We start from the raw sequence: 57671 nt of genomic DNA on the forward strand, positions 1-57671 counted from the left end.
TCTCTAAGGTTTTTCATCACCTCCTCTCGGCTAAGCTTGGGGGCTTGGGCCTGAGGTTGCTGCTGTTGCTGTTGCTGCTGCATATTATTATTGCCCATCATGCCGCCACCTTGATTCATCATCTGCTGCATCATTTGCTGCATCATCATTTGTTGCATCATCTGCTGCTGATTCTGATTTTGGAGCTGCTGAGGCTGAATGCCATGTTTGGCCGACTCTTTTGTCGCCTCAATATTGGCCATGCGCTGCATTTTATCCATATTCGCATCAGAAGTATAATTTACCTTGGCCATTTCATTGATATGCGCTTCTACCTCAGGAGGAAGAGACACACTAGAAATTTGAAACTTCGTCAACTCAATGCCAAAAGGATCTAGGTCCTGCTGCAAAATAGGCGCAATCGTATCGCCCAAAGTCGAGTAGTTGGCATAAATATCAAAGGCAGATACCTCACTCTTGGCCAAAGCCTCCGCAAATTTAGGCGCAATCAAGCCCCTTAAGGAATCCTCTAGCTCAGAAATATAAAGAATATCTTTGGTGCCAGCATACTCTCTATAAAATTTCTTGGGGTCCTTTATGCGAATAAAATACACACCAAAAGCCCGAATCTGAACGCGGTTCAGCTCAGGATCCTTAATGAAAATAGGGTTGGGAGTCCCCCAACGCATATTCGTAAACTGTCGACCACTAACAAAGTAAACATCCGACTTGAAAGGGGAATTGAAGCCGTGCTTCCAGGACTTAATCGTCGTGAGAATCGGCATGTTCTCCGTAATCAACTTATGTCGACCCGGAAAAAATACATCGGCAATCTGCCCCTCATTCTGAAAAAGGGCCATCTGCGACTCACGAACGGTCAATTGTGCACCGTATTTAATATTCGCATCTTTATCAGGAAACTTCCAAAGCACAACGTCTTTGCTGTCTTCCTTCCACTCGATCACTTCGAGCATCTCATTTCTGAGGAAACCAAACATAGTATTTAAGTTTTAAGTCATTGGGATAATCATCTAAAATACCACTAAAATAAAGGAGTAAACGAAATAGCAAAAAGCTAGCCACCCATGGCTCTACGAAGAGATTCCATCTGAGTTGCCCAAAAATCTTTCTCCTCCTCTACTTCGTCCTCATCACAAAAGGCCGTAATCTCCAAAATAGTTTCTGCAGTGACTTCAGAACGACTCATTTTGTACTCCAAGTACTCATCAGGGAAATCCTCCCACTGCAAACGCAAATAACTATCTTCCTGCGATTCCAGCAAAAAGGCAATTTCTTCATTCCCCTCCCAGTCAAAACTAAATTGACCATCAACCAAATTACAGTCGTCGCAAAACCAACGAGTCAAATTGTCCGGAGTAGAAAGAAAACTATATACAATTTTCGGAGATGCCCGAAATAAAAATTCTACCTTAAATTTTTTTCTGTCCATAAGGATGTTCTCTTTTTTATGAACCCACTAGCCAAAACTAATGTATTCACTGTGACCAACGCCCTATTTTTTCTTCTCTATGGGGCATCTTCTGATAAGGGAGAAAATTGGGAGGCTGTTTAAACCCACAGAACGATCTCCGTTCGTAATAAAAAATAAAAAAACAACTTTTGCAAATGAATGCTTCAAAAACTTATGGCCTCCCAAGGCGCAAAAGCCCCTAAACCCTTTATTTTTTCATAAAATCGCTAAGCAATGAACAAAAAAACCATTTATAGTAGTTAAAGAAGCGAATACCACAAAAAAGCCCTATATTTGTAGTTGGGCATTTTCTATCTTAATCAAAATATGGCGCAACTGTAGGCTAATCGGTTGCCTCTCAAAATAGTAGGTTCATGAGACAGTTAAAAATTACCAAATCCATTACCAATCGCGAAAGTCAATCGCTAGAGAAATATCTGCAAGAGATCGGTAAAGTGGATTTGTTGACCCCTGAGGAAGAGGTGGATTTGGCAAAACGTATTAAGGCCGGCGACCAAATCGCCCTCGAACGCCTAACCAAAGCTAACCTCCGATTCGTGGTCTCTGTGGCCAAACAATACCAAAATCAAGGCCTTTCTCTCAGTGACTTGATCAATGAAGGTAACCTCGGCCTAATCAAAGCCGCTCAACGCTTCGACGAAACCCGCGGTTTCAAATTTATCTCTTATGCCGTTTGGTGGATCCGCCAATCTATCCTCCAAGCCCTAGCCGAACAATCGCGTATCGTGCGCCTCCCCCTCAATAAGGTGGGCTCACTCAACAAAATTAATAAGGCTTTCTCTAAATTAGAACAAGAATACGAACGCGAACCCTCTGCCGATGAACTCGCTCAGGTCCTCTCTATTGGCTCCAATGAAGTAGAAACTACCTTGGGCGTAGCCGCTCGCCACGTTTCTATGGACGCCCCCTTCGTAGAAGGTGAAGATAACTCGCTGCTCGATGTACTCGAAAATACCAATACCCCGCAAACAGATGCCAATCTGGAGTATATGGAGTCTTTGCGCAACGAAATCGAACGCTCGCTTTGCTCACTAACCGACCGCCAAAGAGATGTCATCAAACTCTATTTCGGTATCGGCTACCAACACCCTATGTCGCTAGAAGATATTGGCGATAAGTTTGGCCTAACCCGCGAACGCGTTCGCCAAATTAAAGATAAAGCCATCAATAAACTGAGAACCTCTACCTCTAAAAGTAAGTTGCTCAAGGCTTATCTTGGCCGCTAAGTTTAGCCAACCCAAAAAATCTAAAGGTCTCCTGATATATTAGGAGGCCTTTTTTTTGGGGCCTCCGCCTCGCTGCGCTCGTCGGCGCTACGCTTCAGGGCTCGCAGGTCTGCTCGGCCCTTCGTTTTTTCGCTGCGCTCAAAAACTCGGTCTGGCCTGACGGCCCCCCTTTCGCATCGCTAGGCCAAATGGACCTTCTCCGCTCTAGCCATTAGTGCAAGCCGCCTATCTGCACAAAAAATTGTATCTTGCTCTGCACTCAAAAGATTTTTAACTTATGCCCAAAAGAAAACATCCTGGCCGTTATCCTAGCCATAAAACAGTGAGCAAAAATATACGGAAATGGCTGGAGGAACTTTATCCAGAAACACCCATCCCACTAGAACATAGCGATAATTATAGCTTGTTGGTGGCCGTTTTGCTCTCGGCCCAATGTACCGATGCTAGAGTAAATACGGTTACACCCATTCTATTTGAAAAGGCCAGCACGCCCGCCGAAATGATTAAATTGCCCGTTGCCGAAATCGAAAGAATTATTCGGCCCTGCGGCCTAGCCCCCCGAAAATCTAAGGCCATTTCTAAACTCTCTCAAATTTTGCTTGACGAACATGAAGGCGAAGTGCCCGAAAGCTTTGAGGCCCTAGAAAAATTGCCCGGCGTGGGCCATAAAACGGCCTCTGTAGTCATGTCTCAAGGCTTTGGCCATCCCGCCTTTCCCGTAGATACTCATATTCATCGCCTAGCCTGGCGCTGGCAATTGAGCAATGGAAAATCAGTAGAGCAGACAGAAAAAGACCTAAAAGCATTATTTCCTAAGAAAAGTTGGAACAAATTGCATCTGCAAATCATTTTCTTTGGTCGAGAGTATTGTTCCGCTAGAGGACACAACCCTTACGAATGTCCCATTTGTAGCAAATATGGCCGCCAAGAACTATTTGATGAATTTGATAAAAAGACCTAAATTGATGGTCCAGAAAAGGGCGCGAAGCGCCCTGCAGGCAAAGCCTGCAACGGCCTAGCGCTGTGAAGGGGTGGCCCAAAGGGCCAGACCCAGGCGGCAAAGCCGCCGCAGGGCCGAGCGAACAGCGAGCCCCGAAACCTAGCGCCCGCAGCCCCAAAAAAAAGGGCTGCGGGAGGCCCCAAAAAATAGGAAAAGAAAAGAAATGCGAAAAATATTGATTGCCGTAATTGGCAAGCCGGCCAGTGTGCAATCGAACGGAAAAAGGCGCGAGCGCTGGAAGGGAGAGATCCGAAAAGAGGCCAAAAAAATATTGGCCAAACGCAAAGATTTGCCCAGTGAAAAGGAGATGGAATTATCGATTTCCTACTATTATCATCGGGAGACGGATTTGGATACAGACAATATTATCAAGCCCATTCAGGATGCTTTGAATGGGGCGGTTTACTTGGATGACAAACAAGTTAAAAAAGTAAGTGCCCATGGACGGAACATTTATGATATTCAAGACATTAGAGGAGCGAAAGCTTATTTGATTCGATGTTTTCAGGAGGCTTTTCGACAAGAGAAAGATTTCATTTCGATTACGATAGAGGCCTATGAGTTGCAAACTCGCCTTAGTTAAAAACACCCCAAAATGCAAAAACTACAACCCTATCTAACGGCCTATCAGGCGGCGGCGCCCAAGCGAATTGTGGAGGGGCCAGCGGCTCATGATCTTCATCAGAATTTACAGCAATTTAAGTTTGATTTGCTGGTAGAGGATGGGGAAGAGGAGGTTTATTTTATTTATTGTGATTGGGATAGCCCCAGTCTAGAACAGATTCAGGAAATTACGGAGCTGGCCGAGGATTTGCCCAATTTGCGCATTGATTTGGCCGGCCCCATTTGGAAGACCTCCTCTAAGCATCGGGCGCAGCGCCAGCATTTGCGCAATCAACTTCGCTCGCAGCAGGCTCAACTACAGCTTTTGTTGCAGGCGCCTACGGCCAAATTTTTAAAAGAACAGCAAAATTATTGGCAACAAATTGACCAATTGAGTTATCTGTATGGGATGCAGCAGCAAGAACAGCCTCCTGCGCATAATTTGCGGCAGCGGCTACAGCAATTGGTCCAAGAAAAATCCTTGCTCAGTCTTGAAGAATGGGAAATTTTGCAACCTTATGTCGATAATCGACAACTTTTGCAGCTAGAACAAAGACGTTTGCACAGCCAAGCTATGCCAAAATTGCAGCAACTTTTGCAAGTGGAAAAGAAATTATTGGATGCCTTAGCCAAAGGCGTTTAAGCGATAAAAGCCCCAATTTGGGGCTTTTTTTTATGGATAATCTCTGCCAAACTCCTTAAATTTAGCCTAAATCGAACTAAAAAATATGAGCCAAGTACAAATTGAAGCCTCTTGGTTAGAGGCCCTAAAAGCAGAATTTGAACAAGACTATTTTGCCAAAATTAAGGAGCGCCTAAAAGCCGATAAGCAAGCCGGCAAAGCGATTTATCCCCCCGGCCCCCTTATCTTTAATGCCTTTGATAAGGTCCCTTTTCATGAGGTAAAGGTCGTTCTTTTGGGCCAAGATCCCTATCATGGGCCTGGGCAAGCGCATGGACTTTCCTTTTCGGTGCCCAAAGACCAACGGATTCCGCCCTCTTTGCGCAATGTTTATAAAGAATTGACCAAGGATATTGAAGGTTTTGTGGCGCCAAAACATGGCTGCTTGGAGCCTTGGGCCGATCAAGGCGTTTTTATGCTCAATGCAGCCCTAACGGTAGAGCATAAAAAGGCGGCCTCTCATGCCAAAATTGGCTGGCAAAAATTTACCGATGCCGTCATTCAAAAGCTATCGGAAGAGCGAGAAGGCTTGGTCTTTATGCTTTGGGGTGGTTTTGCCAAAAAGAAAAAGGTCCTGATTGACGAAAGTAAGCATTTGGTTTTGAAGGCCACACATCCTTCGCCTTTGGCCGGAAGGGCCTTTTTGGGCTCGGCCCATTTTTCAAAGGCCAATGCATATTTAGAAAAACAAGGAAAAACGCCTATCGATTGGCGCCTAGAGGCATAGCAAAAGGGCGGTCGGAGAATTCTCCGACCGCCCTTTTTACTTAAAATTTACTCACTTTCTTGGCCAAACGCTGCAAGTCTTTGGGCCGCAAATTAAATTGCAAAGGCCGTAGGCGACTATATAAAATATCGCCCGATTTCCCCTCGACCACCGAGACATATTTATCGCTATTGCTGCGCACAAAAAGCAAATAATAAATCTTTTTACCCTCGGGGCAGTTTAAAATACGCTTAGACAACTCCTTGTTGCTGAGTATTTTGTAGGGGTAGGGGTATTTGGCCATCAGTTCTTGGGCCGACTGCGTCCCCTTGGCCTCCCAATAAGTATTAAACTCTTTGAGCACATAATCTGGAACAAAAAGGGTGTCCGTTTTGAGCGCTTTCAACTCTGCTTTGGCAGGCCCTGGCCGAAAACCCGAGCGCTTCTGTCCCCGCTGCAAATGGTCCTGAATCTGCTGCAAATAATTCTTGAGCAAGCCCTCCGACCAATTGAAAATATGCCCCTCCGTATGAAAGCGATAATCATAAATCAAAGAGGGGTCCTGGCTGGTTTGCGCATCGGGGTACAACTCCATCCGAGCCATCCGCTTTTTTTGCGCATTGGCCCAAAGCCAAAGCTCCAAATAAACATAACTAGAGCGCTGGCTGGCATTTTTAATCTTATCGTCGCCAAACAACAAATACGCATAGCCCTTTTTGTTTTTATACTGCAAATACTCCCGATAAGAAACAAATTTTATAGGCGTCAACTGCCATTCTCGCTCAATCAATTGCCGATAACTATGGTGCTGGGCCGTATCATAGGCAGGCATAAAAACCAAGGTTGTACAGCTTTTCAAATCAGGCAAAAACTGACAGTTTTCAATGTCGAGCTGGGCCAATACCGTCTGGCCCAAAAAAAGGCCAAAAATCAAAAGGGATAATAGTCGCATAAGGATATAAGTTGTTTTGTTTTGGGGCTGCCCCGCCCTTTGGGCGGGTCGGGCTGTTTCGCAGCTCGCAGGTCTGCTCGGCCCTTCGCCAGCAAGCTGGCTCGGTCTGGCCTAACGGCCACTGCTGTCCATCCCTCAGCCTGCGGCGGCTTCGCCGCCTGCCCACCGAAAAAATTGGGCCGTAAATAGTTCCCCTAAAAAGGCTTATTGGTAAATATCAATAGGAGTTGAAAATTATATATGGTAATATACTAGACCTTAAGGGGCATCTTCTTCTTGAGCCTAAGCGGTTAATGCCTCCATCTTAGCCACTAAGGGATTAAGAGGAAAAATAATCCGCATCCAAAATATCGGTATTTTCCAAAGTAGTATCTTTAGATTGATTTAAAGGCTGCGATAAAAAGCAAAAGCTCATGCCTAAGGCCCCTAAGGCCCAAGCATAATAGCCCCAGTCAAAACCCGTACGCAGAAGCAAGGGCCAAATAAATGTGCCCACTAACATTAAAATAACCAAGGCATTTTTGAGCAAAATATAGGCCCCCAATGGCCGAATGAGCTGATAGGCAAACATAAATAGAACAATGAAGTTAGCCATATTAGCCAAGAGCAATAAAGGCGAATCAACCATCTGCTTTAAGAAGTAAATCGGAATCTGATAGCCCCAGAGCGAATCCGCTGGCATGCCTAAAGCAAAACGCTCCTCAATTAATAGCTCTACTAAGGGGTGAATATGATAGGCGGGCAAGCAAAACCCCAAAAGGTAAATGGCCGCAAAAACATAAAAGGCTGGCTTGGCCCAAGGGTAGGCGGTTCGTTTGATTGGAGCGTGCAACATATTCCTGAATTTTGTTATTTTGGGCATGTTCCAGCCCAGCCAAATAAAATAAACGAAGCAAAATACTCAAGGCCGCTAGAAAATAAATAAAAGCCCCGCCAGGGCGCTAAGCTAAAGTTAGCAAAGGCCCCTTGGCCCAACTAAAATAAGGAAGAATTACCCAATATTAGCCCAAACAGTTGTCTTTTCATGACCACTAAAATAGATGTCGATAAAATGCAAAATGTGTTTATATATGCCGCTAGCCGAACCCCAAGGGCCGCCGGCCAAAATAGTGGCCCCCTACAAGAAATAAAACCCATCCAATTACTCGATAGTAGTATTCAGGCGGTGCTCAAAGCCCAACCCACTGCTGCCGATTATATCGGCGATCTTTTCCTCGGTTGCATGACGCCTGTAGGCGAACAAGGCGGCAATATCGCCAGAGCCGCTGCCCTCTATGCGGGCTTGCCCTACCAAGTGGCCGGTACCCAAATCAACCGATTTTGCGCCTCTGGCCTAGAGGCCCTGCAAATGGCAGCGGCAAAAATAGAACTCGGCTGGGAGCAATTAGTTTTGGCTGGGGGACTAGAAAGTATGAACCGAGTGCCCGAACTTAGCGACGGAGGAGCCATGATTTATGACCCCTTGGTCCGTGCCGCCGTCAATTTTGTGCCGCCCAGCCTTAGCGCCGACCTGCTCGCCAATTTGCAAGGATTTAGCCGCCAAGAACTAGACGAATATTCTTTCGAGATGCACCAAAGAGCCCTGAAAAGTCAGGCCGCTAAATGGCTCCGCCATAATGCCGCTCTGGTCTATGACCAAAATGGCCTGCCCATTCTCGAAAAAAATGAGTGCCTTCGCCATGGCCTAAAAGCCGAAGATATGGCCCAGTTTGCGCCCATCCTCTCCGAAAAAGAAGCCAAGAACCTCGATATTATGGCCCTTATGCGCTATCCCTCCCTAGAATATCTGGAGCATCTGCATACCCCCGCCTCTGCCGCCCAATTGGCCGATGGCTCGGCTATGGCCCTAATCGGTAATGCTCAAATTGGCGAGCAATTGGGCCTGAAAGCCCGAGCAAAAATCCTTAGCGCTAAGGTGGTGGCTGTAGACCCTACCCTCAGCTGTACCGCTGGCCTAGAGGCCGTCAAGCAGTTGCTGGCCCAAACTGGCCTGAACAAAAATGATATTGAACTTTGGGAAAAAGTGGAGCTCTTCGCCGCTGTTGGCCTGCATTTTACCCAAGCTCTCGATATTCCGCTGGACCAATATAATATCTTCGGTAGCGATATCGCTTGGGGCTATGCCGCCGGCGCTATGGGCGGCATCGCCCTGGCTAATCTGCTCGATGGCCTCGAAAAAGAGGATAAACAATTGGGCTGTATCGCTATTTCGGCCCGGGCAGGCCTAGGCGCCGCCCTCCTGGTCGAAAGAGTGTAGTTTTTTCTGTTTTTTGGGGCCTCCGCCTCGCTTCGCTCGTCGGCGCTACGTTTCAGGGCTCGCTATTCGCTCGGCCCTGCCTCGCCTTCGGCTCCTTGGTCTGGCCTTCGGCCACCCTTTCACATCGCTAGGCCAGTCGCTTCGCTCCTTTGCGGCGGCTGCGCCGCCTGTAGAACGCAGGAGTTGGACCAAAAAAATAGCCCGCTCATTTTTTACTTTAACCTCTGTTTTATGATAGATTTTAGATCAGATACGGTCACTCGCCCTAGCCAAGGCATGCTGGCCGCCATGCAAAAGGCCCCCCTAGGTGATGACGTCTTTGGCGAAGACCCTTTAACCAATGCTTTAGAAAGAGAAACGGCTCAGCGCTTTGGTTTGGAGGCAGGCCTCTTTTGTCCCTCCGGGACTATGGCCAACCAAATTGCCATCAAAAATCATAGCTCGGCTCCAGGCAGCCTAATTTGCGATCGGCGTTCACATGTATATTTATATGAGGTGGGGGGCATTAGTTTTCATTCTGGACTCAGCCCTATTTTGACCCATGATGAGGCGGGGTTGATGCAGCCCTCAAGTTTATTGGCCGCCTTGCCCAATCCCCATGATTTGCATAAGGCCAATGCCCAAATCTTGGTTCTTGAAAACACTTGTAATAAAGGAGGGGGAAGTTGTTATGAGTTGGACCAAATGCAGGCTCTCTCTCAATTGGCCCGAGAAAATAATTTGGCCGTTCATCTGGATGGGGCCCGCCTTGCCAATGCCATTGTGGCCAAAGGCTATAGCGAAAAAGAAGTAGGAGCCTGCTTTGATAGCATTTCGATTTGTCTCTCTAAGGGCCTAGGAGCTCCTATTGGCTCTTTATTATTGGGCTCGGCGAGTTTTATTCGTTCGGCTAGGCGTTTGCGCAAGCTCTTTGGTGGCGGGATGCGGCAAACTGGTCAATTGGCGGCGGCTGGACAATATGCTTTGGCCCAACAATGGGATCGTTTGGCGGAAGACCATGAAAAAGCGGCCAAATTAGGCCAGTTCATTGCTCAACAAGCTTATTGTGAAGAACTGGCTCCTGTACAAACTAATATTGTGCTCTTTCGTTTAAAGGAAGAGCTTTCGCCTCAGGCATTTTTGGACCAATTGGCGGCCAAAGGCCTGCTTGCTGTTCCCTTTGGGGGGCAATGGATTCGTTTAGTGACCCATCTGGACATCTCTGCAGCAGATATGCAGCAGGCCAAGCAAATCTTGTGTTCTATGTAATTAGGTGTGCAGGGCGGCTGGGCCGCCCTTGGCCCAAAGGGCCAAAATGGCCTAGCGATGCGGAGCGGGTGGCCCGCAGGGCCAGACCGAGGCGCTTTGCGCCGAAGGGCCGAGCGAACAGCGAGCCCCGAAGCGTAGCGCCGCAGCTTTGCTGCGGAGGCCCCAAAAGAAAAATAAAAAGAAGAAATGGAAAAGATCAAAATAGGCTATTCGCCTTGTCCCAATGATACCTTTATTTTTGATGCTTTGGTGCATGGAAAAATAGACACAGAGGGATTAGAATTTGAGGTACATCATGCAGATGTAGAGGAGCTTAACCGCTTGGCTTTTGCTGGGGAATTGCCCATTTGCAAGTTGAGTTATCATGCTTTTGCGCATTTGTGGAAAGACTACCAGCTCTTGCGGGCGGGTTCTGCATTGGGGAACAATTGTGGGCCTTTATTGGTGGGAGCTCGGTCTTTTGGGGCAGAAGAAGTGGCGGGGGCTAAAATTGCGATACCGGGGCAGCATACCACGGCAAATTTCCTTTTGTCTTTTGCTTTTCCAGGGGCTCAAAATCGGCAAGAATATTTATTTTCGGATATAGAAGCGGCTGTTTTGGCGGGGGAAATAGATTTGGGTTTATTGATACATGAAAACCGCTTTACCTATGCCCAAAGGGGGCTGCATAAAGTGATGGATTTGGGGCAATATTGGGAAGAGCGAACGGGCTTGCCGATACCTTTGGGCGGCATAGCGGTCCGTAGAGATTTGCCGGAGGAGCTCAAGCAGAAGCTGGGGCGGTTGTTGCGTAAATCGGTAGAATATGCCTTTGCGCATCCGCGGGCCTCGGTAGAATATGTAGCGGAGCATGCCCAAGAAATGGATGCAGAAGTTTGTCAGCTGCATATCAATTTGTATGTTACTGAAAACAGCATTGATTTTGGACCAAAGGGAGAGGCGGCCATTGCGCAGTTGATGCAGAGCCTCGATATTCAAGCAGATTTGCCCCTTTGGGTAGTAATTTAAAGGCCTTATTTTGTCAGCAGAAATTATTGACCGCTATACTACTTTGGCGGAGCCTCGAGAGGGGTGGTACAAGGAAAAAGGGAGTAAATTTATAGCCTATGCCTATGAGGTAGAGGATGAAGAGGCGATCCAGTTCTACTTGGAGGAGGTTCGGCAGTTACATTTTAAGGCGCGGCATCATTGTTATGCATGGCGTTTGGGATTAGACAAAACGCATTATCGGGCCAATGATGATGGGGAGCCTTCGGGAACGGCGGGTCGGCCTATATTGGGGCAGATTGATAGCTTTGGGTTGACCCATTGTTTGATTGTGGTGGTGCGTTATTTTGGGGGGACCAAATTGGGGACCTCGGGCTTAAAGACGGCCTATAAGGCGGCTAGTTTTGAGGCCTTGAATGAGGCGCCGAAGGTAGTGCGCATATTGAAACAGCAAGTCAAGCTCTTTTTGCCTTACCCATTGCTTAGTGATTGGATGAATTATTTGAAGGGGGCGGGTATGGACATTAAAAGTTCTGATTATGGGGCGGAGGAAGTTGTTTTGACCTTATCATTGCCACTTTCTCGTTTGCCAGAGCTACAGGCTCGTCTAGACGACCCTTTGATTACGGCTATTAAAACAGAGGGTTTAGAAGAATAGGCTTGAAAAGAGAGAAAGAAAAAGCCCTCCGTCTAACTGACGGAGGGCTTTGTTATTTAGCTTAAGGTTTTCGGCGCCAAAGGGCGAGGGCTAAGATCAAGAAGGCGGCGAGTCCGGCTCCGCCCCAATAGTAGGGGATATAATTTGGTTTGGGTTGAAGTGCCAGCGGTTGTCGGTTTCCGTAGAGAATAGCTGCGGCCCAGAAAAAGGGGTGGCAATGCATTTCTTTTGCATTATTGAGATAATCTAATTTGGCGGCTTGCAGGGCTATATCTTTAGGTGAGCCTTGTTCTAGATGAATATAAAAGCGGCGCATCAGATAGACTGCTGATTCATCATTCCAGGACCAGAGTGTCACCATGGCCGAGGGGGCGGCACTATGGGCCAAGGCTCGGCCAAGGCTCATGACGCCTTCGCCGCTGCTTTGTTTGCCTAGGGCGGTTTGGCAGGCGGAAAGAACGAGGAGGTCTTGATTTTCTAGGGAGAGAGCGGCCAGCTCCTTACTATCTAATCGGCCTTCTTGGCCCTTTTGGGGCAGCAGTAAAAAGGCGTCGCTACTATCTGGGGCCAAGGCGTGCATAGCCAAATGCACTAGCTGATAACTGCCGATATTGGCCAGCAATTCCTGCTTATTGGGAAAGGGGGCTATATTTTTAGAGGGGTAGCGCTTATGCAGCCAAGCTACTTCTTCTTGGGCGCCTGCTAGGGGTTTATGCATGGGGCTTTCCCAATTATAAATGGGGGCTAGGGCTAGCATTTTAGGATGCTTTTGTGGGATATGTTGCTCTTGTTTTTGCAGGACCTCCCAATTGTAGACATAGCGAATACTTTTTGTTTTGACTAGGTAGGGGAGGGTTTTGAAATTATCTTTTGGGCCTGCTTTTTTGCTAAGGAGCAGTTCAAAGGGGAGGTACTCTAGGAGGCCATCGCTTACAATGCTCAATTGCTCAAACTGTTCTAAGTTTTTGGGGAGTAAGAGTTTTGAGAGCAGTTCTGCATCGGCTAAAAAACGTTGGTAACGAATGCGGGAATCTAGTTCAAAGAGGGCTTCGCTATTATAAAAGCTATTGATTAGGCGGATAATGGGGCCTTCTAAAAGTAGGTCATTGATTTGTTCTAGTTCAAAGCTATTTTGGCTAATGCTGAGGCGAAAATGCCCATCTTGATTAGAGAAGTAATGCAAAAGCAATTCTTTTTGGGCCAATTTGTTTTGTAGCTCTTTTACTAGAGGCAGTTGCCAGCTGGAGGTATTTTGCTTGGCTTTATCCAAGCCTACTTCAGTTTTGAGGGCCAGCCATTTGGCTTTGGCCTGTTCATACTGTTTTTTAAGTCGGTTAAATTCTTTTTTATCTTGAGGGTCGGCTTGGGTCCAGAGTTCCTCATAGTAGATCGCTTGTTTTTGGGCCTGTAGGCAGGCTTTTTCCTGTTCAGCTGTTAGCTTTAGGCTGGCGAGCTTTTGGTGCAGGGCCAAACTATGTTTGAGCAAGACGGATTTGCTAGTTTCAAAGAGGGCCAAGAGTTGGTTGCACATCTCTTCTTCTTGGAGGTATTGTCCTTTGTAGCGATAAATGTGGTCAATGTAGGCGCCATAAAAGTGTTTGGCGGTAGAGAGCAGCTGTTGTTTATCGCTTTGGCTGGCGCTACGTTCTAGTTGCCGATGAATATCGCTTTGTAGGGCAAATAAGTCTTGTTTTTTAGGCCCAAAATCTTTTGAACTAGCGTACTGCAGCCAGAGGGCCCAGCAACGCAGGGCCAGTCGAGGTTCTCGGTAGCCATCTTTTGTTTGGAAGCGGTTTTTAGCTAGGGCTAGGGTTGTTTTTTCTAAAATAACAGGGCCTAATTCATGCTTGTTAGCGGCATCGGCCCATTCAAAATAAAGGTCGGCTAGGGCGGGTGCGTTTCGCTCGGGATTTTGGAGCAGAATGGCTTCGGCTTCTTGAAAGAGGCGCAGGGCGCTCTTCCAATCTTGCTTAGATTTAAACTTGGCCAGCCTCATTTTGGCGGAACTTACTTTGGGGTGTTCTGCGTCTAGGCTTTGGGTGTAAATCTGAATCGCTTTTTTCAGGCGTTTTTCGGCCTGTCCATATTGCTTGAGTTTTTCAAAAGATACTGCAGAATGCTGCAAGACCAAGGCATATCGGGGGTGGTCTTCGCCAATTAGTTTTTTGGCAATATCTAGGGCTTGATGTTGGTATTCTAGTGCATCAAGGGGGCGGTCCATACGGTGGTAAAGGACGCCCATATTATCATATAGCCAAATTAGCGAGAGTTGTTCTTCTCCGCCAGTACTTTTGCGCAGGGCCAGGGCTTTATTATAAAAGCTAAGGGCGGCTCCAAAGCGGTCTTGATAATCGGAAACGACGGCCAAATCATTATAAATTTTGGCCAAGCTTTTTTGGACCTTAGGGTTATCTTTGGGGCGTTGTTGTTCTATGGCTAGGGCTTTTTTCAGAAGTTGTTCGCCTTCTAGGTAAAAGCCTTTTTTGATTTCTCGGGCGGCTTGCAAGACCAAGAGGCTACTATAGCGGCTGCTGTCTAGGGTTTCTGCGGACTCACAAAGCCAGAGGGCGGTATCGCTGTAGTTTTGCTCTAGTTCATAGGCCTGACTATAATAGCCAATATCGGCAATAAGTCGATAGGCATCTAGGGTTTCTACATCTTTGTCTCCCAACAACTTTTTGCTACTATTGAGGCAGGCAAAGCCATGTTTTTGGGCCAATTCATATTTACCAAGGACTCTAGCCATTAGGCTAGCATTATAATAGGCTCGGACCTTTAGCGTAGCTAGTTCGCCGGTATCTAGCAAATGGGTTCTACAGCGAATTTCCTCTTCAAAGAGCTGCAGGGCTTCGCTATAGTTTTTGCTTCTAAATACTTTTTTGGCCCATTGGCTATAGCTCAGGGCGCCCAAAACGCTTTCTTCTTGGCCCAGACGTTTTAGGCTATCTATACGTTCTTTTTCTTGGCCCAAAAGCAGCTGTGGGAGGCTCCAAAAAAAGAGAGCGAAAAGCAGGGGGAGTTTATAGGACATCTTCATCATTTTCTTGCCAATAGGGTTCTACAATACAAAGAAAATGAAAGGGCTGGTTGCCTTTTTGCTGTACATATTGCTCGGCTTGGGCGGGCACTAGGCAGCAATCGCCTGCTTGAAGGGTTTGTTCTTGGCCATCAATAAAAATGCTGGCGGTTCCAGAAAGCACATAATAGAGTTCACTACTTTTTAGTCTGTGGGGCAGACTAGACTGCCCCACATCTAGTTGGGCTTTGGCCAAGCTATAGCCTATGGGCCAATTGTCTTTTAGGGGGTGGGCAATTTCTTGCAAAAGGGTGGCGTCCCCTGCCAAGAAAGCGGGACTTTCTTGGGCGGCTTTAAAGTATCTGGACATATTTGATTGTTTTGTATCTTTTCAAGATAAAACTTATCGGGCAGAAGATAAAAGCAATGTCTGCTTTTATCCATAAATAGGCTAAACGTTTATTCAGTTTTTTATTTTTTGGGGCCTGCCGCCTTTGGCGGCCGGGCCCTTTCGGGGCTCGCAGCTTTGCTCGGCCCTTCAGCGCTGCGCGCTTCGGTCTGGCCTTTGGCCACCCCTACAGGCCCCTAGGCCGGTCTGCCCTGCGGCTCAGCTACAAGCCGCTTTGCGGCTTCAAGCTTCGCCGGCTCGCGGCAAGCGCGCCCGGCCGGCGGTTGGCGGCGGCCACCTTCTTTTTTGTGCTTTTCTAAATAGGCCCTCAAAATATTTCATTTCAGTTGTGGGTTTCCTTTCGCCGCCCCCGCCTGGGGGCTGGGCTCCTTTGGCCTTGGGGGCCAAAGCGCCCAGCATGGCCTTCCTCGCTTCGCTCCTCAGTCTATAACAATCAGCCTTTGGCTGATGGGGGAGTTGGGCCAGCCCCCCCAAGAGATTCCCTAAGGAATCTCGCAAAGGGGTGGGTGGGCGGGGACATAACAACAAATGAGGAGCGCAGCGACGAATACCAACTATACGGTCCTACAGGGCCGAAGGCCCGCAGGCAATAGCCAAATTTAAACGCACTCACTTTTATAGTTTGCAGCAATTTCCCGCTAGTCGGCCCTATTTTTCTCGGCCATAGCGAAGGCTATGCCCTTAAAAAATAGCTGGCCTAGCCAAAAATTCATAGCAAACTACGACCAAAGCAGCGCGATTAAATCTGGCTGAGGGGCTGTAGCAGGGCCGCCGAAGGCGGCAGACCAAAGGCTTTTGTAGCGCAGCGAAAAAGCCTGCAGGGCCGAGCAGACCTGCGAGCTGCGCAATGGCCCGACCCCTAGCGAAGCGAAGGGGGCAGCCCCTAATCCTCCTTCAAGAAAACCAACTGAAAGCCTTCATTTTGAAAAACAACAGGCAACTGCGTCTTCGTTTCAGCATAAAGCAGAGCATATTGGGCGGTATACTTTTGGCCCAGCTGCAAGAGCATACTATCGGGCCGGCTTTTCCAATAAGGCGTAAAAACCTGATTAACAGCGCCAAAACCCTGCTGATCGGTCCAGCCATAAACCTCAAAAATGCGTTCTTGCCAAGCCTTCATCGCTTGGCCGCTAAAGGGAAAAGCCTTAAAATCGACCACCAAAGCCCGCTGGCCCAAATAGCGGATTTCGGCCTGCATAGGCGGCACCAAAAAGCGGCTATCTTTGGGCGTTTCCTCCTTAATATATTGACTAACCTCATAGAGTGCTGGCTGAAAATGAGCTTGGTCGCTCAGGCTATACAGGCGACTCATATCTTGCTGCAGTGGCGACATGCCTGGTCTTCTGGGCGTTTGCGACCAAAATAAAAGGAAGCTTAGGCTAGCGGTAGCAAATAGGTAACTGGGCCATTTTTTCTTTGGGGCCAGACTGTAGAAAATAGGACCAAAAAGCAAAAAAATCAGCCAAAGATAGGCCGCTGCAGAAAAATCAAGCGTCAGGTAAGTTTGCCAGAGTCCATAAATTGTAAGGGCCAGTAAAATGGGCAACTCTAGGGCGAGGGTCCAGCGCCAATGCGGGAAAAAGCGGTTGCGTAAGCGAGCGAGCAGAAAGAGCAGGGCGATGCGCAGCCCATTGGTCCAACAAAAACTATTGAGCAAAAAGGCCCAGACATAAAATTGCTCGAGTTGTTTGCCCTGTCGAACTTGGCCAATGGCTCCGGCCAAGCCCAAAAGAAAGAAAAATTTGCCTAAGTAGAGGATGCGATAAACTTGGGCGGTGGCCATCAATTTGCTGGGCTGGATTTCTACAAAATAATAGCCGATATAGGCCAAAACTAGCAAGCTAAGGATAAGGCCCAAAACAAAAAAGCGATCTATTTTTTGGAGCTGTAGCAGGCCTTTGGGCAAATAAAGCAAGGCCAAATAGCCCATCAAATAATAGCTATTTTTAGGCTCTTCTTGGAGCAAAAACTGGCTAGGGAGAATATGGTGGGGCGCTCTAAAATGCACATATATAGTATAGAACTCTTCTAGGCTAATATTTTCTTGGGCCGAAAAGAAATAGGGACCAAGGCTTAGGGCGGCGGCCAGGCCAAAAAGTCCAGCGCCCAAGCCCAAGGCTTTCCATTGCTTGCGGCTAAGGCGGGGGCGAAAAGGCAGGCTGAGCGCATAGAGGCCGCCCAGCAAAAGTGTCGATTCTGGTCCCACCAAAGGATGAATAAGGGTAGCTAGGGCCAAAAAAAGGCCAGCCTGCACAAACTTTTGTTGCCAGAGTTGGGGAAGCGCCAGCAAAACCAGGGCAAAAGCCATACTATTGGGCGTGAGATAAACCGCATGGATTTCGGAGAGAGAACCTAGGCTTAAGGTAGGAATCGATAGGCAAAAGAGGGCGGCTAAATTGGCTGAAAGATCATTCTTAAACAGCAAGCTCCCCATTTGTTGGGCGGCCCGGCCAATGGCCCAATTGCAGAGGAAACAAAGCAGAAAAAAGGCCAGGGGCAGGCCAAAAATCTTTGTAAGCAAAATAGTTAAATAGTTGCTATAGATTCTAGGATTAAAGCCCGAATCATTGGCATTGATAAAGGCATCGGAGGGGAGGAAGTCGGGATTCAGCTGACGAAAGAGCAAACTAAGGTGCTCCTGATGGTCCCAAAGTCCAAACTGATAGCCCCAAATAGTGGTAAAAAGGGCCATAAAGGCGATAAACAGCGGAGAGTTAGCCCATTTAGCGGCAAGCATTTAATTATTTTGATTAAATTTTGAGAAAATTTAAATTTTTTGCGTCTATTCTGTAACCAAATAGATTTGGCTGCGTAAAAGAGAGTGTATTTAATCAAACAGAGATTGCAATCTAATTCAGATTCATCATCCTTCTACAAAACATTACGCATGAGCAAATCTTTGAAGTCCAAAGAAGAAGTCCAAAAGGCCTTTAAGCAGTTATTGGCCCAGTATGAAGTCCAACAAAAAGCGATTCTGACCAAAGAAGAATCGGCAAGATTGGAAAGAGAAGCCGCCCTTTTGGAAGAAACTGAAGGCCTCAGTCCTCAAGGGATCATTAAAAAAATTGCAGACCTACAATGGGAGGTAGCGAGCAGCACCGAGACGCTTCGGGAGCAAGTATTGGCCGAAGTGGAGCAGCTCGAAAAAATGCGGACCGCCCTCAAGGTACAAGAAAAAAACCTAGAAGCCCGCTATCAAACAAAAATTGCGGCCAATGCGCTTTTCATCCTTCAGCAGGAGCAAAAGCAAAGAGCCGAAGAATTGGAAGAAGAGCATAAAGAGGCCTTAGAAACTTTGCAAGAAGAAATGCAGGAGCAAAGAGCCGATTGGGAGCAAGAAATTTCTAGTTTCCAAGAAGAGCAGGCCGAAAATAAGGCTCAATTGGAAAAAATGCGAGAGCAAGAACTAGAAGAATATCGCTATCAGCTCGAACGCCGCTATTTGCGAGAAAAAGACGCCTTTGAGATGCGGAAAACGCAGCTTTTGCGCAAACTAGATGAGGAAGAAAGAGAAAAACAAAAAGACTGGAATCAGCGCCTAAAATGGCTAGAAGAAAAAGCCGAGGAATTTAAGGAGCATAAAGAAAAAGTGGATGGTTTTGAGGCCGAACTAGAAGAGGAGGTCAAAAAAGCCAAAGACAAATCCTTTAAAGAGGCCAACCGAGATGCCAAAGAGGCCCTAGAACTTTATGAAAAGGAAATGGAAAGCAAGCGCAAAATTGCCGAGCTCCAAATTGAGAGTTTGTCTAATCGCTTGGAAAACCAAAAATCTGAAATCGAAAAACTCAAGGCCGAGCTCAAAGAAGCTGTGGCTCAAATGCAGGCGCTTTCTATTAAAGCACTAGAAAATAAACAGGCCTCCTAAATAGTTAGGCCAAAAATGTAGAGGGATTTTTTAACGCCCCAGCTCCCAAACCCCTAGGGAGTACAGCGCCAGCCGCTATTTTACTCCATTAGCCAGATGATTCTGTTTTCTTTGCGAGCTTGGGGAGTTAAAATCTCTTCTTTTATCTTTTGTATCTTCTTTTTGTCTTCAACTCTAAATTATATATATCATGGCCGTATCCATGCGCAATACCAAAAACCAAATCATGAATGCCTATAAAGAGGCGCTGACTAAGGTCAAGGATTTGGAAAAACAACTCAAAAATAAAGCTCCCGCTCCTAGCACAACGAGCAGCACAAAAACCGTAATCCAAGAAAAAGTGGTCTATAAAACGGCTGAGCTCAAAAACTTGGAAGGGATTATTGCCACCCTCAAAGCCGTAGAACAAGGCATCGCTCCCGCTTTTAGCGATAATTCTGCCCTGCAAGCTATTGAAGCCGAAAAACTCCAAAATCTTCAAACTAAACTAGAAGAAGAAGGCCAAGAAATCCAAAAACTCTATAATATTGAGGTGGATGCCGATAGCATGCTCAAAATTATTGAGGAATATCTAGCGAGCCAAAAACAATTTGAAGAGGAATTTGAGGCCAAAGAAAAAGCCTATAAAGAACAACTCGAAGAACAGCAAAAAAGCTGGGATAAAGAACAAGAACTCAAATCGGAAGAAATTGCCGAAATGCAACGCGAGGCCGAACAAGAACGTAGCCGCAATAAAGAACAATACGACTACCAACTGAAGCAAGAACGCAAAATCGAGGACGATAACTATAAACAGAAATCAAATCAGCTCGAACTCGAATTGCAAACGATTCAGGAACAAAAAGAAGATGCTTGGACCACTGAAGAGAAATCAGTAAAGGAACAAGAAGAGGAACAGGCAAAATACAAGGCCGATTTTGACGAACTAGAAGAAAAACTCCGTAAAGAGGTCAAAAAAGCCGAAGCCGAAGCCAAGGGAATCGTCGAAAGAGATCATAAGGTCAAAATGAAAATGCTCAAAACCGAGCAAGAAGGCGAACTCAACGCCCTACAACATATTATTGATGATTTGAATAGTACCTTGGATAAACAAAAGGACCAAATCCATAAGCTCTATGCACAACTAGAAGATACTCAACGCCAAGCTCAACAGTTGGCCGTCAAAGCACTAGAAAATTCTTCTTCTGCAGACTCCTTTAAGGCTGTGCGCGAAATCGCTATGGAACAAGCCAAAAATATGGGCAAAGGGAAGTAGACTACTTTTTTAATTGGAATGTGAATGGGAGCAGCGAAAGCTGCTCCCTTTTTTTATCTAAAATTGCCGAAAAGGAGCCGAAAAAGGCTTGTCAAACCCCAAACGCAAACCAAAGTTTAGGGTCTCGGCCCCCAATTCTGAACTGCCAAAGCGAAAAAAGAAGGCAAAACGACGCTTTTGCTCAACCTCAAATTGGACCAATTGCTCCAAACCAAATGCTAATTCTACTACCCAGCTATAAAAATAAGGGTTGGGCAATTGCCGCAGGCTTTCTGGCCGATCATATAAATGAATCCGACTCCACTGTACCCCCGCACCCAAACTCATAAACCCCCCCATCCCGATTTCTTTTTTGCTAAACCGATGCCTAGCCCGAAACAAAAGAGGAAAAGAAAGACTCCCCAACCCCCCATAGTCCTGGCTGTTCATCGCAAAGGGCTGGTACTCCATAGCCAATAATAACTGATAGCTCTTCCCCTTTTTGCCCCGCCGATATACCCCAAAACCTACCCCCGGCAATATATTGAGCCACTGCCCAGCCGAAGCCCCCTCTTGCCCCAAAAGTTGCGCTTGCTGATAGTTCTGGTAAATGTTGAGGTCCAAATAACTACTCCAACCCCAATTTTGAGCCGATAAAGGCGAAAGAAAACAATAGAAAAAAACAAAAAATAGCCGCTTGTGCATAAATGACCAATAATCAGAAATGAGGAATGGGCCGCTTTTTTTGCTCTCGCCGAGGACGTAACTGAAGCTGTAACTCCGGATGATATCCCATCTGCCCAGAAAAAGCCTGATAATGCGGCCGCCCGCCAATATTCCAATGCAAACTAAGGTCGTCACTCACATCAAAACTACTCAAGTGAGCGTCTACAAAAGCATCTAGTATCGTTAGCCCATAAAACCCAACCAATCCCGCTACAGAATACTCGTACTGCTGACGATATGCATCTCGCAAGATTTTTAATTGAGCATCGGTCAAACTGGGATCACAAGTATTTATAGTATTCGGATCACTGTCTACCACCGCTAAATAGGACTGCCGATAACACTGATATTTTTGGCGATTATCTATAGATAGATACACTAAAGCCCCTATGCCCCCATAAACAATAGGCAGTTTCCAATACCGACGATTGTAAATTTGTCCGCCGCCCGGAATTAAAGCCCAACGCCAGGCTTTCTGTGGGTCCAGTTGCCTCGCTTTTGCCTTCGCCCTTGGCCCAGCCTCTGAGACCAAACGCAAACTGTCCTGCCCCCATAAAGGACAAGACAATAGCAGCAGAAAAGCAAATAAAATACTATGCTTCATAGTTGAGTTGCTCTAATATTCGCTCCAAATCATCAGGGTCCATAAAGTTGATGATGATCTGCCCCTTGCCCTTTTCATTGGCCCTGAGCTGCACCTTGGCCCCCAACTGAGATTTTAAACGCTCTTGCAAATTCTGATAGGCCGCAGGCAAAACTTTTTTCTTCTCCTCTTTCGGCACTTCTTCGCCCTCCTTTTTCGCCAATTGCTTGTCCAACCAAAGACGAGTCTCTTCTACCGACCAGTTGGACCGAATGATCTCTTTATACAAATAAAGCTGCTCGTCCAATTTCTCCAAACGACTCAATTCCGCCAAATGACCCAAGGCAATTAACCCCGACTTTAAACCCATAATCGCCTTGTCCAATGAGTTGCCCTTCTGCAAAAGCTTGCTGTATTGCTCTACCTTGCGCACCGATAACTTCTCCTCCATCGTCGCCTCAAACAAAATACTCTGCAATTGCTCCTCATTCAAGCCCGCCAAAGCCCGAGCATGACCCATAGAGATCTGCCGAGCCTTAATCGCATTCTGAATCTGACCCGGCAAACGTAGCAAACGTACATAATTACTCACCGTGCTCCGCTTCTTATTTACCCGCTTAGATAATTGCTCCTCCGTCAACTTTAACTCATCCATCATCCGCTGATAAGTACTCGCAATCTCTATCGCATTCAAGTCCTGCCGCTGAATGTTCTCAATCAAGGCCAATTCTAACATGGCCTCGTCATTGGCCACCCGAATATAGGCCGGTACCTGACCCAATGCCGCTAGCTTAGAGGCCCGCAACCGACGCTCCCCAGAAATGAGCTGAAACCGATTCTCCCCCAAATGCCTTACCGTTATCGGCTGAATCAACCCATGCTTCTTAATCGATTCCGATAGCTGCAATAAAGCCTCCTCATCAAACTCTAAACGAGGATTGTCCGGATTGAAACTAATCTGATCTACCGGAATATCCGCCACCGTATTCGATAATTCCCGAACCAGCTCCTCTTTATTTACCTCAATATTGGGATTGATTTTCGAAAATAGGGCCCCAACTCCCTGTCCTCTATTTAGCTTTTTTGCCATGGTACGTTATAATGTCATCTAATTCAAGCCCCAAAAATACGCTTTTTTTAGAGAACTTGCCTAAAATCATCTCTTCCCTTTTTTTTGATCTACTTTTGGGGCCTCCGCTGCGGCCTGCGGCCTTGCGGCGGTTACTCCCTTTGGTCGTCGAACTGCGCCCTAAAGGGCTTGTTGTCGCTTTGGGGCTCGCTGAGGTTTTGGGGCCTCCGCTGCGGCTTCGCCTTGCGGCGCTACGTTCCGCAGCTCGCTATTCGCTCGGCCCTGCGCGGGCTTCGCCCGCTGGGTCTGGCCTGACGGCCACTGCTGCACATCGCTAGGCCGTTTGGCCTTCGGCCAATTAAATACCCAGCGCTCTAACGCTCTTCTTCAATAAAACTGCCGCCCAATTTTAAAAATGACCTATAATCTTTATCTTAAGCCCCTATAAAAAGAGCAAACCCTATGGTGAAAATACTAATCATTGATGATGAAGAGAGTATCCGCAATGTATTGCGCGATATTCTAGAAATGGAAGACTACAAGGTAGATGAGGCCAAAGATGGTATCAATGCCCTCTCCAAACTCAAAAAAGGGGGCTATGATGCAGCTATCTGCGATATTAAAATGCCCAAAATGGACGGTATGGAGGTCCTCGAAAGAGTCCAAATCCTCCAACCCGACCTACCCGTAATTATGATCTCAGGCCATGGCGATATCGATACCGCCGTCGAGACCGTCAAAAAAGGCGCTTTTGATTATATCTCTAAACCCCCAGATCTCAACCGCCTGCTCATTACAATCCGCAATGCCCTCGATAAATCTTCTTTGGTAAGCGAAACTAAGGTCCTCAAAAGAAGAATCAAAAAGAGTAAGACCCAAGAAATTATTGGTAAGTCAGATGGGGTGCAACGCATTAAGGACACCATAGACCGAGTAGCCCCCACCGATGCCCGAGTCTTGGTTACCGGTCCAAACGGAACCGGTAAAGAACTAGTGGCCCGCTGGATGCACGAAAAAAGTAATCGCTCCGATAAACCTATCGTAGAGGTAAATTGTGCAGCTATTCCCTCCGAACTCATTGAAAGCGAATTGTTTGGCCACGAAAAAGGCGCCTTTACTTCTGCCGTAAAACAACGGATCGGCAAGTTTGAACAGGCCAATGGCGGGACCCTCTTCTTAGACGAAATTGGCGATATGAGCCTCTCGGCCCAAGCTAAGGTCCTCCGAGCCCTACAAGAAAACCGCATCACTCGAGTAGGTGGCGATAAGGAGATCAAAGTAGATGTAAGAGTGGTGGCCGCTACCAATAAAGATTTGCGAGAGGAAATCAATGCAGGCCGCTTCCGTGAAGATTTATACCACCGCTTGGCCGTGATTATTATTCAGGTCCCTTCTCTCAACCAACGAAAGGAAGATATTCCCTTGTTGGTCGAGCATTTTGTAGAAGCCATCTGCCAAGATTATGGCCGCCCCGCCAAAAAAGTGGAGGCCGATGCCCTGGCCCTTTTGCAAGAAATGGATTGGACCGGAAATATCCGAGAGCTACGCAATGTCATTGAACGACTCATCATTTTGAGCGAAAAGAGCATCAAAAAAGCCGATGTAGAGCAGTTTGTCGCACCCTCAATGCATAAGTTTCACCCTCTTCGCCAGTTGTTTAAGGAACATAAGGACCTCCAAAGCCTGCAAAAGGAGGTAGAGGCCGAATGGCATAAGTTTAAAGCCTAATTTTGGTCCTCAAAAAAAGCTCTTTCTCTACGGAAAGAGCTTTTTTTATCGCTCCTACAGGCGGCTTTAGCCGCCGCCAAGGCGCGCAGCGCCTAAGGCTTAGGGATGGAAAGTGGTGCGGCAAAGCCGCAGACCCAGGCGCTGCAAGCGCCGCAGGGCCGAGCAGACCTGCGAGCCACTGCACAGCCCGACCCGCCCGCAGGGCGGGGAAGCCCCAAAAAAAAATCCGATTAGCAAATACCTTATAATTGCCTTTTTGTTTATGTCTTTAGCCCAGCACCTTCAAGAGGAAATTGCAGCCCAATCACTTTTTGAGATAGGAGAGGACCGCCTCGTTTTGGGCATCAGCGGGGGCCTAGATTCTATGGTTTTGGCCCATTTACTAATGAGTTGGGCGCAGCCGCAAGTTTGGGTGCATTTTAATTATCAGTTGCGAGCAACCGCCCAGGAAGAAGCCGATTTTTTGGCCCAATTGGCCCAAGAAAAAGACATCCCTTTCTATACTAAAACCTATGATTTGGGCCAGGAATTGGCCCAGCAGGGCGGCAATTTGCAAGCTCGGGCCAGGAGCCTGCGCTATCAGTATTTTGAGGAAGTTCGGCAGCAAGTTGGGGCCAAATACATCCTGACCGCCCATCATTTAGATGATTTATTAGAGACTTTTTTCTTGCAGCAGCTAAGAGGCGGAGGCCTGGGCAGTATGCAGGGAATTTTGCCCAAAGATGAGCAACGAAAGCTCTGCCGCCCGCTTTTATCTGCCCCAAAATCGGCCCTAAAAAGCTATGCTTTGGCCCAAAATATAGTCTGGAAAGAAGACCAATCTAATCAGGAAGTCAAGTACAAGCGGAATTTTCTGCGAAATCGGGTTTTGCCCGAAATCCAGCGGGCTTATCCAAATTATAAGGAGCGTTTGGCCCAAAATATTGGCCTTTTGCGAGAGGAAAACCGCTTTATCCAAAAGGAGATGCAGGCTTATCGGCAGCGCTTGCTAGCCCCTGGAAAAAATGGGGAACTGGCCCGTTTGAGCTGGAAAAACTTAGCCCAATGCTCGGAGCCCGCGCTTTTTCTACAATATTGGTTGCGGCCTTTGGGCTTTGCCCCCAAGCAGATTCAGAATATTTGGAGCAAGCGGCAGCAGCAGGCGGGCGGCCTGCATTTGGCGCCCAATTATCGCTTGCAAGAAATGGCCTGGGGCCTAGTTTTGGGCCCCGCCGAGCAGCCGCCTTTGGCCGCTTTGGCCCTGCCAATTCCCGAAATGGGCCAAGAAATTCGGCTAGAGCTAGGCCAGGGGCAAACTTTAGGGCTCTATTGGGCGCAAAAAGGGGAGGGCCTATTGCCTGAGCAGCTCACTAAGGGGCTTTTTCTGCGCCAACAGCAGGCCGGCGACCGTTTTCGGCCCTTGGGTATGGGCGGCCAAAGCAAAAAGCTCAGTAAATATTATAAAGATGAGGGGCTGAGTCAATTTGAGCGGGAGGCCCAGTATGTATTGGCCCAAGACAAAGCAATTTTGGCCGTTTTGGGCCGTCGTTTGGGGCAGCAATTCAAGCAGGCCGATGGGCCAAACCGCCTTTGCCTAGAACTACTCAAAAAGGCCTAGGCCCTAGCAAAACTGCTCAAAAAAGCCTAGCTTTGCCCAGCTAGGGCCAGCGCTTTGGGCCCCCTTCTTTCTTCGATGACCATCAAAATAAATACCTTGGAAGTACTCAATCAAACTGCGCCCTACGATTTTCAGGCGGGCGCCCTCCTTTTAGTCGATAAACCTTTGGAATGGACCTCTTTTGATGTGGTCAATAAAATTCGCTATGCCCTTTGCCGCAGTTTGGGCGTCAAGAAAATTAAGGTGGGGCATGCCGGCACCTTAGACCCCTTGGCCACGGGCTTGTTGCTCATTTGCACGGGCAAATATACCAAGAAAATAGATGGTTTGCAGGGCATGCCCAAAAGCTATACGGGCCAGCTCAAGTTGGGGGCCACAACGCCCTCCTATGATGCCGAATCTGAAGAGACAGAGCAGCAATCTATTGCGGGCATTGATGCGGCGGCTTTGGAGCAGGCCAGACAGCAGTTTTTGGGCCCTATTGCCCAATATCCGCCCATGTTTTCGGCGGTGAAAATTAAGGGACAAGCCCTCTATAAATTGGCCAGAAAGGGCAAGGAAGTAGAGCGCAAGGCCCGAAATGTCGAGATTTTTGACTTTCAACTGACCCATACCGACTTGCCTTTGGTCGATTTTGAGGTAGCTTGTAGCAAAGGGACTTACATTCGCTCTTTGGCCTATGATTTTGGTCGAGCCCTAGATAATGCCGCCTATTTGACGGCCCTTCGGCGGACCAAAATTGGGGATTATAGCATAGAATCGGCTTGGTCCTTGCCTGCTTTGATTGAGCATATTGAAAGTGTTAAGCAGCAGGATTAGTTTTTTTTGGGGGCTGCCCCTGCGGCCTACGGCCTTGGGTCGGGCTGTGGCGCAGCTCGCTGTTCGCTCGGCCCTGCAGCGCTTTCAGCGCTTTGGTCTGGCCCTGCGGGCCACTGCTATCCATCCCTCAGCCAGTCGCTTCGCTCCTCTAGACCAGCCACTCATTTCCCCATAAAAAAAAGCAAACTATCATGATCAGAACCGCTCTTTTATTTATCATTTTTTTGCTTCCCTATGGTTTAGCTGCCCAACTTTTGCGAGATGGGCGAGACAGTCTGGCCATTCGGCAGGCGGCGGCTTTTCCGGAGGTAAATGCCAGCATTATCTTGAGTTACAACCGCTCTATGTTAGAGCCAGAGTTGCCGCCAGAGGCGGTAGCTCCAGAGCGCAGTTTAGAAGAATTGATTTTGGCCTATGAGGACCCTAAATTGGAGAACGACATTGATTTATTGATCGACATTTATCAGAGTTATTATGATTTGGGCCAGCCAGAGAAGGGCTTTCCCTATTTGCAAAAGGCCTACAACTATGCGGTAGAGCTCTATGAGGCCAACCCCTCCAACATAGAAGTGTTAGAAGACATTAGTTATATGATGTTGACCGTAGGGAACCTCGAGAGTTTGCCCACCTTATGGGAGGCTTTTTGTCAGCGGCAGCCCAAATTAGCGCGGGCCAGGGCCCAATTGGCCCTCTATCAGTTGCAGACCTTTCAGTTAGAGAAGGCCGAGCGGCAGTTGGATACGGCCTATCAGTTGGATCCTCGAGATCCTAATATTTATGTAACGGCCTTATTGTTTACCACTTATCGGGCCATGCAGCAACTGCCAGCAGAGCTGGAGAATAGTGGGGGAGAAGAGCTGGCTAAATTTGAGTTGGACCTTCGTTTTTTGGAGCGGGCGCAGCGGGAAAATCCGCAGGTTTTGCGGATTAACTTGGCCTTAAAGACGGCCCAATTGACGGCTTTATTTTATAAAGTCTTTTTTATGGAGCTCGATCAGTTTGGCGCAAAAAAGCCTTTTCAGTTAAGGGCCAAGGGGGAGCAGCTAGCGGCCTTAAAGGCCTTAGAGCAAGACTACCTAAAGATGTTGAAAACAGCGCCAGAAAATCCCTTTTTGATTCATAAATCATTGGTCCTATTATACATCTTGAAAGGCGAGCTTGCTTTGGCGGAGGAGGCCCTAGGCAAGGCCGAGGCCATTAACGCCTTTGATGCGGACCTCTACAAAATGATGGGCTTTGCTTATTTGCCGGAGCAGAAATACCATAAAGCGGTACCTTATTATGAGCGGGCCACGGCCATTGCGCCAGAATTTGAGGAACTCTTTGCCCTAGCGCGCTTATATTTTGAGAACTACGACTATGAAAAGAGTGAAAAAGTGTTGGTCCAACTCTTACAAACGGCTCCCGATAACTACGAACTGATAGAGGGATTGGCCGCCATTTATTTGCGTCAGGACCAATATGCCAAGGCGAGGGGACAGCTCAAGCGTTTTGCGCAATTGTATACAGAAGACCTTAACTTAGGGCAAAACAAAGACTATCAATTTTATCAGTTTTTGGCCAACTTTGCGCTAAGTCCCAAAGCTGAAGCGGCCCAAGAAAAGCGGCTAAAGGCTTGGGCGGAGGACCAAAATAGCAGATTTAGAGAAGCAGCCAAGCAACTATTAAAGCAATTCTTTTAGTCTGTTGAAATTATGCAGTGTACAGGGCCGTTAGGCCCGCAGGCTGAGGGATGGAAAGTGGGGCGGCGAAGCCGCAGACCCAAGTTTTTGAGCGTAGCGAAAAAACTGCAGGGCCGAGCAGACCTGCGAGCCACGACACAGCCCGACCCGCCCGCAGGGCGGGGCAGCCCCAAAACAGCAGAAACATTATCTAACTTAAAAATAACTAATGAAAAAATTATTAGCATTTGTAGTCGCCTTATTGCTCTTTATGCCTATGAGTTGGGCGGGAGAGGGCATGTGGATTCCGGCCTTGATAGACATGTTCTACTCGGATATGAAGACCTATGGATTAAAGCTCAAGCCCTCGCAGATTTACTCGACCAACAAATCGAGTTTGAAGGATGCGATTGTTCAGTTTGATGGGGGCTGTACGGCAGAATTGGTCTCTAAACAGGGATTATTATTGACCAACCACCACTGTGGATTTGATGCCATTCAGCAGCATTCTTCTTTAGAGAACGACTATCTAAAGCATGGATTTTGGGCTAAAAATCGTTCGGAAGAACTGGCTTGTCCTTGGATGCATGTCACCTTTGTCAAAGAGATGCGGGAGGTTACTTTTGATGTATTGAAAGGGACCACAGAGGCCATGACCGAAGAAGAAAAGGCGGTAAAAGTTTCGGCTAATATTAAGGCTTTGGAAGCGGCTGCGGGGGCAGAAAAGGGCTACAAGGCCAAAATTAAGCCTTTTCATAAGGGGAACGTTTATTATATGTTGATTACCCAAGACTACAACGACATTCGTTTAGTGGGGGCGCCTCCTTCGGCCATTGGAAAATATGGAGGGGATACCGACAACTGGGTATGGCCTCGTCATACGGGGGATTTTTCTGTATTTCGGATTTATTCGGATGAGGACAATGCGCCGGCGGATTACAGTGAGGCCAATCGTCCCTACAAGCCTGCTCATTTTTTGCCCATTAGCATGAAAGACAAAAAAGAGGGGGACTTTACGATGGTCTATGGTTTTCCGGGTCGTACTGACCAGCATTATTCTTCGGCCAAATTGGGCTTTTACATGCAGCAGGAGCGTCCAGCGAGAATCAAGATGAGAGAGAGCAGTTTGGGCATCATCAAGCCTGCTATGAACAACTCTGATGAAATTCGCATCAAGTATGCTTCTAAGCAGGCTTCTATAGCCAATGCTTGGAAAAAATGGATTGGTCAGTTGGGGGGATTGCGTGACCTCAAGGCCTTGGACAAAAAGGCGCATTGGGAGAAAAAGTACAACACTAGAGCGCAGATCAAGGAAGAATGGACCGAAGAGTTTGGGACCGTTTTAGAGGACTTGGCCAAATTGCAGGAAGAGAATCAGAAATATGAATTTGCCAGAGCCTTATTTATTGAGTACTTCTTTGTTGGGCCAGAATTTTTGCGTTTTAGCTACGGCTTTAATAACTTGGCCAACCGCTACGAAGAACTAGAGGCTGCGGGCAAGCTAGAGGCAGAAATTGCTCGCTTGAAAGAGGCGAATACCGCTTTTTTCAAGAACTACGACTTGGGCATTGACCAAAAGATTTATGAGCAACTCACGCCCCTCTATGTCAACTATATGGACAACAGCCTTTTGCCCGATGATTTTGCAGAAGCTTGGGCGGCTATTGGAAAGGCTATTTTTACGGGCTCTAAGTTGCTTCAGGAAAAGAAAGTAGCGGCTATTTTGGAGAACTTTGATGCCAAAGCGGCGGCTGAATTGGCCAAAGATCCTGCTTTGCAGCTGGCGGCTAGTCTGTACAGCAACTACTTGCAGAAAGTGGCGCCTAGCTATGGGGCTTTTCAGGCTCAGGAAGAGGAGCTGATGGAAACCTATGTAAAAGGCGCCTTGACGATGTTTCCCAAGCAGCGCCATTGGTCAGATGCCAACTCTACCTTGCGGATTGCCTACGGTAAACTAGAGGGTTCTGCCCCGCATGATGGCATGGCTTATTTGCCCTATACCACCATTGATGGTGTGATGCAAAAGTATCAGAAAGACCATCCTGATTTTGATTTGCCGCAGCGTTTTATGGATCTCTATGAGGCCAAAGATTTTGGCCCTTATACCCAGGATGGGGAGCTTTGGGTTTGTTTTACGGCCTCAAATCATACTACAGGAGGAAACTCGGGTAGCCCTGTCATTGATGCCAAAGGCCGTTTGATGGGCATCAACTTTGACCGCAGTTGGGAGAGCACCATGAGCGATTTCATGTTTGATGAGTCCCGCTGTCGCAACATTGCGGTAGATATTCGCTATGTGCTTTGGGTCATTGATCGTTATGGTCAGGCCAGTTGGTTGATTGACGAGATGAAGTTGGTCAAATAGTCTGGAAAAGACGTACATCATAGAAAGCCGTTAGTTCTGAGAGGAGCTAGCGGCTTTTACATTTTAATGGGTATTATTTTTTGGGGCTGCCCCTTCCGCTAGGTTAAAACCCAGCGCAAAGCGGTATCGCTTTGCGAAGCTACACAAAATGAGGGTTGAAACCCTCATGAATTATCGGGCGGGTCGGGCTGTCCCGGGCTCGCAGGTCTGCTCGGCCCTGCGGGCTCCACTTCGTTCCGCCCTTGGTCGGGCCTGCGGCCCCCCTCCCCATCCCTCAGCCAAATGAGCATTCGTTGCTTAGAAGCGGCTTAGGGGAAGTTTGGCTAAAGCTGCTGCTCCCAGTAAATTAACTCACCATTTTTGCCGATACCTTCTATGATTAAACGATATTTTTCTGGGCTTTTGGGGTAAGGGATATCTAGCTGTCCTAGTTCGTTGGTCTCAATTTTAGCTTGCCAAAGGATGGTTTTATTGTTTTCTGGATAAAAGGGACGAGAAGGAAATACATTAGGGCTCCCATGCTGTGCATTAAGCCATTTTAATCCAGAAGATGGGATATGAAAACGCAAATAAGGTTGAGATTCACGGTATTTGGAATTCGTTTCGTAATAGTAGGCTTTTCCTTCTGCTCTGTAGAAGGCCGCATAATTAGATGCTTCTCCAACTTCTCCTAAGAAGGCTGGGCGTCTTTCAATGCCTTCTTCCACGCTAATCGAACCATTATAGCTAATAGGATCATTGAGGTTTGGAGGACAAGACTCAATTTCTGCTTTAGTATAAGCAGCGTAGAGGTAGCGTATGCGTGGTTCCGAATTAACTTCTGATTTAGATTCTAGCCCCAAGCCTTCATAGGAGACTGTTAGTTGGAGGCTATCATCTGCAGCTAAGCAAATATTATTAAAGAATAGATCTTCATGCTCTCTTCCTCTAATGTGTAAATCATAGCGCCCTGGGACTAAAGAATCTAGCTTAAAGGTCCCATCCCAACTAGTTTGAATGGTCTTACATTCATTTTCTCTATAGAGATCTATAAACAGATAGTACATAGGCTCTCCTTTATAATCGAGAACCTTTGCACTTAGTTGATTTGATAGGCCTGCATTTTTTGTAATTGTTTTACTGTAATGAGGGCAGGGCGGACGGTAATAAATCTTTTTAGAAAGCCGGTAGCCATAATGATGAATTTTTACGATGAGGTCTTCCTGAAATTCATCCTCTTCCCAATAGATTTCGCCTTGAGCATTTGTTTTTATTTTTTGGAGGAGTTTTGTTCCACTACTATCATAAATAGCAACTTTTTTGTGGGCCAGCGGAAGTTTGCGCCAAAATAGTAGGGCTCTTAATTGCCCGCCTACCTCTGCCGGATAACTAAGTTTAATCTTTGCTTGAGCAGGCTGAAGTGGATGCAGCGCTGCCCAGCTCTGGCTAAGCAGTAAATTATCCAGAGCACTATCTGCTTTTGGGTTGGCCTTATTTAGATAAAAACCAGCTTGCTCAATTGGAATACTTAAAGGTATAGATAGTAAGCTGTAGGATAAAAGATGTTCGTCATCTCGAGGCCTTTTTTCCTCTTCTATGGTTAGAGCAAATGATAGTTGTGCTTGCAGTGGTCGATTATCGGCATCTTTTAGTTGGAGCCTTAAGAGCGAACTATCCTTTTTGTAGTCGAGCTTTTTATGGACTAAATACTGTACCTCTTCTTGCTGCAGAAAAAATATCCTTTGTAGGAGTTTAGGGCCTTTTACTTTACGAAGACTTAATTGAGCCAAGCCTTTTTGGCCGTCTTTTAAGGGGATATCGTATTGTTGATTCCCCTTTTTTAGTTCTAGCTTTTTCTGTAGTAGCAACCCTTCAGCCTGCTCTATAAGTAGTTCTACAGGCCTTTGCTTAGTACTAAAGATGTTAATGCTTAAAACTTGATTTTCTTGCTTTAAGTAGCTCAAATGTAGCCCTTTGTTTCTAATTTTAGGCAGGGGGTATTCTTCTTCTATAGGGCTTAGGACCTTAAGCGTATAAGTTTCATTTTGCTGCGGACTAAATACTAAGCTTCCAATTCCCGCATGATAAGTTTCATATTGGGTTAGGACCTCCTTTTTCTGGTTGAGCAGGACTGCTTTAATAGCTATACTATGGCCTTTTTTATCTACCGTTTTTATTGCTAAGCGGTTAGTACAGTTTGCAAGTAAGTAGCCCCCTTCTGGGTGAAACTGCAGTTGAATTTTCTCTTGTTTTTCTCTTTGACTGCTAATAGCTTGCTCTGATGAAGGACCTAAAGACTTTATTTTTAGCTCTTTTTTGAAGAAGAGGGCTGTACCAAAGTTTTTTTGCCATTGGCTATACAATTGAAGTTGATAACCGCCTATTGCTGCCGCTTCAGCTAGCTGAAAATAACCTCTAGCCATTCTATCAACTACCTCTAAACGATATTCTTCCTTTACAGCCCCATCTGGACCAATAAGTTGAGCGTAAATATATTGAGACGGAGGCGCCAGCCCTTTTTGAGCCCCAAATAAATAGGCCGTAAACCAAATAGTTTCTCCAGGACTATAAATTGTCCTGTCTGTTTGAGCATAGATATATTCTAAGCTAGAAAGTTTTTCTTTCTTCGTCCTCAGCTGTTTTTGCCATGGAGTTTGTGCATGTAAATGGTAAAAGGGAGCAAATAAGGATAAACAAACTAATAGTCTAACTAAACTCGTCTCAATTTGTCTTTTGAATAGAAAAGGCATACTTACGTTTAAAATGAAGGGAATAAGTTCTCTACTAAGAGATGGAGCATTAGCTATTTTTGGTGCTCCAGCTTTAGCCCTAAAAAGAACCAATAAAAGGACTAAGCAGAGCTAAATAGCCCTCAAAACAATAACTTCCCTCCCAAAACTGCTAAATTCAATTGGATATCAGGAAATCCAATGATAAATCAGTAACTTTGCGGCCAACTAAGTGAAATCATTTGAACACCGCCACAAACCAACCATAAATGCTAACTGTCAGCAATCTTTCTATGCGTTTCGGTAAACGCATCCTTTTTGATGAGGTGAATGTTGTTTTTTCTACCGGCAATTGCTACGGCGTTATTGGGGCCAATGGAGCAGGAAAATCAACCTTCCTGAAAATTTTATCCGGAGAGCTAGATGCCACCACCGGGCAAATTTCTCTAGAACCCGGTACACGAATGTCTGTGCTTAAACAGGACCATTTCGCCTATGATGAATTTGCCGTTTTAGATACGGTCATGATGGGCCACAAAAAGTTGTACGATACCAAAGTAGAGCTAGACCAAATTTATCTCAAGCCCGACTTTAGCGAGGCCGACGGTATGCGCGCCGGAGAACTAAGCGCCAATTTTGAAGAAATGGGCGGCTGGTCTGCAGAAAGCGATGCAGCCGAACTCCTAAGCAATTTGGGCGTAGCCGAAGAACTACACCATAAGCCCATGAAAGAACTCAATACCAGCCAAAAAGTGCGGGTATTATTGGCCCAAGCCCTTTATGGTAATCCCGATGTGTTGATTCTCGATGAGCCAACCAACGACTTGGATGCAGAAACAATCATGTGGCTGGAGGATTTCTTAGCTGACTTTAGAAATACAGTTATTGTGGTTTCTCACGACCGTCACTTCCTCGATGCCGTCTGTACACATATCGCCGATGTAGACCGTATGCGAATCAATCTACATACCGGTAACTATACCTTCTGGTATGAGTCTAGCCAGTTGGCCGCTCGCCAAATGGCCGATAAGAATAAAAAGACAGAACAAAAACGCAAGGAACTCACCGAGTTTATCCAGCGCTTTTCAGCCAATGCCTCTAAGGCCAAACAGGCTACTTCTCGGAAAAAGGCTTTGGAGAAACTCAACCTAGACGAAATTAAGCCTTCTACTCGCCGCTATCCCGGTATTATCTTTAAGCAAAACCGTGAGGTAGGTGACCAAATCCTAGAGGTGCGCGACCTTAAGATGAGCCTAGGCGGAGAGGTCCTTTTTGATAAGGTCAACTTTACCGTCCAAAGAAACCAAAAAATTGCCTTTTTGTCCAAAAATAGCTTGGCCGTCTCTAAGTTCTTAGAGTGCTTGGCTGGAGAGCAGAACCTCAAAGTCGATTCGGGCAGCATTAACTGGGGCGTTACCGTAACCCCCTCTTATTTGCCCAACGAAAATAATCACTACTTTGATGTAGACCTCAATCTAGTAGATTGGTTGCGCCAATATTCTGAAGAAAAAGACGAAACCTTTATCCGTGGCTTCCTTGGCCGTATGCTCTTCTCTGGAGAAGAAACGCAAAAGTCAGCTAAGGTCCTTTCTGGAGGAGAAAAAGTGCGTTGTTTGCTCTCGCGCCTCATGCTAGAAGAAGGAAATGCCCTGGTTTTGGATGAACCCACCTCTCACCTTGATCTAGAATCAATCACAAAGCTCAATGAGTCTTTGGTGGAGTTCCCCGGCTATATCTTCTTTACTTCTTCAGATCATCAGTTTATGCAAACTATTGCCACTAGAATTATTGAAATTACCCCCAACGGAATTATCGATAAGCTGATGCCTTATGATGATTATCTCCGCGATCCTAGCGTTAAGGAACAGCGAGCACTACTATATGGCCAAGAAGTTAAGGCCTAAATCATAACTTTCACTATGCTAAGGCTCGTTTTGCTCCTTTCCGGACAGACGAGCCTTCTGTTTTATGGCCTTTAGGGCCATCCCTACAGCAGCAGCATACAATCCTATCTTTATATGAAATTATCTATGAATGCCTCTTCTTGGGGCACCGCTCTTTTGCTCCTCTTCCTCATGTTGAGCATGACTCCCGAGGCCTCGGCCCAAAGACGCAAGAAAAAGCGTAGAAAAAAACAAAAAACAGTACAGGTAGATAGCCTGGGCCTTAGCTATAATTATGGCCTTTTGGTGGGCGCTAGCATTGCTATGCAAGGCATCCCCAAAGACTCTTTGTCTGCAGAAGAAATTGCCGCAGGTATCATGAAGGCCCTAGAAGCTGAATTAGATCCCGAAATGATGGACCAAGCCCAAGAACGCTTTATGGCCCGCATGGAGGCCGTACAAGCCGCTCAAGCAGAAGCCAAACTGGCCGAGGAAAAAACTTGGTTTGCAGACAATGCCAAAAATAAAAAGAATATTATTACCCTAGAGTCAGGTATTCAATATGAAGTCTTAACAGCTGGCGAAGGCGAAAAACCCACCGCAGAAAGTAGCGTGACTACTCACTATCATGGTATGCTTACCAATGGAACGGTCTTCGATAGCTCTGTAGATCGCGGCCAACCCGCTACTTTTCCCGTCGGTGGCGTGATCCAAGGCTGGCAGGAGATTCTCCAACTGATGCCCACAGGATCTAAATGGAAGGTGTATATCCCCTCTGCTTTGGGCTATGGTAGCCAAGCCGTAGGCAATATCCCCCCTAATTCTATCCTGATTTTCGAAATTGAGTTGCTTTCTATCAACTAAAATAATAATCCTAAATAAAATGAAAAAACAGTTTTTAGTACTGGCTCTAGCAGCTGGTTTGGGCCTTGTTGGCTGTACAGAAGATAAACAAAAAGCCGGCGCCGCAGAACTAGGCGAAAACCTAGAGCAAATGGAAGAAAAAGCCGCTACCGATGCCCCCGCTCTTGCCGGCAATTTGGGCGAGGCCTTTGGCGTATATATCGCTAGCGACCTCATGAATGGCGCAGGCATTACTGCCGATGTCTTGAATGTTGCTGAGTTTACAGCAAATTTCCAAAAAGCCATGAAAGGAGAGGAGCCTTTCCAAATGCAAACAGTTGGTCCAAAAATCCAACAATATATGGGAGGCTGTGCCGCCGCCAAGCAATCTGGAAACCCTATGCCCCAAGCCCCCGAGAATTTCTCGCCTGAGTTTGGATTTATGGTGGGCTTTAATGTAAAATCACAAGGAATGCTCGATGGCAATAGCTTTGACTTTGAGGGCTTCAATAAGGGCTTTGCCTCTGTTTTTGAAGGCGCGCCTAGCATGACCGGCGAAAATGCTCAGCAGATTATCAATACAGCCTACCAAAAGATGCAGGCCGAAGTGGCCCAAAAGGTAAAGGCCGAGGAAAAGGTGTTTTTTGAAAAAAATGCCAAGGAAAATGATAAGATCATTAGCCTGCCTTCTGGCATCCAGTATGAAGTGCTCACAGAGGGCAAAGGACCAAAACCCGCTATTACGGATAAGGTGCGCACACACTACCACGGTACTTTGCTAGACGGTTCTGTTTTTGACAGCTCTGTAGACCGTGGCCAACCCGCCGAATTTCCCATCCAGGGCGTAATTAAGGGCTGGCAAGAGGTTTTGCCCATGATGGGCACTGGCGCCAAATGGAGAGTCTATATTCCCTCTGGCTTGGCCTATGGCCCCCAAGGCCGCCCAAAAATTCCCGCCAACTCTATTTTGGTCTTCGAAATTGAGCTTTTGGATATTGTGAAGTAAGTAGTTTGAAACTACTGTTTATCAACTGCTGTAACATTTTTGTTGCAGCAGTTTTTTTTGGGGCCTCCGCAGCAAAGCTGCGGCGCTACGTTTCAGGGCTCGCAGGTCTGCTCGGCCCTTCGCCAGCGAAGCTGGCTCGGTCTGGCCTGACGGCCACCCTTGCACATCGCTAGGCCGTTTGGCCTTCGGCCATAGGGCGGCTTAAAAATGGCTATCGCCTCCTTCGAGGGGGGCATTCCCCTAAGTCTCGTTAGCAAACAAGGGCTTTAGCCCGCTAGTTTGCATAGGTCCGCAACCCTGGGCTTCAGCCCAGGGCCCTAGACAATAAGAAGCTGCCTAGGGGCTTGTCCCTAGGCGACTATTGGCCAAATCCTAAGCAGCTAAAGGCCCAATTTTTATTCTAATACACAAAATCCTGAATAGTCCCTATTCCATTTAGAGGACGCTATTCTGCAACTGCAAAACGGCATATTCCATTTAGAGGACGCTATTCTGCAACTGCAAAACGGCATATTCCATTTAGAGGACGCTATTCTGCAACTGCAAAACGGCATATTCCATTTGGAGGACGCTATTCTGCAACTGCAAAACGGCATATTCCATTTGGAGGACGCTATTCTGCAACTGCAAAACGGCATATTCCATTTGGAGGACGCTATTCGGAATTTGCGAAAACGTACATCAAGACTTTGATGGACTGCTCCAAAAAATCGTCCTACAGGCCCGAAGGGCCGCAGGCCTAGCGATGCGGCGGGGTGGCCGTCAGGCCAGACCAAGGCGGCAAAGCCGCCGCAGGGCCGAGCAGACCTGCGAGCCCCAAAGCGTAGCGCCCGCAGCTTGCTGCGGGAGGCCCCAAAAACAAAAAAGCCCATCCGCAAATAGCGAACAGGCTTTTTCAAATTATAGAACAGCTAGCTTATGGTTTTTGTAGCTTTTGGCCCAAGAGCTGCCCCTTAGGCGTTTGTAATTGTAGGAAATAGAGCCCAGAAGGCCAGTTGGCAGGAAGCTGAAGCTGAGTATTCGAGAAGCCTTCAGGGAGGTCTAGCTGGCGATCAAGCAATAAGCGCCCGGCAAAATCAAAAATCTGTAAGCGAGCATCTGGGGCCGCATTGGGCAGCTCCAACTCTAGATTTAGGACCTCCTGAAGCGGGTTCGGATAAATCCGATATTGTCCATCAGTTAGCGCAATAGGAGTTGTTCCCGTGGGTTGATTACTCACCTCGATGAGAATAGAACCCGAAACGCCAGAGCCATCTTGAGCAGAAGCCACGACCAAGACCTGGCCATTGCCTCTAGCGGTAAGGAGGCCAGATTGGTCAATGGTTCCCACCGAAGTATTGGAGACCGACCAACTCACATTTTGATTATCGGCATTAGTTGGAGAAACCACTGCAAAGAGCTGTAAAGTCCCGTTGGGCAAGTTAATCTCCGTATTTCCGCCAGCAGAAAGCACCTGAATAGAAGAGACCAGAATCTGTCCCTGTCCGCCTTGGTTGCTAATCGTAATCTGTTTGCTTCCCGAAACGCCCGAGCCATCAGTAGCCGTAGCAGTTACCGTAACTACGCCATTGGTTAGTGCTTGTAGCACGCCCGTAGCATTGATGCTGGCAATACTGCTATTGGATACCGACCAGTTGACGTTTTGGTTATTGGCACTAGTTGGAAGGATTGTGGCGATCATCTGTAAACTTCCGGCATTGCTAGTAATATGATCTATTCCCGATTGAGAATTGACCAAAATCGTTTGCACCATCACCGACTGATTATTGACCGTAATAATGGTGGAGCCAAAGACATTAGAGCCATCGGTAGCGGTGGCCGTTACGGTCACCAAACCATTACTTACCGCTGTCAATAAACCAGTATTAGGATCAATTGTGGCTATTGTAGGATCATTTACCGACCAAACTACGGTAGGGTTCGAGGCATTGCTAGGCGTTACCGTAGCCAGCATTTGTAAGTTGCCATTGAGGGTGGTAATCGAGGATTGTCCGCCTTGGCCCTGTACGCTAATAGCCGTCACATAAATGGGATCAATTGTAATCGTGATACAGTCTGTTACGCCAGAGCCATCAGTAGCTGTGGCACAAACCTCTACCGTACCGGGGCTGCCCGCCATCAAGACCCCGGTGCTGGGGTTGATGGTTGCTGTTCCCGTTTGGTTGGTGACCGTCCAGTTGACGGAGGGGGTCGAGGCATTGGAGGGCGTTAGCGTAGCGATCATTTGCAGACTGGCATTGGCTTGAACGCTAGTGGCGCCGCCTTGGCCTTGGACAGCAATGCTGCTGACCAAAATGGGATCGATGGTAATCATGATACAGTCTGTTATGCCCGAGCCATCATTGGCGCTGGCACAAACCTCTACGGTACCAGGACTAGCCGCAGTCAAAACGCCCGTACTGGGGTTAATTGTTGCTGATCCTGTTTGGTTATTGACCGACCAGCTCACACTATTGTTTGTTGCATTGGCGGGATTAACCGTGGCCAGCATTTGCAAACTGGCATTGGCTGGAACGCTAGTGGCGCCGCCCTGCCCTTGTACAGAAATGCTAGAGACCAAAATGGCATTGATTGTAATAATGGTACAACCCACTACGCCCGAGCCATCATTGGCGGTGGCGCAAACTTCTACCGTTCCTGGGTTTCCAGCAATGAGCTGTCCTGTTGTGGGGTTGATGGTCGCTGTTCCTGTTTGGTTATTGACCGACCAACTCACGCTAGGGTTTGTAGCATTGGCGGGACTCACCGTAGCCTGCATCTGCAAGCTTGCCCCCGAATTGATGCTGTTAGTTCCTCCCTGTCCCTGTACACTAATCGCCGTAACGGGAATAAAGGTATTTGTAATTGTAATAACAATACAATCCGAAACGCCCGAGCCATCAGTAGCTGTAGCACAAACCTCTACGGTTCCTGCCGAGCTAGGACTCAATACACCAGAAGCACTAATACTTGCGGAGCCCGTCTGATTATTGACCGACCAGCTAACATTTGGATTCGAGGCATTGCTTGGACTAACGGTCGCAATCATTTGTAGGCTAGAAGCGGTAGAAACTGTAGTGGCTCCCCCTTGGCCTTGCACCGTAATGCTAGAGACCAAAATGGGATCAATGGTAATCACAATACAGTCAGAAACGCCCGAGCCATCATTGGCGGTAGCACAAACCTCTACCGTACCGGGATTGCCAGCGGTCAAAACGCCTGTACTAGGGTTAATCGTGGCTGTTCCTGTTTGGTTATTTACGGACCAACTAACCGAGTTATTGGAGGCATTGGCTGGGCCAACCGTAGCCAATATCTGCAAACTAGCCGAAGCGGTAACGTTAGTAGCTCCCCCTTGGCCTTGCACCGTAATGCTAGAGACCAAAATGGGATCAATCGTAATGATGATGCAATCAGAAACGCCCGAGCCATCATTGGCGCTAGCACAAACTTCTACCGTACCGGGGTTACCAGCGGTTAAAACGCCTGTACTAGGGTTAATGGTAGCTGTTCCTGTTTGGTTATTCACCGACCAACTGACCGAGTTATTCGAGGCATTGCTTGGGCTAACCGTAGCTAGCATTTGCAAGTTGCCTGCAGCAAGGAGGTTCGTTTGTCCCCCTTGTCCTTGCACAGCAATGCTAGAGACGAAAACGGTATTTGTTGTTACCGTAATAATAATACAGTCAGAAATTCCAGAGCCATCAGTAGCTGTTGCGCAAACTTCTACTGTACCAGGAGTTCCTCCGGTTAAAAGTCCAGCACTATTGATCGTTGCGCTTCCTGTTTGGTTCGTCACGCTCCAGTTTACTGTTGTATTAGAGGCATTGCTTGGACTAACCGTGGCCAACATCTGCAAACTAGCCGAAGCGGTGACGCTAGTGCCCCCCCCTTGTCCTTGCACCGTAATGCTAGACACTAAAATAGGATCAACCGTAATAACAATACAATCCGAAACGCCAGAGCCATCATTGGCGGTGGCGCAAACTTCTACCGTACCGGGATTACCTGCGGTCAAAACGCCTGTACTGGGGTTAATTGTCGCCGTTCCTGTTTGGTTATTTACGGACCAACTAACCGAGTTATTGGAGGCATTGCTTGGACTAAGCGTGGCCAACATCTGTAAGTTAGAAGAAGAAGCAACATTAGTAGCTCCTCCTTGTCCTTGCACGCTAATGCTGCTGACCAAAATGGGGGCAATCGTAATCGTCACACAATCCGAAATGCCCGAGCCATCATTGGCGGTAGCACAAACCTGAACCGTACCTGGATTTCCTGCGCTCAAGAGGCCAGCACTGTTAATTGTCGCAGTACCTGTTCCGTTGATTAGGGACCAACTGACCGAAGGATTAGAAGCATTGGCTGGGCTAACCGTCGCCAACATCTGTAAGCTGGCATTGGCTTGTACATTTGTAGCTCCTCCTTGGCCTTGCACAGCAATACTACTAACCAAAATGGGGTCAATGGTAATAATAATACAATCCGAAACGCCAGAGCCATCATTGGCGGTGGCGCAAACTTCTACCGTACCGGGATTACCTGCCGTCAAAACACCTGTACTAGGGTTAATCGTGGCCGTTCCTGTCTGGTTATTTACGGACCAACTAACCGAGTTATTTGAGGCATTGCTTGGACTAACCGTCGCCAACATCTGTAAGTTAGAAGAAGAAGCAACATTAGTAGCTCCCCCTTGGCCTTGCACCGCAATACTGCTGACCAAAATGGGGTCAATCGTAATAATCGTACATCCCGAAACGCCAGAACCATCATTGGCCGTGGCACAGACTTCTACGGTACCTTCAGCGGTAGCGCTTAAGAGGCCTGTTAGGGGATCAATACTAGCTGTTCCCGTTTGGTTATTGACCGACCAACTTACGCTATTATTGGTTGCATTAGCGGGGTTAACCGTTGCTACCATCTGTAGGTTATTTCCTAAAGTAAGGTTGCTTTGTCCCCCTTGGCCTTGTACACTAATACTGCTTACGGCCACTACTGCCGTCAAAACAGTAATTGTTGTGCAGCCTGAAATGCCAGAACCATCTGTGGCCGTGGCGCAAACTTCTACAGTTCCCGCACTGCCTGCTGTAAGTAGACCCGTATTAGGGTCAATTGTGGCGCTACCTGTCTGATTTGTTACCGACCAAACTACCGTCTGATTGGAAGCATTGGCAGGACTGACGGTAGCCACCATCTGTAGGTTGGCCCCTGTCTGTACATTGCTATTTCCTCCTTGCCCCTGTACGCTAATTGCACTGACAAGGATAGTTGTTGTGTTAATCGTAATTACTGTACAGCCAGATACAGCAGAGCCATCTGTGGCCGTGGCACAAACTTCTACAGTTCCTGCCGTAGTTGCAGATAGCAGCCCTGTATTGGGATCAATGTTGGCAGTACCTGTCTGATTGTTTACCGACCATACCACCGTCTGATTGGAAGCATTGGCGGGACTGATGGCAGCCACCATCTGAAGATTAGAGCCAGCTTGTATGCTGTTCGCTCCGCCCTGTCCCTGCACACTAATGCTGCTGACCAAAATGGGGTCAATCGTAATCGTTACACAATCCGAAATACCCGAGCCATCATTGGCGGTAGCACAAACCTGCACCGTTCCTGGGTTTCCGCCAGTCAATAGGCCTGAGCCGTTAATGCTGGCGGTTCCTGTGCCGTTGGTTACAGACCAACTAACCGAAGGATTAGAAGCATTGGCAGGACCAACTGTGGCCAACATCTGTAGGCTAGCAGAAGAGGAAACATTAGTCGCTCCGCCTTGCCCCTGCACGCTAATACTGCTGACCAAAATGGGGTCAATCGTAATCGTCACACAATCCGAAATACCCGAGCCATCATTGGCGGTAGCACAAACCTGCACCGTTCCTGGGTTTCCGCCAGTCAGTAGACCAGAGCCGTTAATGGTGGCGGTTCCCGTTCCGTTGGTTACGGACCAGCTAACGGATGGATTAGAGGCATTGGCTGGACCAACCGTGGCCAACATCTGTAGGCTGGCAGAAGAGGAAACGGCTGTTGCTCCGCCTTGTCCCTGCACGCTAATACTGCTGACCAAAATGGGGTCAATCGTAATCGTCACACAATCCGAAATACCCGAGCCATCATTAGCCGTAGCACAAACCTGAACTGTTCCTGGGTTTCCTCCAGTCAATAGACCTGAGCCGTTAATGCTGGCGGTTCCAGTTCCGTTGACTACAGACCAGCTAACCGATGGATTAGAGGCATTGGCTGGACCAACCGTGGCCAACATCTGTAAGCTAGCAGAAGAGGACACATTAGTCGCTCCTCCCTGGCCCTGCACGCTAATACTGCTGACCAAAATGGGATCAATCGTAATCGTCACACAATCCGAAATACCCGAGCCATCATTGGCGGTAGCACAAACCTGAACCGTTCCTGGGTTTCCGCCAGTCAATAGACCTGAGCCGTTAATGGTAGCGGTTCCCGTTCCGTTCGTTACAGACCAGCTAACCGATGGATTAGAGGCATTGGCTGGACCAACCGTGGCCAACATCTGTAAGCTAGCAGAAGAGGACACATTAGTCGCTCCTCCTTGTCCCTGCACGCTAATGCTAGAGACCAAAATGGGATCAATCGTAATCGTCACACAATCCGAAATGCCAGAGCCATCATTGGCGGTAGCACAAACTTGAACTGTTCCTGGGTTTCCGCCAGTCAATAGACCAGAGCCGTTAATGCTGGCGGTTCCTGTGCTGTTTGTTACGGACCAACTAACCGATGGATTAGAGGCATTGGCAGGACCGACCGTAGCCAATATTTGTAATGTAGAAGAAGATTGAACAGTACTCAGTCCTCCCTGTCCCTGCACGCTAATGCTAGAGACCAAAATGGGATCAATCGTAATCGTCACACAATCCGAAATGCCCGAGCCATCATTGGCCGTAGCACAAACTTGAACCGTTCCAGGGTTTCCGCCAGTCAATAGACCAGCACCGTTAATGGTGGCGGTTCCTGTGCCGTTGGTTACGGACCAGCTAACCGATGGATTAGAAGCATTGGCTGGACCAACCGTGGCCAACATCTGTAAGCTAGCAGAAGAGGAAACAGCTGTTACTCCTCCTTGTCCCTGCACGCTAATACTGCTGACCAAAATGGGGTCAATCGTAATCGTCATACAATCCGAAACGCCCGATCCATCATTGGCCGTAGCACAAACTTGAACCGTACCTGGGTTTCCGCCAGTCAATAGACCAGCACCGTTAATGGTGGCGCTTCCCGTTCCGTTCGTTACAGACCAACTAACCGAAGGATTAGAAGCATTGGCAGGACTGACCGTAGCCAATATTTGTAATGTAGAAGAAGATTGAACAGTACTCAGTCCTCCCTGTCCCTGCACGCTAATGCTAGAGACCAAAATGGGATCAATCGTAATCGTCACACAATCCGAAATACCCGAGCCATCATTGGCCGTAGCACAAACCTGCACCGTTCCTGGGTTTCCGCCAGTCAATAGACCAGAACCGTTAATGCTGGCGGTTCCCGTTCCGTTGGTTACGGACCAACTAACCGATGGATTAGAAGCATTGGCTGGACCAACCGTGGCCAATATTTGTAATGTAGAAGAAGATTGAACAGTACTCAGTCCTCCCTGGCCCTGCACGCTAATACTGCTGACCAAAATAGGGTCAATCGTAATCGTCACACAATCCAAAATACCCGAGCCATCATTGGCGGTAGCACAAACCTGCACCGTTCCAGGGTTTCCGCCAGTCAATAGACCAGCACCGTTAATGGTGGCGGTTCCTGTGCCGTTGGTTACGGACCAGCTAACCGATGGATTAGAAGCATTGGCTGGACCAACCGTAGCTAATATTTGTAATGTAGAAGAAGATTGAACAGTACTCACTCCTCCCTGGCCCTGCACGCTAATACTGCTGACCAAAATGGGATCAATCGTAATCGTCACACAATCCGAAATACCCGAGCCATCATTGGCGGTAGCACAAACTTGAACCGTTCCTGGGTTTCCGCCAGTCAATAAACCAGAGCTGTTAATACTAGCCGTTCCTGTTCCGTTAATTACGGACCAACTGACGGATGGGGTAGAGGCATTGGCTGGGCTAACCGTGGCCAACATCTGTAAGCTAGCAGTAGCTTGTACATTCGTTTGCCCACTCTGCCCTTGTACTGATATACTAGAGACCAAAATCGGATCTACAGTAATGACCGTACAGCCCACTACGCCAGAACCATCATTGGCCGTGGCACAAACTTCTACCGTGCCGGGACTTCCAGCCGATAGCATTCCCGTACTCGGATTGATGGTGGCAGAACCCGTTTGGTTATTCACCGACCAACTTAGGCCTGTATTTGTGGCATTGCTCGGACTAACCGTGGCAACCATCTGTAAACTAGAGGAGGCCTGCACATTACTGGCCCCGCCTTGTCCTTGTACCGATATACTAGACACTAGCAAAGGGTCTACCGTAATATTGGCCGTGGCCGAGTTGCCCGAACCATCATTGGCCGTGGCCGTGACCTGAACCGTTCCCGGATTTCCTCCTGTCAATACTCCAGAGGTATTTATCGTAGCGGTTCCCGTTCCATTGATGACGCCCCAACTTACTGTGGTATCTGTGGCATCGGTCGGTAAAACATAAGTGGTCATTTGTAGGTTTTGGGTAGAAATTACAGAGCTTGCCCCGCCTTGTCCCCCAATCTGAATACTACTGACGGGCTTAAATTGCCCTGAAATGACAATATCTTCAAAACCAGATACGCCCGAGCCATCATTGGCCGTGGCAAATACCCGAACGGTACCATTACTCACCGCCTGCAACAAACCTGTCGTCGAGTTAATCGTAGCAATACTGTTGTTGTTGGTCGTCCAGTTTTTAGTGGTATCTGTGGCGTTTGTAGGTGTGGTCGTCGCCAGCATCTGAAGGGTCCCGTTTGGCGTGCTAATCGTATTTTGCCCGCCTTGCCCATAGACCAGAATCTGATTGACCAAAACCTGCCCTGTCGCCCCCGCAATAATGGCGGTGTCAGGCGTTTGTTCCCAGCCAAAATCCTTAATCGTTACCGTGTTGGCAGCAGAGGGTACATCTAACCGAACCCAGGCATAATGCGTGCTCCCCGAGTTTCGTATAAACCGAAAGCCCACATACAAATCATTAAATGGTGGTGCGGCCCAAGGAAAAAGCGCCTGAATACAAGCGGAACAAAAAAAAGTAGAACCCGCCGTATAGGTCCCCGAACTCGGCCCAATTACATCCCCAGCCGCCAATTTTCGGATGTTTGGCCCAGATAATTGTAAGGTGGCCGTCTGACTTACGCCCGAATTTAATGCCGGCCGAGTAAAGGTGATAAAGGTACTCCCACTCATGTTAACCGAGATGTTAATCTCATTATCCCCATCCGAGGTTAAATCAAAAGTGGCCGATTGCCCCACCGTTAAGGTCTGATCCGGAACATCCAAATAGGCAATCTGCGCTTCTAGACCCCAACTCAGGGACAATAGAAGGTAAAGGGTGAAAAAGTAAGCTATTTTTCTATGCATGCTGTAGTAAATTAGGGGGAGATGAATAATAGTTGGCCAGTTGCAATTATCCCCGGCCTTGTCTAAAGAACGTGAAAATTCCTGAATTTGCATTTTTATAATCAAGTCTTTTCAACTAATAAAAAGGACCTTGCCCATCAACAAAAGTCTAGTAAATAATAGAGTATAAAACTAATTCCTACTCAATTTAAATATTTCTTAATATTTAGAGAGCCGTATATTTTAAAGCCAGTTTGCTGCCAGATAAGGGCCTTTTTTGGGGCCTCCGCTGCGGCTTCGCCTTGCGGCGCTACGTTTCGGGGCTCGCAGGCCTGCTCGGCCCTGCGCCGCCTTTGGCGGCTGGGTCTGCGGCTTCGCCGCCCCCCTGCACATCGCTAGGCCAAATGCCCCCGCTCCGCTGTGGCTTCCCCACCTAAACAAACTCGCCTTTTTTCTCTTTTAGCCAAAAGGAGTTCTGCGCTTCTGTCTAGAGTTCCTTATATTCGCCACTCATAAATTTATGATACCGCCTATGTCCGCATCTAGTTTGTTAGACCTCTTTGAATCTGGTGGAGGCGCAGAAAAAAAAGGAACCTATGTCGAGGTTATTCTGCCCCTGCCTTTAGCTAAATTATATACCTATTCGGTCCCCTTTCACCTCAAAGAATGGCTGCAAAAGGGCGTAAGAGTAGAGGTCCAATTAGGGCGACAAGGCCGATATGCTGGTTTAGTATACTCCATTACAGAAGAAAAACCCGCCTACCAAACCCGCCCCATCATTTCGGTCCTAGACGATTTTCCCATAGTCACCGAAGAGCAGTTCCGCCTCTGGGAATGGATGTCCACTTATTATCTCTGTAGTATGGGCGAACTAATGGCCGCCGCCTTGCCCGCTGGCCTCAAATTAGCCGGAGAAAGCAAATTGTTACTAGCCGAAAACTATGAGGCCAAACCTTGGATGCAACTCCACCAAGAACTGCCAGGCGATGAAGCATTGGTCATCGAGCAATTGCAAAAAAAAGGCGAACTCAGCCTGAGCGATATCCAACGAATGCTCAAACTTAAGTCGGTCCACAAGTTAGTAAAGTCACTGCTCGATAAACAGTTGGTCCAACTCAAAGAAGAGCTGCAAGAACGCTATAAACCCAAAATGGAAGATTGGGTGGCCTTGGCCCCGCCCTACGAACTAAACAATCCCAGCAGCATAAAAGAAGCCTTTGATGTGATTGGTAGCCGAGCCCATAAACAAATAGATACCCTCATGGCCTTTATGCAGTTGGGCCGAGAACAAAAAAAAGTTCGCAAAAAAGAATTATACGAAAGGGCCAAAATAGATAGCGCCCTGCTCAAAAAATTAGTCGATAAGGGCATCTTTACCATCTACCAAAAAGAATTGTCTCGCCTAGATGATTATGATGGCGAGGCCGAGGGAAATTATGATCTCTCCAAACAACAACAACAAGCCTACGAAAGCTGCCTGCAGCATTTTGCTAATAAAAAAGCCGTTTTGCTACATGGGGTAACGGGTAGCGGAAAAACACAGGTTTTTGTCGAGTTAATGGAGCATTATATAGGGCAAGGACAACAAGTTTTATATTTGCTGCCCGAAATTGCCCTAACCGCCCAAATTGTGGGCCGCCTGCAAAAACATTTTGGGGACCAAATTCTGGTCTACCACTCTAAGTTTAATAATAACGAAAGAGTAGAAATCTGGCGGGCGGTACAAGAAGGCGTTCCCATTATCTTAGGGGCTCGCTCGGCCTTGCTTTTGCCCTTTCAGTCTTTGGGCCTCATTTTAGTCGATGAAGAGCATGACCCCTCTTATAAGCAGCAAGACCCCGCTCCACGCTATAATGCCCGAGATACAGCCGTATTTATGGCCCATCTGCATGGAGCAAATATTTTGCTGGGCTCGGCCACGCCTTCTCTAGAAAGCTATCAGAATGCTTTGGAGGAGAAATACGCCTTGGTCCAATTAGATCAGCGATTTGGAGGCCTGGCCCTCCCAAAAATAGAAATTGTAGACCTTGGCGAGCAGCAACGCGAAAAACGTATGCACGGCATTTTTTCGGGCCATTTACTAGATGCACTCAAAGAAACATTGGCCAATGGAGAACAGGCGATTTTGTTCCAAAATCGCCGAGGATATGCCCCCCTATACCGCTGTAAAAGTTGTGGCTGGACCACAGAGTGCAAGGATTGTGACGTCAGCCTGACTTACCATAAGTATAGCAATAACTTACGCTGCCACTATTGTGGCTATCAGCGGGCTTTGCCCAAAAGCTGCGATGCCTGCGGTAGCCATGAACTAGAAATCATCGGTTTTGGAACAGAAAAGATTGAGGATGAACTCCAAATCTTTTTGCCCGATGCTCGCCTAGAGCGGATGGACTGGGATACAGTTCGGGGGAAAAATGGACATGACCGCCTGATTAACCGCTTTGCCGATGGACAAATAGATGTCCTGATTGGAACGCAAATGGTCACTAAAGGCCTAGACTTTGACAATGTGGGCCTAGTTGCCGTCTTATCGGCGGACCAAATGCTGCAGTTTCCAGATTTTAGGGCCAATGAACGCGCCTTTCAGCTCATGACGCAGGTAGCGGGAAGAGCTGGACGGAAAAAAAAGCAGGGCCGAGTCCTTATTCAAGCTTATCAGGCCGAGCATGAAATTTTGCGAGAAGTGTTGCAGCACAATTTTCAGCAGTTTCAGCAAAGGGAACTAGCCGAGCGCCGCAGCTTTAAGTATCCGCCTTTTCAACGCTTGATTAAGATTCAGTTTAAGCATAAAAAGCGGGACCAACTGCTGATGGCGGCAGAATGGGGGGCCAAGTTTTTGCAATCTCGTTTGGGCAATCGGGTGCTGGGGCCAGCCGAGCCCTCTATTGCTAGGGTGCGGACCTACTACCTTATGGACCTCTTAATCAAATTGGGCCGAGGAGGAAAAAGCCTGCGGGCGGCCAAAGACAAAATTAGAGATATGCAGGAGCTGCTACGGCAAAAAGATGGCCTAAGTGGGCTGAGAGTAGTCATTGATGTAGATCCTTATTAAGCTTTGGGGAATTGGCCTAGGCGTCTGCCTTGGCCTAGCGATGTGCAGGGGGGCGGCGCAGCCGCAGACCAAAGGCAGGCGCAGCCTGCCTGCAGGGCCGAGCAGCCCTGCGAGCCCCGAAACGTAGCGCCGACGACCGAAGGGAGGCGGAGGCCCCAAAAAAACAGCAGATTGTTAATCTTCCGCTAATCTGGGAGGGCAGACATGAGCAAATGGAATTATTTTTGGTAAATTAGGGGAGAAAATAGTAAAAAATATAAAACAGGATATAGTATGAAATGGACGACTCGTCTTCTTTTTGCGGCAGGTTTGTTTACTGCCAGTTATGGGCTACAATCTTGCGGAGAGCCAGCACAGGCGGCGCCTACCGCTCCCGTGATTAACCAGGAATCGGCTCCTAAAGGGGATGATTTTAGCTATGCTTATGGGATGCTTTTGGGGAGTAACCTCAAGGCCATGGGGATGGAGTACAGTGATGTAGAGGTCATAGAGTTATTGGCTGGATTGCGAGCTGCGATGGATGCTGATGAGAAGCCTTTGATGGACCAAGCGGCGGCACAGCAGTTAGTCAATAAGACTTTTCAGGAGATGCAGGCCAAGGCTGGCGAGGCTAACTTAAAAAAGGGCCAAGATTTTTTGGCTAAAAATGCCAAGCGTTCTAAGGTCAAAGTGACCGAATCGGGTTTGCAGTATGAGGTTCTTAAGGAGGGTGTTGGAGGTAAGCCGAGCATCAATAATAAAGTGAAGGTGCATTATCATGGGACCTTGATTGATGGAACTGTTTTCGATAGTTCTGTAGATCGAGGGAAGCCTATTTCTTTTCCTTTGGGCAATGTGATTAGAGGCTGGCAGGAAGGTTTGCAACTCATGCCTGTAGGAGCCAAATACAAGCTTTATATACCGGCTGATTTGGGCTATGGTCAGCGAGCGGCGGGTAAAATTCCGGCCAACTCGGCCCTCATTTTTGAGGTAGAACTACTGGCGATAGAGTAAAGGCCAGAGAATTTAGAAAGAGCGCTTGCATCCTTGGGATAGCGAGCGCTTTTTTGTATCATTGCGGCAGAATTTATACAATAGAAATCAACTTATGAAAGAACTTAGTTATCAAATTGGGCTTTTGCTTGGTAGCAATCTCGCCAATCAGGTGAATCCTCAGGATATGGATGTAGAAGCAATGGGTCAAGGTATCCAAGCTATTTTTGGCATGTCTGCAACTAATGAAGAGCTACAAGCTGCTTCTCAGGCGGTACAAACCTACATGCAAGGTATTGCTGCTTCTCAGGCTGCAGAATCTGTAGAGCAAGAAAAGGGCTTCTTGGAAGAGAATGCTAAGCGCGAGGAAATTGTTAGCCGCGAGAGTGGTTTGCAATATGAGGTATTGGTAGAAGGCAATGGCGATATCCCCACGGCTCAAAATACTGTAGTCGCTCACTATGAAGGTCGTCTACTCAACGGAAAAGTATTTGACAGTTCTGTATTGCGCGGACAGCCTGCTACTTTCCCTGTAGGTAACTTGATTCAGGGCTGGCAAGAAGCTTTGCAATTGATGCCTGTAGGCTCAAAATGGCGCCTATATATTCCTTCTGGCTTGGCTTATGGTGCCAATGGCGCAGGAAATGATATTCCTCCTCACGCTACCCTCATTTTTGAGTTGGAGTTGTTGAGCATCCAAGGCTAATTAGCTGCCGATAAAGTATAGAAGAGTCCAGTTTTTGGGCTCTTTTTTTTTGTACTTAGGTCTCCTTTTGGCCTAAACAATTTGAGCGTTTTTCTCTTTAGAGAATACATACGCCCAAAAACATGAGCGTAAAAGCTTATGGAGTTCCCCCTGAGCCAAATCAATGAGGCTATCGCCCATTTGGAAGCCGGCAAGGCCCGCTACCGTATCGTACTGAAGAATGATTAGCTTTGATAATCAATAGCTTAAGATATTTTGTAAATCAGGGATAAAATTGTACTTTTGTGCTGATTTTATCACTCAATCTAGTTTTTAACTGAATGGAAACAGTAAATAAGTTGAACTACAAAGTAAAAGACATCTCGCTAGCCGACTGGGGCCGCAAAGAAATTACCCTAGCCGAAGCAGAAATGCCCGGCTTGATGGCTCTGCGTGAGAAATATGGAGAGAGCCAACCTCTTAAAGGAGCTCGCATTGCAGGTTGCCTGCATATGACTATCCAAACCGCTGTTTTGATCGAGACTTTGGTCGCCCTTGGCGCCGATGTAACTTGGTCTTCTTGTAACATCTTCTCTACTCAAGATCAAGCCGCTGCCGCTATCGCCGCCGCTGGTGTACCCGTTTTTGCTTGGAAAGGCATGACCGAAGAAGAGTATGACTGGTGCCTAGAGCAAACTCTACGTAGCTTTAAAGATGGCCAGCCCTTGAACATGATCCTAGATGATGGTGGAGATTTGACTAATGTAGTTTTGGACAAATATCCCGAAATGGCCAAAGGCGTATTCGGTATTTCTGAAGAAACCACTACAGGGGTACACCGCCTATATGAGCGCGTGAAGAAAGGGACTTTGCCCATGCCTGCTATCAACGTAAACGACTCTGTAACTAAGTCTAAGTTTGATAACAAATATGGCTGCCGCGAGTCTGCTGTAGATGCTATCCGCCGTGCTACCGACATTATGTTGGCCGGTAAAGTAGCTGTTGTAGGTGGCTACGGTGATGTAGGAAAAGGTACTGCCGCTTCTTTGCGTGGTGCTGGTTGCCGCGTGATCGTTACCGAAATCGACCCCATCTGTGCCCTTCAGGCCGCTATGGACGGTTTTGAGGTGAAAAAAATGAGCAATGCTATCCCTCGTGCCGATATCATTGTTACCGCTACCGGCAACAAAGATATCATCCGCGAAGAGCATTTCCGTATGATGAATGATAAAACTATCCTTTGTAATATCGGCCACTTCGATAACGAAATCGATATGGCTTGGTTGAACAAAACTTACGGAAGCACTAAAGTAGAAATTAAACCTCAGGTGGATCTCTACAACATCGAAGGAAATGATATCATCCTTTTGGCCGAAGGCCGCTTGGTGAACTTGGGCTGCGCTACTGGACACCCCTCTTTCGTGATGTCAAACTCTTTCACTAACCAAACTTTGGCCCAAATCGAACTTTGGACCAAACGCGATACCGATGAGTACGGCAAAGATGTATACATGCTACCCAAACATCTCGATGAAGAAGTAGCCCGCCTACACCTAGCCAAAATTGGCGTAGAACTAGAAGAACTTAGCCAAGAACAAGCCGAATATATCGGCGTAACAGTCAAAGGTCCTTACAAACCTGAACACTACCGTTACTAAATTATATTGCCCTTCTGGGCCAAGAGGTCACCGAATACCTTCGGTGACCTTTTCTTTTGTGCCCCTTTGCCCTTGCAAAAACCAAGAAAAAACCTTAGCTTTAATCAATTAATTAAACGTATAGTACCTAGATGCAGAAAATGCTTTTACATCAAGAGGGATTCCAAGGAACAACCAGCCCAATTATCCCGAAAAAGAAAGAAAAGCTGCGTTTTGAAAATTTCTTGAACTTTTTTCCAGCCGTAGAACTTCCTCTAAGCATTAGCTCTGATACCGAAAAACTCATCGCAGAAGCTCATGAACCCCTAAATGCCGCCTGGATGTACGAGTTTGTGCTGGAGCATGGCGAAGAACTAGACGAGTTTACCGAATTTATGCCCTGCTTCTGCCTAGCCCAAAGCGAAAAGTTCTTAGGCCTGGTCTATTGGCAGGCCTCTTTGGAAGGGAGCGCCTACTTTTTAGCCACTTTCTCGCCCGCTGGCCACATTATTGACCATAAAATTTTAGCCGGAACGCTTTACCTAGAAGATGGCATCAAACAAATGGTCTGCACGGTCGCCAAAGATTGGAGCATCCAAAGAGTAGAGGGCCATATCGACGCCCAAGGCCAACTGCTCAAAGAAAATACTACGCAAAGCAAACGCTTGCAAATTACCCTAGATGGAGAAATTCTAGAAGATGTATAATCTTTTTAATTTTTTGGGGCCCGCGGCCGGCTAGGCTGCGCCTAGGTCGGCCGCCGCTATGCTGCGGGGCTCGCAAGCCTGCTCGGCCCTTCGCCTTTTGCTGCAAAGCAGCAAAAGGCCTCGGTCTGGCCCTGTGGGCCACCCGCTCCGCAGCGCTGGGCCAATCTAGGCCTAGACATAAACCCCTAATAAGACAAGAACAATCCTAGACCAAATAATATTCCCCCAAAACCGAACTTAAAATAAGCTAAAGCGCTTTAAACGAATGCCCCCAAAAGGCCCGCAGGGCCTAACGGCTGAGGGATGGACAGCAGGGCCGCCAAAGGCGGCAGACCAAAGCCCAAAGGGCTGCAGGGCCGAGCGAATAGCGAGCTGCGACACAGCCCGACCCGAGCGAAGCGAAGGGGCAGCCCCAAATCAATCATAAAAAGACTAGTCCAATAGATACACAAAAAAAGACTAGCATAAACTGGGTATAAGGCCTCCGAAAATTGAGGCAGCCCGATTCAATCAATATAGGCTTGCAAAGGCAGGCCGCCCAACTGCTCTGTTTTCAGTATGGCCCCGCCAGGGCCCAAAGAGCAGCACTAAACAAAAAAATATGGCATATAAAAAAAATAAACCCAAGCAGAAGAAGCAATTGAGCAGCGGAGAACTGAAAAGTCAAATTGCTAAACTTTTTATCAATGACCATAAGGCCCGCCTGGGCGTGAAAGATATTGTTAGAAAACTACCGATTGCCAATAGCTCAGATGCTGTGCAATCGGCCCTAGATGCCCTGCAAGAAGAAGGCGTAATTTATCCTCTCGCTAGAGGTAACCGCTACCGCATCGACCGCTTTTACCAACAACGATTGGTAGAAAATGACCGCAATGATCAAGGCCATTCTGGACGAAAGGAGCAGGATAATCGCAAAAAAGGCTCTAGCTGGAAAATGACTACCGGAACCGTAGACCCCACCCGCTCTGGAGCAGCCTATGTTGTCCCCGATGACGAAGAACTAGATCGAGATGTTTTTGTCTCTCAAGGCGCATTGGAAGGCGCCCTCAAAGGCGATTTGGTGCAGCTGAAATGGCGACTCTCTCGCCGAGGCAAACCCGAGGGCCGAGTGGTGAAAATCCTAAAACGAAACAGAGAAACCTTTATCGGTACGCTGGTCGTTTCTAAGCGCTTCTGCTTTGTCATCCCCGATGAGAATACGGTCCCTATGGATATTATTGTGGACCGCAACAGCCTGATGGAAGGCCAAAGTGATGATAAGGTAGTAGTACATATTACCGAATGGCCCAAACCCAATAGCAATGATAACCCCAAGGGGGTCGTTACAGCCGTTTTGGGCAAAGCCGGCGGCAATGATATCGAAATGAAGTCTATCCTGATTAAACAGGGCTTCGAACTCGATTTCCCAGAAGAAGTTATGGCCGAATCAGAAGCTATTCCTCTGGAAATTCCCGAAGCAGAAATCCAAAAGCGCCTAGACCTTCGCCAAATTCCTACTTTTACCATTGACCCCGCTACAGCTAAGGACTTTGATGATGCCCTTTCTGTAGAAATGCTGGATAATGGCAATTATCGTATCGGTATCCACATTGCCGATGTAACCTATTATGTGGCCAAGGGAAGCCCATTAGATAAAGAAGCGGCCAAACGGACCACCTCTGTCTATTTGGTCGACCGCGTTTTACCCATGCTCCCCGAAAAGCTATCAAATGGGGTCTGCTCTTTGCGCCCGCATGAAGATAAACTGACTTTTTCGGCCCTTTTTGAGCTCAACGCCAAAGGCCATGTGGTAGAAGAGTGGTTTGGCAAAACGGTCATCCATTCGGACCAGCGCTTTGCCTATGAAGAGGCCCAAGAAATTTTGGATGGGGCAGAAGGACCCTACAGCCAAGAGCTGCGCATCCTCAATCGCTATGCGCATATTTTGCGCAAAGCCCGCTTTAAGAAAGGAGCCATCAGTTTTGAGTCGCCAGAAGTACGCTTCAAATTAGATGAAGATGGCAAACCCGTAGATGTCTACCTCAAGCATCGCAAAGATGCCCATATGTTGGTCGAGGACTTTATGCTATTGGCCAACCGACGCGTAGGAGCCAAGATTATGAACATCTACCGCAATGGAGGCAAAGAGGTTCCTTTTGTTTATCGCATTCACGACCTGCCCGATATGGAGAAGGTCAATGGTTTTGGAAAATTTGCCGCTCAATTGGGCTACCGCCTAAAAATTCAGGATGTAGAGGAAGTGGCTGGCGCCTTTAATAAGATGCTGAAAGCCGCTGAGGGCAAACCCGAGCATGCCGTTTTGCATCAGTTGGGCATCCGCACGATGTCAAAAGCAGCTTATTCTACCCAAAATATTGGGCACTACGGCCTTGGCTTTGAAGATTACTCGCATTTCACTTCGCCTATTCGCCGTTATGCAGATGTATTGGTGCATAGAAATTTGCAGCATTTCTTAATGCATGAAAAGCCGCCTTATACCTCAGAGAAATTAGAAGAAATCTGTGGACATATCTCCAAGAAGGAGCGAAATGCCATGGATGCCGAAAGAGAGTCAATCAAGTACAAACAAACCGAATATTTACAAGGCCGTTTGGGCCAGGTTTTTCAGGGCCATATTACGGGCATGACCGAATACGGTATTTTTGTCGCCCTAGATGAGAATTTCTGTGAAGGGATGCTCCGCTTTGAAAATATGTACGATCAATTTGTGCTAGAAGAAGACCGTTTTCATATTCGCTCTTCTTCAGAACGTTTCAAAATGGGAGACCCCATCTGGGTACGGGTAGCGAGCACCAATCTGGAAAAACGCCAGGTGGATTTCCAAATGGTCCCCGCAGAAGATGCTATCGCCGAACTCAACTTGAGCGAGGAAGATTTGCGCCCCAAACTAGAAGAAGGCAAAAATGAGGTAGTCGAGATTGAAGCAGTTCGCCGTACCGATTTAGACGAGCTCTATATTCGCTTAGCCGAAACCTTTGGCAGTAGCGATATCTGCCAGGAAAATGCAGAAGCAGAACGCAATTGGACCTATCAACTAGCCAGCTCTACGATTCACCGCAAAGGAACGGTCCTTTTACAGTATGCTTGGCTCGCCGAAGAAGGGCAGGAGTATCCCGCACAAATGACCGCCCCCGATGGCGAAATCGATAAGAAGAAATGGGCCAAGATTATGCCCGAGCTAAAGGCTTATATTCCCAACTTCTCTTTGGACCAATTGACGGATACCGCTTATTGCCCTTTCTATACAGAGAAAGAGTCGAATATTAGCTCTGCAGACCTCATGCGCTGCCAAGCCTTCTTCTTTGACTGGATGTCTTATTTGCAGGCAGAACAAGTGCTTTGCTTCTCGGCCCGCCTAAAGAATTATTTGGTCAAAAATGGCCTGATCCGAGGACTAGAAGAACTGACCGTAAACTCTGGCAAAAGAGAAATTCGCGTCTTTAGAGGCTATATGCCTTTGGCCAATAAAAAACTACGCTTCGCTTTCTTCCCTAGCTTGAGCACGAGCTACAACAAAAAAGCAAAAAAAGAAGCTTGGAACTGGGCCCTAGAAAAGCCATAAGCCAAAGCTAAATAGCATAGAAAAGCCGCCTGCACCACTGTGTAGGCGGCTTTCTTCTTAAATTAACTATTGGTTTTCCTGCGCCTCGGCCCAAAGCAAGGCTTTTTGCTCATGTAGCTGAATGAAATCATTTTTATGGGCCACATAAGCAGCTGGATCAAAGCGATACATACGAGCCCCTTCCAATTTTATGGCCTCATAGGCCTGCCGATGTTCCGCAAACTGCCGAAGATAGTCCCGAAAAGCCAAATGCCGCTTGGCCCCATAAGA

At 47.4% G+C, this 57671-nt stretch carries 39 protein-coding genes (2 of these 39 cut by a window edge); 25 read left to right on the forward strand and 14 right to left on the reverse strand.

The genetic code is table 11. From position 1 onward, the window contains the following. Both SAPGRDRAFT_RS14260 and SAPGRDRAFT_RS14265 read right to left on the reverse strand, forming a co-directional pair. Positions 1-977 carry the 5' portion of an SPFH domain-containing protein gene (locus SAPGRDRAFT_RS14260; protein ID WP_002659953.1) on the reverse strand. The gene continues 82 nt to the left of window position 1, outside the view, so 977 of the gene's 1059 nt are visible here — the first part of the coding sequence; it begins with the start codon at positions 975-977; its stop codon lies off the left edge, out of view. Between the two features lie 77 nt (positions 978-1054). Then, the gene (locus tag SAPGRDRAFT_RS14265; RefSeq protein ID WP_002659955.1) at positions 1055-1429 is read right to left on the reverse strand and encodes an START-like domain-containing protein; all 375 of its coding nucleotides are present in this window, start codon (positions 1427-1429) and stop codon (positions 1055-1057) included. A gap of 395 nt (positions 1430-1824) precedes the next feature. Between SAPGRDRAFT_RS14265 and SAPGRDRAFT_RS14270 the strand changes: the two genes are divergently transcribed. From SAPGRDRAFT_RS14270 to ung, 5 genes are all read left to right on the forward strand, one after another. Then, positions 1825-2697 carry a sigma-70 family RNA polymerase sigma factor gene (locus SAPGRDRAFT_RS14270; protein ID WP_002659956.1) on the forward strand — a complete coding sequence of 291 codons (873 nt, stop codon included), beginning with the start codon at positions 1825-1827 and terminating at the stop codon, positions 2695-2697. Positions 2698-2974: 277 nt separating this feature from the next. After that, positions 2975-3658, forward strand: a complete 684-nt coding sequence (gene nth, locus SAPGRDRAFT_RS14275) for an endonuclease III (RefSeq protein WP_002659958.1) — start codon at positions 2975-2977, stop codon at positions 3656-3658. 202 nt (positions 3659-3860) lie between these two features. Next, entirely contained in the window at positions 3861-4280 is a 420-nt protein-coding gene (locus SAPGRDRAFT_RS14280) for a RusA family crossover junction endodeoxyribonuclease (RefSeq protein WP_002659959.1), read from the forward strand. Positions 4281-4292: 12 nt separating this feature from the next. Further along, positions 4293-4943 (forward strand): hypothetical protein, encoded by a 651-nt coding sequence (locus SAPGRDRAFT_RS14285; protein ID WP_002659960.1) that lies wholly within the window; start codon positions 4293-4295, stop codon positions 4941-4943. Between the two features lie 85 nt (positions 4944-5028). Next, on the forward strand, positions 5029-5709 hold the full coding sequence (gene ung, locus SAPGRDRAFT_RS14290; protein WP_002659961.1) for a uracil-DNA glycosylase: 681 nt from the start codon (positions 5029-5031) through the stop codon (positions 5707-5709). Positions 5710-5749: 40 nt separating this feature from the next. Here ung and SAPGRDRAFT_RS14295 read toward each other — a convergent pair whose 3' ends face one another. Together SAPGRDRAFT_RS14295 and SAPGRDRAFT_RS14300 are read right to left on the reverse strand one after the other, a co-directional pair. Beyond that, positions 5750-6640 carry a hypothetical protein gene (locus SAPGRDRAFT_RS14295; RefSeq protein WP_002659962.1) on the reverse strand — a complete coding sequence of 297 codons (891 nt, stop codon included), beginning with the start codon at positions 6638-6640 and terminating at the stop codon, positions 5750-5752. A gap of 319 nt (positions 6641-6959) precedes the next feature. Further along, the gene (locus tag SAPGRDRAFT_RS14300; protein WP_002659963.1) at positions 6960-7475 is read right to left on the reverse strand and encodes a hypothetical protein; all 516 of its coding nucleotides are present in this window, start codon (positions 7473-7475) and stop codon (positions 6960-6962) included. 189 nt (positions 7476-7664) lie between these two features. Between SAPGRDRAFT_RS14300 and SAPGRDRAFT_RS14305 the strand changes: the two genes are divergently transcribed. The 4 genes from SAPGRDRAFT_RS14305 to SAPGRDRAFT_RS14320 all read left to right on the forward strand — a co-directional run bounded on the left by SAPGRDRAFT_RS14305 (position 7665) and on the right by SAPGRDRAFT_RS14320 (position 11790). Next, positions 7665-8897, forward strand: coding sequence for an acetyl-CoA C-acyltransferase (locus SAPGRDRAFT_RS14305; protein WP_002659964.1), 1233 nt, complete (start codon positions 7665-7667; stop codon positions 8895-8897). Between the two features lie 231 nt (positions 8898-9128). Then, positions 9129-10145, forward strand: a complete 1017-nt coding sequence (locus tag SAPGRDRAFT_RS14310; protein ID WP_002659965.1) for a threonine aldolase family protein — start codon at positions 9129-9131, stop codon at positions 10143-10145. 186 nt (positions 10146-10331) lie between these two features. Further along, a complete protein-coding gene (locus SAPGRDRAFT_RS14315) occupies positions 10332-11153 on the forward strand; it encodes a 1,4-dihydroxy-6-naphthoate synthase (RefSeq protein WP_002659966.1) in 822 nt (273 codons plus the stop codon). A gap of 10 nt (positions 11154-11163) precedes the next feature. Next, entirely contained in the window at positions 11164-11790 is a 627-nt protein-coding gene (locus SAPGRDRAFT_RS14320; protein ID WP_002659967.1) for an IMPACT family protein, read from the forward strand. A 61-nt stretch (positions 11791-11851) separates the two neighbouring features. On the opposite strand, the gene SAPGRDRAFT_RS14325 is transcribed toward SAPGRDRAFT_RS14320, so the two are convergent. From SAPGRDRAFT_RS14325 to SAPGRDRAFT_RS14335, 3 genes are all read right to left on the reverse strand, one after another. Beyond that, positions 11852-14821, reverse strand: coding sequence for a CHAT domain-containing protein (locus SAPGRDRAFT_RS14325; RefSeq protein WP_002659968.1), 2970 nt, complete (start codon positions 14819-14821; stop codon positions 11852-11854). After that, positions 14811-15176 carry a cupin domain-containing protein gene (locus SAPGRDRAFT_RS14330; RefSeq protein WP_002659969.1) on the reverse strand — a complete coding sequence of 122 codons (366 nt, stop codon included), beginning with the start codon at positions 15174-15176 and terminating at the stop codon, positions 14811-14813. The genes SAPGRDRAFT_RS14325 and SAPGRDRAFT_RS14330 overlap by 11 nt, the downstream gene beginning before the upstream one ends. A 922-nt stretch (positions 15177-16098) precedes the next feature. Further along, positions 16099-17952, reverse strand: coding sequence for a DUF6798 domain-containing protein (locus tag SAPGRDRAFT_RS14335; RefSeq protein WP_002659970.1), 1854 nt, complete (start codon positions 17950-17952; stop codon positions 16099-16101). Between the two features lie 150 nt (positions 17953-18102). Between SAPGRDRAFT_RS14335 and SAPGRDRAFT_RS14340 the strand changes: the two genes are divergently transcribed. Further along, entirely contained in the window at positions 18103-19080 is a 978-nt protein-coding gene (locus SAPGRDRAFT_RS14340; RefSeq protein ID WP_002659971.1) for a hypothetical protein, read from the forward strand. Between the two features lie 190 nt (positions 19081-19270). Next, positions 19271-20335: a hypothetical protein gene (locus SAPGRDRAFT_RS14345; protein ID WP_002659972.1), complete on the forward strand. Its 1065-nt coding sequence runs from the start codon at positions 19271-19273 to the stop codon at positions 20333-20335. Between the two features lie 57 nt (positions 20336-20392). On the opposite strand, the gene SAPGRDRAFT_RS14350 is transcribed toward SAPGRDRAFT_RS14345, so the two are convergent. From SAPGRDRAFT_RS14350 to SAPGRDRAFT_RS14360, 3 genes are read right to left on the reverse strand one after another with little or no spacing between them, the layout of a single operon-like run. Then, positions 20393-21019, reverse strand: coding sequence for a hypothetical protein (locus SAPGRDRAFT_RS14350; protein WP_002659973.1), 627 nt, complete (start codon positions 21017-21019; stop codon positions 20393-20395). Between the two features lie 13 nt (positions 21020-21032). Further along, entirely contained in the window at positions 21033-21644 is a 612-nt protein-coding gene (locus tag SAPGRDRAFT_RS14355) for a DUF5683 domain-containing protein (protein ID WP_002659974.1), read from the reverse strand. After that, positions 21634-22713: a ParB/RepB/Spo0J family partition protein gene (locus tag SAPGRDRAFT_RS14360; protein WP_002659975.1), complete on the reverse strand. Its 1080-nt coding sequence runs from the start codon at positions 22711-22713 to the stop codon at positions 21634-21636. The genes SAPGRDRAFT_RS14355 and SAPGRDRAFT_RS14360 overlap by 11 nt, the downstream gene beginning before the upstream one ends. A gap of 441 nt (positions 22714-23154) precedes the next feature. Here SAPGRDRAFT_RS14360 and SAPGRDRAFT_RS14370 point away from each other — a divergent pair, with 441 nt between their 5' ends. From SAPGRDRAFT_RS14370 to SAPGRDRAFT_RS14390, 5 genes are all read left to right on the forward strand, one after another. Continuing rightward, positions 23155-24420, forward strand: coding sequence for a sigma-54-dependent transcriptional regulator (locus tag SAPGRDRAFT_RS14370; protein WP_002659977.1), 1266 nt, complete (start codon positions 23155-23157; stop codon positions 24418-24420). Between the two features lie 262 nt (positions 24421-24682). After that, a complete protein-coding gene (gene tilS, locus SAPGRDRAFT_RS14375; protein WP_002659978.1) occupies positions 24683-26017 on the forward strand; it encodes a tRNA lysidine(34) synthetase TilS in 1335 nt (444 codons plus the stop codon). Positions 26018-26092: 75 nt separating this feature from the next. Then, positions 26093-26836, forward strand: coding sequence for a tRNA pseudouridine(55) synthase TruB (gene truB, locus SAPGRDRAFT_RS14380; RefSeq protein ID WP_002659979.1), 744 nt, complete (start codon positions 26093-26095; stop codon positions 26834-26836). Positions 26837-27027: 191 nt separating this feature from the next. Then, a complete protein-coding gene (locus tag SAPGRDRAFT_RS14385) occupies positions 27028-28518 on the forward strand; it encodes a tetratricopeptide repeat protein (RefSeq protein WP_002659980.1) in 1491 nt (496 codons plus the stop codon). 208 nt (positions 28519-28726) lie between these two features. Beyond that, a complete protein-coding gene (locus tag SAPGRDRAFT_RS14390; protein WP_002659981.1) occupies positions 28727-30862 on the forward strand; it encodes a S46 family peptidase in 2136 nt (711 codons plus the stop codon). Positions 30863-31185: 323 nt separating this feature from the next. On the opposite strand, the gene SAPGRDRAFT_RS14395 is transcribed toward SAPGRDRAFT_RS14390, so the two are convergent. Beyond that, positions 31186-33591: an MG2 domain-containing protein gene (locus SAPGRDRAFT_RS14395; RefSeq protein ID WP_002659982.1), complete on the reverse strand. Its 2406-nt coding sequence runs from the start codon at positions 33589-33591 to the stop codon at positions 31186-31188. A gap of 248 nt (positions 33592-33839) precedes the next feature. Here SAPGRDRAFT_RS14395 and SAPGRDRAFT_RS14400 point away from each other — a divergent pair, with 248 nt between their 5' ends. The 3 genes from SAPGRDRAFT_RS14400 (at position 33840) to SAPGRDRAFT_RS14410 (ending at position 37302) form a co-directional block, all read left to right on the forward strand. After that, positions 33840-35474 (forward strand): ABC-F family ATP-binding cassette domain-containing protein, encoded by a 1635-nt coding sequence (locus tag SAPGRDRAFT_RS14400; protein ID WP_002659983.1) that lies wholly within the window; start codon positions 33840-33842, stop codon positions 35472-35474. 114 nt (positions 35475-35588) lie between these two features. Then, positions 35589-36317 (forward strand): FKBP-type peptidyl-prolyl cis-trans isomerase, encoded by a 729-nt coding sequence (locus SAPGRDRAFT_RS14405; RefSeq protein WP_071530175.1) that lies wholly within the window; start codon positions 35589-35591, stop codon positions 36315-36317. A 19-nt stretch (positions 36318-36336) separates the two neighbouring features. Next, the gene (locus tag SAPGRDRAFT_RS14410; RefSeq protein WP_002659985.1) at positions 36337-37302 is read left to right on the forward strand and encodes an FKBP-type peptidyl-prolyl cis-trans isomerase; all 966 of its coding nucleotides are present in this window, start codon (positions 36337-36339) and stop codon (positions 37300-37302) included. A gap of 519 nt (positions 37303-37821) precedes the next feature. On the opposite strand, the gene SAPGRDRAFT_RS23765 is transcribed toward SAPGRDRAFT_RS14410, so the two are convergent. Then, positions 37822-37947 carry a hypothetical protein gene (locus SAPGRDRAFT_RS23765; RefSeq protein ID WP_301280495.1) on the reverse strand — a complete coding sequence of 42 codons (126 nt, stop codon included), beginning with the start codon at positions 37945-37947 and terminating at the stop codon, positions 37822-37824. A 271-nt stretch (positions 37948-38218) separates the two neighbouring features. Next, positions 38219-46807, reverse strand: a complete 8589-nt coding sequence (locus SAPGRDRAFT_RS14415) for an Ig-like domain-containing protein (RefSeq protein ID WP_253271333.1) — start codon at positions 46805-46807, stop codon at positions 38219-38221. Positions 46808-47318: 511 nt separating this feature from the next. Between SAPGRDRAFT_RS14415 and priA the strand changes: the two genes are divergently transcribed. From priA to rnr, 6 genes are all read left to right on the forward strand, one after another. Then, positions 47319-49838, forward strand: coding sequence for a replication restart helicase PriA (gene priA, locus SAPGRDRAFT_RS14425; protein ID WP_002659987.1), 2520 nt, complete (start codon positions 47319-47321; stop codon positions 49836-49838). A 273-nt stretch (positions 49839-50111) separates the two neighbouring features. After that, on the forward strand, positions 50112-50831 hold the full coding sequence (locus SAPGRDRAFT_RS14430; RefSeq protein WP_002659988.1) for an FKBP-type peptidyl-prolyl cis-trans isomerase: 720 nt from the start codon (positions 50112-50114) through the stop codon (positions 50829-50831). Positions 50832-50925: 94 nt separating this feature from the next. After that, positions 50926-51516, forward strand: a complete 591-nt coding sequence (locus SAPGRDRAFT_RS14435) for an FKBP-type peptidyl-prolyl cis-trans isomerase (protein WP_002659989.1) — start codon at positions 50926-50928, stop codon at positions 51514-51516. A gap of 320 nt (positions 51517-51836) precedes the next feature. Next, on the forward strand, positions 51837-53153 hold the full coding sequence (gene ahcY / locus SAPGRDRAFT_RS14440; RefSeq protein WP_002659990.1) for an adenosylhomocysteinase: 1317 nt from the start codon (positions 51837-51839) through the stop codon (positions 53151-53153). Between the two features lie 131 nt (positions 53154-53284). Further along, complete coding sequence (locus SAPGRDRAFT_RS14445; protein ID WP_002659991.1) at positions 53285-53839, forward strand: hypothetical protein; 555 nt, start codon at positions 53285-53287, stop codon at positions 53837-53839. 601 nt (positions 53840-54440) lie between these two features. Beyond that, on the forward strand, positions 54441-57401 hold the full coding sequence (rnr, locus tag SAPGRDRAFT_RS14450) for a ribonuclease R (RefSeq protein ID WP_002659992.1): 2961 nt from the start codon (positions 54441-54443) through the stop codon (positions 57399-57401). Between the two features lie 66 nt (positions 57402-57467). On the opposite strand, the gene SAPGRDRAFT_RS14455 is transcribed toward rnr, so the two are convergent. Continuing rightward, on the reverse strand, positions 57468-57671 hold the 3' portion of the coding sequence (locus tag SAPGRDRAFT_RS14455) for a GrpB family protein (RefSeq protein ID WP_253271334.1). 156 nt of this gene lie beyond the right edge of the window; the window shows 204 of its 360 coding nt (coding positions 157-360); the start codon falls outside the window, past its right edge; its stop codon occupies positions 57468-57470.

The sequence above is a fragment of the Saprospira grandis DSM 2844 genome (genome assembly GCF_000275825.1).
GTDB lineage: Bacteria > Bacteroidota > Bacteroidia > Chitinophagales > Saprospiraceae > Saprospira > Saprospira grandis_A.

Coding starts and splice junctions, on each gene's coding strand:
- SAPGRDRAFT_RS14265 (WP_002659955.1), bottom strand. CDS start 1,429: ATGGACAGAAAAAAATTTAAGGTAGAATTTTTATTTCGGGCATCTCCG.
- SAPGRDRAFT_RS14270 (WP_002659956.1), top strand. CDS start 1,825: ATGAGACAGTTAAAAATTACCAAATCCATTACCAATCGCGAAAGTCAA.
- nth (WP_002659958.1), top strand. CDS start 2,975: ATGCCCAAAAGAAAACATCCTGGCCGTTATCCTAGCCATAAAACAGTG.
- SAPGRDRAFT_RS14280 (WP_002659959.1), top strand. CDS start 3,861: ATGCGAAAAATATTGATTGCCGTAATTGGCAAGCCGGCCAGTGTGCAA.
- SAPGRDRAFT_RS14285 (WP_002659960.1), top strand. CDS start 4,293: ATGCAAAAACTACAACCCTATCTAACGGCCTATCAGGCGGCGGCGCCC.
- ung (WP_002659961.1), top strand. CDS start 5,029: ATGAGCCAAGTACAAATTGAAGCCTCTTGGTTAGAGGCCCTAAAAGCA.
- SAPGRDRAFT_RS14295 (WP_002659962.1), bottom strand. CDS start 6,640: ATGCGACTATTATCCCTTTTGATTTTTGGCCTTTTTTTGGGCCAGACG.
- SAPGRDRAFT_RS14300 (WP_002659963.1), bottom strand. CDS start 7,475: ATGTTGCACGCTCCAATCAAACGAACCGCCTACCCTTGGGCCAAGCCA.
- SAPGRDRAFT_RS14305 (WP_002659964.1), top strand. CDS start 7,665: ATGACCACTAAAATAGATGTCGATAAAATGCAAAATGTGTTTATATAT.
- SAPGRDRAFT_RS14310 (WP_002659965.1), top strand. CDS start 9,129: ATGATAGATTTTAGATCAGATACGGTCACTCGCCCTAGCCAAGGCATG.
- SAPGRDRAFT_RS14315 (WP_002659966.1), top strand. CDS start 10,332: ATGGAAAAGATCAAAATAGGCTATTCGCCTTGTCCCAATGATACCTTT.
- SAPGRDRAFT_RS14325 (WP_002659968.1), bottom strand. CDS start 14,821: ATGTCCTATAAACTCCCCCTGCTTTTCGCTCTCTTTTTTTGGAGCCTC.
- SAPGRDRAFT_RS14330 (WP_002659969.1), bottom strand. CDS start 15,176: ATGTCCAGATACTTTAAAGCCGCCCAAGAAAGTCCCGCTTTCTTGGCA.
- SAPGRDRAFT_RS14335 (WP_002659970.1), bottom strand. CDS start 17,952: ATGCTTGCCGCTAAATGGGCTAACTCTCCGCTGTTTATCGCCTTTATG.
- SAPGRDRAFT_RS14340 (WP_002659971.1), top strand. CDS start 18,103: ATGAGCAAATCTTTGAAGTCCAAAGAAGAAGTCCAAAAGGCCTTTAAG.
- SAPGRDRAFT_RS14345 (WP_002659972.1), top strand. CDS start 19,271: ATGGCCGTATCCATGCGCAATACCAAAAACCAAATCATGAATGCCTAT.
- SAPGRDRAFT_RS14350 (WP_002659973.1), bottom strand. CDS start 21,019: ATGCACAAGCGGCTATTTTTTGTTTTTTTCTATTGTTTTCTTTCGCCT.
- SAPGRDRAFT_RS14355 (WP_002659974.1), bottom strand. CDS start 21,644: ATGAAGCATAGTATTTTATTTGCTTTTCTGCTGCTATTGTCTTGTCCT.
- SAPGRDRAFT_RS14360 (WP_002659975.1), bottom strand. CDS start 22,713: ATGGCAAAAAAGCTAAATAGAGGACAGGGAGTTGGGGCCCTATTTTCG.
- SAPGRDRAFT_RS14370 (WP_002659977.1), top strand. CDS start 23,155: ATGGTGAAAATACTAATCATTGATGATGAAGAGAGTATCCGCAATGTA.
- tilS (WP_002659978.1), top strand. CDS start 24,683: ATGTCTTTAGCCCAGCACCTTCAAGAGGAAATTGCAGCCCAATCACTT.
- truB (WP_002659979.1), top strand. CDS start 26,093: ATGACCATCAAAATAAATACCTTGGAAGTACTCAATCAAACTGCGCCC.
- SAPGRDRAFT_RS14385 (WP_002659980.1), top strand. CDS start 27,028: ATGATCAGAACCGCTCTTTTATTTATCATTTTTTTGCTTCCCTATGGT.
- SAPGRDRAFT_RS14390 (WP_002659981.1), top strand. CDS start 28,727: ATGAAAAAATTATTAGCATTTGTAGTCGCCTTATTGCTCTTTATGCCT.
- SAPGRDRAFT_RS14395 (WP_002659982.1), bottom strand. CDS start 33,591: ATGCCTTTTCTATTCAAAAGACAAATTGAGACGAGTTTAGTTAGACTA.
- SAPGRDRAFT_RS14400 (WP_002659983.1), top strand. CDS start 33,840: ATGCTAACTGTCAGCAATCTTTCTATGCGTTTCGGTAAACGCATCCTT.
- SAPGRDRAFT_RS14405 (WP_071530175.1), top strand. CDS start 35,589: ATGAAATTATCTATGAATGCCTCTTCTTGGGGCACCGCTCTTTTGCTC.
- SAPGRDRAFT_RS14410 (WP_002659985.1), top strand. CDS start 36,337: ATGAAAAAACAGTTTTTAGTACTGGCTCTAGCAGCTGGTTTGGGCCTT.
- SAPGRDRAFT_RS23765 (WP_301280495.1), bottom strand. CDS start 37,947: ATGGAATATGCCGTTTTGCAGTTGCAGAATAGCGTCCTCCAAATGGAA.
- SAPGRDRAFT_RS14415 (WP_253271333.1), bottom strand. CDS start 46,807: ATGCATAGAAAAATAGCTTACTTTTTCACCCTTTACCTTCTATTGTCC.
- priA (WP_002659987.1), top strand. CDS start 47,319: ATGTCCGCATCTAGTTTGTTAGACCTCTTTGAATCTGGTGGAGGCGCA.
- SAPGRDRAFT_RS14430 (WP_002659988.1), top strand. CDS start 50,112: ATGAAATGGACGACTCGTCTTCTTTTTGCGGCAGGTTTGTTTACTGCC.
- SAPGRDRAFT_RS14435 (WP_002659989.1), top strand. CDS start 50,926: ATGAAAGAACTTAGTTATCAAATTGGGCTTTTGCTTGGTAGCAATCTC.
- ahcY (WP_002659990.1), top strand. CDS start 51,837: ATGGAAACAGTAAATAAGTTGAACTACAAAGTAAAAGACATCTCGCTA.
- SAPGRDRAFT_RS14445 (WP_002659991.1), top strand. CDS start 53,285: ATGCAGAAAATGCTTTTACATCAAGAGGGATTCCAAGGAACAACCAGC.
- rnr (WP_002659992.1), top strand. CDS start 54,441: ATGGCATATAAAAAAAATAAACCCAAGCAGAAGAAGCAATTGAGCAGC.